The 55,430-nt window shown below is 63.2% G+C and carries 52 protein-coding genes (2 of these 52 cut by a window edge); 20 read left to right on the top strand and 32 right to left on the bottom strand.

Annotation, left to right across the window (positions count from 1 at the left end; translation table 11 throughout):
* On the top strand, positions 1–292 hold the final stretch of the coding sequence (locus ACNFHO_RS19600; protein WP_054891789.1) for an argininosuccinate synthase. It extends 926 nt beyond the left edge of the window; the window shows 292 of its 1,218 coding nt (coding positions 927–1,218); its start codon lies beyond the left edge, outside the window; its stop codon occupies positions 290–292.
* A 62-nt stretch (positions 293–354) separates the two neighbouring features.
* Here ACNFHO_RS19600 and ACNFHO_RS19605 read toward each other — a convergent pair whose 3' ends face one another.
* Positions 355–786 carry a hypothetical protein gene (locus ACNFHO_RS19605; RefSeq protein WP_416767112.1) on the bottom strand — a complete coding sequence of 144 codons (432 nt, stop codon included), beginning with the start codon at positions 784–786 and terminating at the stop codon, positions 355–357.
* Between the two features lie 375 nt (positions 787–1,161).
* Between ACNFHO_RS19605 and ACNFHO_RS19610 the strand changes: the two genes are divergently transcribed.
* A complete protein-coding gene (locus tag ACNFHO_RS19610) occupies positions 1,162–1,788 on the top strand; it encodes a response regulator transcription factor (RefSeq protein ID WP_054925636.1) in 627 nt (208 codons plus the stop codon).
* A gap of 39 nt (positions 1,789–1,827) precedes the next feature.
* On the opposite strand, the gene ACNFHO_RS19615 is transcribed toward ACNFHO_RS19610, so the two are convergent.
* From ACNFHO_RS19615 to metG, 8 genes are all read right to left on the bottom strand, one after another.
* Positions 1,828–1,998 (bottom strand): PA3496 family putative envelope integrity protein, encoded by a 171-nt coding sequence (locus tag ACNFHO_RS19615; RefSeq protein WP_204360753.1) that lies wholly within the window; start codon positions 1,996–1,998, stop codon positions 1,828–1,830.
* Between the two features lie 104 nt (positions 1,999–2,102).
* Positions 2,103–2,741 (bottom strand): endonuclease III, encoded by a 639-nt coding sequence (gene nth / locus ACNFHO_RS19620; RefSeq protein WP_054891785.1) that lies wholly within the window; start codon positions 2,739–2,741, stop codon positions 2,103–2,105.
* Between the two features lie 4 nt (positions 2,742–2,745).
* Entirely contained in the window at positions 2,746–3,267 is a 522-nt protein-coding gene (locus ACNFHO_RS19625) for an Rnf-Nqr domain containing protein (protein ID WP_416767113.1), read from the bottom strand.
* The gene (locus tag ACNFHO_RS19630; RefSeq protein ID WP_414154914.1) at positions 3,260–3,862 is read right to left on the bottom strand and encodes an RnfABCDGE type electron transport complex subunit G; all 603 of its coding nucleotides are present in this window, start codon (positions 3,860–3,862) and stop codon (positions 3,260–3,262) included. Before ACNFHO_RS19630 ends, ACNFHO_RS19625 begins: the two co-directional genes overlap by 8 nt.
* Complete coding sequence (locus ACNFHO_RS19635) at positions 3,859–4,830, bottom strand: RnfABCDGE type electron transport complex subunit D (RefSeq protein WP_416767140.1); 972 nt, start codon at positions 4,828–4,830, stop codon at positions 3,859–3,861. The genes ACNFHO_RS19630 and ACNFHO_RS19635 overlap by 4 nt, the downstream gene beginning before the upstream one ends.
* Positions 4,817–5,596, bottom strand: a complete 780-nt coding sequence (locus tag ACNFHO_RS19640) for an RnfABCDGE type electron transport complex subunit B (protein ID WP_416767114.1) — start codon at positions 5,594–5,596, stop codon at positions 4,817–4,819. The genes ACNFHO_RS19635 and ACNFHO_RS19640 overlap by 14 nt, the downstream gene beginning before the upstream one ends.
* Positions 5,593–6,126, bottom strand: a complete 534-nt coding sequence (locus tag ACNFHO_RS19645; protein WP_416767115.1) for an Rnf-Nqr domain containing protein — start codon at positions 6,124–6,126, stop codon at positions 5,593–5,595. Before ACNFHO_RS19645 ends, ACNFHO_RS19640 begins: the two co-directional genes overlap by 4 nt.
* Before the next feature lie 114 nt (positions 6,127–6,240).
* Positions 6,241–8,280, bottom strand: a complete 2,040-nt coding sequence (gene metG, locus ACNFHO_RS19650; protein WP_416767116.1) for a methionine--tRNA ligase — start codon at positions 8,278–8,280, stop codon at positions 6,241–6,243.
* A 160-nt stretch (positions 8,281–8,440) separates the two neighbouring features.
* On the opposite strand from metG, the gene apbC reads away from it, so the two are divergent.
* The gene (gene apbC / locus ACNFHO_RS19655; protein WP_063543456.1) at positions 8,441–9,535 is read left to right on the top strand and encodes an iron-sulfur cluster carrier protein ApbC; all 1,095 of its coding nucleotides are present in this window, start codon (positions 8,441–8,443) and stop codon (positions 9,533–9,535) included.
* A gap of 247 nt (positions 9,536–9,782) precedes the next feature.
* Here apbC and ACNFHO_RS19660 read toward each other — a convergent pair whose 3' ends face one another.
* Complete coding sequence (locus tag ACNFHO_RS19660; protein ID WP_003254922.1) at positions 9,783–9,992, bottom strand: cold-shock protein; 210 nt, start codon at positions 9,990–9,992, stop codon at positions 9,783–9,785.
* A gap of 325 nt (positions 9,993–10,317) precedes the next feature.
* Here ACNFHO_RS19660 and dcd point away from each other — a divergent pair, with 325 nt between their 5' ends.
* Both dcd and ACNFHO_RS19670 read left to right on the top strand, forming a co-directional pair.
* Positions 10,318–10,884 carry a dCTP deaminase gene (dcd, locus tag ACNFHO_RS19665; RefSeq protein ID WP_003258001.1) on the top strand — a complete coding sequence of 189 codons (567 nt, stop codon included), beginning with the start codon at positions 10,318–10,320 and terminating at the stop codon, positions 10,882–10,884.
* Between the two features lie 96 nt (positions 10,885–10,980).
* Positions 10,981–11,217 (top strand): hypothetical protein, encoded by a 237-nt coding sequence (locus ACNFHO_RS19670; RefSeq protein ID WP_054891778.1) that lies wholly within the window; start codon positions 10,981–10,983, stop codon positions 11,215–11,217.
* On the opposite strand, the gene pdeM is transcribed toward ACNFHO_RS19670, so the two are convergent.
* From pdeM to ACNFHO_RS19720, 10 genes are all read right to left on the bottom strand, one after another.
* Positions 11,218–11,874 (bottom strand): ligase-associated DNA damage response endonuclease PdeM, encoded by a 657-nt coding sequence (gene pdeM / locus ACNFHO_RS19675; RefSeq protein WP_416767117.1) that lies wholly within the window; start codon positions 11,872–11,874, stop codon positions 11,218–11,220. It lies immediately after the preceding gene.
* Between the two features lie 2 nt (positions 11,875–11,876).
* Positions 11,877–14,363 carry a ligase-associated DNA damage response DEXH box helicase gene (locus ACNFHO_RS19680; protein WP_416767118.1) on the bottom strand — a complete coding sequence of 829 codons (2,487 nt, stop codon included), beginning with the start codon at positions 14,361–14,363 and terminating at the stop codon, positions 11,877–11,879.
* 68 nt (positions 14,364–14,431) lie between these two features.
* Complete coding sequence (locus ACNFHO_RS19685) at positions 14,432–15,547, bottom strand: succinylglutamate desuccinylase/aspartoacylase family protein (RefSeq protein ID WP_416767119.1); 1,116 nt, start codon at positions 15,545–15,547, stop codon at positions 14,432–14,434.
* 105 nt (positions 15,548–15,652) lie between these two features.
* Positions 15,653–17,317 (bottom strand): ATP-dependent DNA ligase, encoded by a 1,665-nt coding sequence (locus tag ACNFHO_RS19690; protein ID WP_112897617.1) that lies wholly within the window; start codon positions 17,315–17,317, stop codon positions 15,653–15,655.
* The gene (locus ACNFHO_RS19695) at positions 17,314–18,330 is read right to left on the bottom strand and encodes a ligase-associated DNA damage response exonuclease (protein WP_054891773.1); all 1,017 of its coding nucleotides are present in this window, start codon (positions 18,328–18,330) and stop codon (positions 17,314–17,316) included. Before ACNFHO_RS19695 ends, ACNFHO_RS19690 begins: the two co-directional genes overlap by 4 nt.
* A gap of 107 nt (positions 18,331–18,437) precedes the next feature.
* The gene (locus ACNFHO_RS19700; protein ID WP_416767120.1) at positions 18,438–20,876 is read right to left on the bottom strand and encodes a penicillin acylase family protein; all 2,439 of its coding nucleotides are present in this window, start codon (positions 20,874–20,876) and stop codon (positions 18,438–18,440) included.
* A 102-nt stretch (positions 20,877–20,978) separates the two neighbouring features.
* A complete protein-coding gene (locus tag ACNFHO_RS19705; protein ID WP_012313055.1) occupies positions 20,979–21,182 on the bottom strand; it encodes an SEC-C metal-binding domain-containing protein in 204 nt (67 codons plus the stop codon).
* A gap of 6 nt (positions 21,183–21,188) precedes the next feature.
* Complete coding sequence (locus tag ACNFHO_RS19710) at positions 21,189–21,665, bottom strand: LEA type 2 family protein (RefSeq protein ID WP_416767121.1); 477 nt, start codon at positions 21,663–21,665, stop codon at positions 21,189–21,191.
* Positions 21,665–22,144: a YchJ family protein gene (locus ACNFHO_RS19715; protein WP_063543470.1), complete on the bottom strand. Its 480-nt coding sequence runs from the start codon at positions 22,142–22,144 to the stop codon at positions 21,665–21,667. Before ACNFHO_RS19715 ends, ACNFHO_RS19710 begins: the two co-directional genes overlap by 1 nt.
* A gap of 4 nt (positions 22,145–22,148) precedes the next feature.
* The gene (locus tag ACNFHO_RS19720; RefSeq protein ID WP_054891769.1) at positions 22,149–22,643 is read right to left on the bottom strand and encodes a DUF6231 family protein; all 495 of its coding nucleotides are present in this window, start codon (positions 22,641–22,643) and stop codon (positions 22,149–22,151) included.
* Between the two features lie 160 nt (positions 22,644–22,803).
* On the opposite strand from ACNFHO_RS19720, the gene ACNFHO_RS19725 reads away from it, so the two are divergent.
* From ACNFHO_RS19725 to ACNFHO_RS19740, 4 genes are all read left to right on the top strand, one after another.
* Entirely contained in the window at positions 22,804–23,499 is a 696-nt protein-coding gene (locus tag ACNFHO_RS19725; RefSeq protein ID WP_112897621.1) for an OmpA family protein, read from the top strand.
* Between the two features lie 57 nt (positions 23,500–23,556).
* Positions 23,557–24,279, top strand: a complete 723-nt coding sequence (locus ACNFHO_RS19730; protein ID WP_054891767.1) for an OmpA family protein — start codon at positions 23,557–23,559, stop codon at positions 24,277–24,279.
* 110 nt (positions 24,280–24,389) lie between these two features.
* On the top strand, positions 24,390–24,665 hold the full coding sequence (locus tag ACNFHO_RS19735; RefSeq protein WP_065863069.1) for a DUF1145 domain-containing protein: 276 nt from the start codon (positions 24,390–24,392) through the stop codon (positions 24,663–24,665).
* Positions 24,658–25,416 (top strand): hypothetical protein, encoded by a 759-nt coding sequence (locus ACNFHO_RS19740; protein WP_054891765.1) that lies wholly within the window; start codon positions 24,658–24,660, stop codon positions 25,414–25,416. The genes ACNFHO_RS19735 and ACNFHO_RS19740 overlap by 8 nt, the downstream gene beginning before the upstream one ends.
* Positions 25,417–25,485: 69 nt before the next feature.
* Here the strand turns inward: ACNFHO_RS19740 and ACNFHO_RS19745 are convergent, their stop codons facing one another.
* Entirely contained in the window at positions 25,486–25,950 is a 465-nt protein-coding gene (locus tag ACNFHO_RS19745) for a CopD family protein (protein WP_054891764.1), read from the bottom strand.
* Between the two features lie 98 nt (positions 25,951–26,048).
* Here ACNFHO_RS19745 and dinG point away from each other — a divergent pair, with 98 nt between their 5' ends.
* The 6 genes from dinG (at position 26,049) to ACNFHO_RS19775 (ending at position 34,291) form a co-directional block, all read left to right on the top strand.
* Entirely contained in the window at positions 26,049–28,193 is a 2,145-nt protein-coding gene (dinG, locus tag ACNFHO_RS19750; protein ID WP_054891763.1) for an ATP-dependent DNA helicase DinG, read from the top strand.
* A 78-nt stretch (positions 28,194–28,271) separates the two neighbouring features.
* The gene (locus ACNFHO_RS19755) at positions 28,272–30,509 is read left to right on the top strand and encodes a beta-galactosidase (protein WP_416767122.1); all 2,238 of its coding nucleotides are present in this window, start codon (positions 28,272–28,274) and stop codon (positions 30,507–30,509) included.
* 145 nt (positions 30,510–30,654) lie between these two features.
* A complete protein-coding gene (locus tag ACNFHO_RS19760; protein ID WP_063543479.1) occupies positions 30,655–31,800 on the top strand; it encodes a serine hydrolase domain-containing protein in 1,146 nt (381 codons plus the stop codon).
* A 99-nt stretch (positions 31,801–31,899) separates the two neighbouring features.
* Positions 31,900–32,892, top strand: coding sequence for an OmpA family protein (locus ACNFHO_RS19765; protein ID WP_416767123.1), 993 nt, complete (start codon positions 31,900–31,902; stop codon positions 32,890–32,892).
* A 20-nt stretch (positions 32,893–32,912) separates the two neighbouring features.
* A complete protein-coding gene (pdxH, locus tag ACNFHO_RS19770; protein ID WP_416767124.1) occupies positions 32,913–33,560 on the top strand; it encodes a pyridoxamine 5'-phosphate oxidase in 648 nt (215 codons plus the stop codon).
* A gap of 266 nt (positions 33,561–33,826) precedes the next feature.
* The gene (locus tag ACNFHO_RS19775; RefSeq protein ID WP_054891758.1) at positions 33,827–34,291 is read left to right on the top strand and encodes a glycine zipper 2TM domain-containing protein; all 465 of its coding nucleotides are present in this window, start codon (positions 33,827–33,829) and stop codon (positions 34,289–34,291) included.
* Positions 34,292–34,356: 65 nt separating this feature from the next.
* Here ACNFHO_RS19775 and nhaA read toward each other — a convergent pair whose 3' ends face one another.
* Positions 34,357–35,547 (bottom strand): Na+/H+ antiporter NhaA, encoded by a 1,191-nt coding sequence (nhaA, locus tag ACNFHO_RS19780; protein ID WP_063543485.1) that lies wholly within the window; start codon positions 35,545–35,547, stop codon positions 34,357–34,359.
* A gap of 475 nt (positions 35,548–36,022) precedes the next feature.
* On the opposite strand from nhaA, the gene ACNFHO_RS19785 reads away from it, so the two are divergent.
* Together ACNFHO_RS19785 and ACNFHO_RS19790 are read left to right on the top strand one after the other, a co-directional pair.
* Positions 36,023–37,294 carry an OprO/OprP family phosphate-selective porin gene (locus tag ACNFHO_RS19785; RefSeq protein WP_416767125.1) on the top strand — a complete coding sequence of 424 codons (1,272 nt, stop codon included), beginning with the start codon at positions 36,023–36,025 and terminating at the stop codon, positions 37,292–37,294.
* 62 nt (positions 37,295–37,356) lie between these two features.
* Positions 37,357–38,280, top strand: coding sequence for a ParB/Srx family N-terminal domain-containing protein (locus tag ACNFHO_RS19790; protein ID WP_416767126.1), 924 nt, complete (start codon positions 37,357–37,359; stop codon positions 38,278–38,280).
* A 27-nt stretch (positions 38,281–38,307) separates the two neighbouring features.
* Here the strand turns inward: ACNFHO_RS19790 and ACNFHO_RS19795 are convergent, their stop codons facing one another.
* From ACNFHO_RS19795 to ACNFHO_RS19825, 7 genes are all read right to left on the bottom strand, one after another.
* A complete protein-coding gene (locus ACNFHO_RS19795) occupies positions 38,308–39,921 on the bottom strand; it encodes an NAD(P)/FAD-dependent oxidoreductase (RefSeq protein ID WP_416767127.1) in 1,614 nt (537 codons plus the stop codon).
* A 103-nt stretch (positions 39,922–40,024) separates the two neighbouring features.
* Entirely contained in the window at positions 40,025–40,699 is a 675-nt protein-coding gene (locus ACNFHO_RS19800) for a COG3650 family protein (RefSeq protein WP_416767128.1), read from the bottom strand.
* A 131-nt stretch (positions 40,700–40,830) separates the two neighbouring features.
* Positions 40,831–41,532 carry an ABC transporter ATP-binding protein gene (locus ACNFHO_RS19805; RefSeq protein WP_054891753.1) on the bottom strand — a complete coding sequence of 234 codons (702 nt, stop codon included), beginning with the start codon at positions 41,530–41,532 and terminating at the stop codon, positions 40,831–40,833.
* Positions 41,533–42,300: a high-affinity branched-chain amino acid ABC transporter ATP-binding protein LivG gene (livG, locus tag ACNFHO_RS19810; RefSeq protein ID WP_054891752.1), complete on the bottom strand. Its 768-nt coding sequence runs from the start codon at positions 42,298–42,300 to the stop codon at positions 41,533–41,535. It abuts the gene before it with no gap.
* Positions 42,297–43,553, bottom strand: a complete 1,257-nt coding sequence (locus ACNFHO_RS19815; protein ID WP_054891751.1) for a high-affinity branched-chain amino acid ABC transporter permease LivM — start codon at positions 43,551–43,553, stop codon at positions 42,297–42,299. Before ACNFHO_RS19815 ends, livG begins: the two co-directional genes overlap by 4 nt.
* Positions 43,550–44,473 (bottom strand): high-affinity branched-chain amino acid ABC transporter permease LivH, encoded by a 924-nt coding sequence (livH, locus tag ACNFHO_RS19820; protein ID WP_054891750.1) that lies wholly within the window; start codon positions 44,471–44,473, stop codon positions 43,550–43,552. Before livH ends, ACNFHO_RS19815 begins: the two co-directional genes overlap by 4 nt.
* Before the next feature lie 226 nt (positions 44,474–44,699).
* A complete protein-coding gene (locus ACNFHO_RS19825; protein ID WP_054891749.1) occupies positions 44,700–45,815 on the bottom strand; it encodes a branched-chain amino acid ABC transporter substrate-binding protein in 1,116 nt (371 codons plus the stop codon).
* A gap of 360 nt (positions 45,816–46,175) precedes the next feature.
* Here ACNFHO_RS19825 and ACNFHO_RS19830 point away from each other — a divergent pair, with 360 nt between their 5' ends.
* On the top strand, positions 46,176–46,481 hold the full coding sequence (locus ACNFHO_RS19830; RefSeq protein ID WP_416767129.1) for a DUF2288 domain-containing protein: 306 nt from the start codon (positions 46,176–46,178) through the stop codon (positions 46,479–46,481).
* A gap of 186 nt (positions 46,482–46,667) precedes the next feature.
* On the opposite strand, the gene ACNFHO_RS19835 is transcribed toward ACNFHO_RS19830, so the two are convergent.
* Positions 46,668–48,839: a hypothetical protein gene (locus ACNFHO_RS19835; RefSeq protein WP_063543502.1), complete on the bottom strand. Its 2,172-nt coding sequence runs from the start codon at positions 48,837–48,839 to the stop codon at positions 46,668–46,670.
* Positions 48,840–49,033: 194 nt separating this feature from the next.
* On the opposite strand from ACNFHO_RS19835, the gene ACNFHO_RS19840 reads away from it, so the two are divergent.
* Positions 49,034–49,921, top strand: a complete 888-nt coding sequence (locus ACNFHO_RS19840) for an NAD(P)-dependent oxidoreductase (RefSeq protein ID WP_153774034.1) — start codon at positions 49,034–49,036, stop codon at positions 49,919–49,921.
* Here the strand turns inward: ACNFHO_RS19840 and ACNFHO_RS19845 are convergent.
* Both ACNFHO_RS19845 and rapA read right to left on the bottom strand, forming a co-directional pair.
* The gene (locus tag ACNFHO_RS19845) at positions 49,821–52,085 is read right to left on the bottom strand and encodes a putative bifunctional diguanylate cyclase/phosphodiesterase (protein WP_416767130.1); all 2,265 of its coding nucleotides are present in this window, start codon (positions 52,083–52,085) and stop codon (positions 49,821–49,823) included. The genes ACNFHO_RS19840 and ACNFHO_RS19845 overlap by 101 nt on opposite strands.
* Positions 52,086–52,317: 232 nt before the next feature.
* A complete protein-coding gene (gene rapA, locus ACNFHO_RS19850) occupies positions 52,318–55,164 on the bottom strand; it encodes an RNA polymerase-associated protein RapA (RefSeq protein WP_197892731.1) in 2,847 nt (948 codons plus the stop codon).
* Between the two features lie 118 nt (positions 55,165–55,282).
* Here rapA and ACNFHO_RS19855 point away from each other — a divergent pair, with 118 nt between their 5' ends.
* A protein-coding gene (locus ACNFHO_RS19855) for a M949_RS01915 family surface polysaccharide biosynthesis protein (RefSeq protein WP_112897636.1) crosses the window boundary here: on the top strand, positions 55,283–55,430 show its beginning. Its footprint extends 548 nt past the window's final position; the window shows 148 of its 696 coding nt (coding positions 1–148); it begins with the start codon at positions 55,283–55,285; its stop codon lies off the right edge, out of view.

The following is a 55,430-nucleotide window of genomic DNA, read 5'->3' on the forward strand; positions in this document are numbered from 1 at the left end:
CAAGTACGCCAGCCTGATCTACACCGGCTACTGGTGGAGCCCCGAGCGCCTGATGCTGCAGCAGATGATCGACGCTTCGCAGACCAATGTGAACGGTGTCGTCCGCCTGAAGCTGTACAAGGGCAATGTCACCGTGGTGGGTCGCAAGTCGGATGACTCGCTGTTCGACGCCAACATCGCGACCTTCGAGGAAGACGGCGGCGCCTACAACCAGGCCGATGCCGCCGGCTTCATCAAGCTCAACGCACTGCGCATGCGCATTGCCGCCAACAAGGGCCGTTCGTTGCTCTGAGTTTTGGCAGGTTGTGAAAAACCCGGCCCTTGTTGGCCGGGTTTTTTTTTGCCCTTCTGTACCTACAGCGCAACCTTTTCTCCTTTCTTGATGGCACGCACCGACAGTTGGATGCAGGAGTGGGCGCTCAGGTTATAGAGCGTCCAGCGCCGTTCGTGCTGTGGGGGTTTAATCAGCTCGGGCAGGATCTCGGTTTCGATGGTCTGGCGCACATCCGACCCGAACAGCGTGGCCGAGGCTGCTTCACCCTCGCCATAATCGTCGGCTGACCGATGTACGGCTCTGTGTTCCGGCGTGTAGAGCGATTCGTAGTTGAAGTTGAGGGTCAGGAAGAACAATACTGTCAGAAAGAACGGAAACCCTATTAGAAACCAGGTGTACATCACCTGGCTCTCTGGGTTCAGAAACGGTAGCGAGGCGATCGCCGATGCTTCGATGACGCTGGCGAAGATGGCGATAATTCCCAAGGGGGTGATCTTTGCGGGATTATTCATGGCATTCGATCTCCTGGTGTCAGCGCATCTGTATCGCTTCTGGCTCCCTGTGAAAACGTTTGCTCTTTCCTCATCAGGAAAGAACACCGCTTTGCTGGCAGGGCAATAAATCTTTCTTTATCAGAAGATCGAAATGTCCCACCGCTTTGAGGCGTTATCCCCACCTGTCGCTTTTCCTGTTCATGCTAGTTTTCACGAGCATGTTGCCGAATGGATAGACATCGATTAGTGCGGCGCAATGGGTGTAGGAAGTTTCTATTAAAGATGTAAGTTTCATCTTTGAGTGCTCTCTATCAGGGAATGGCTGCGCCATTACGCTATTGGCTCGGTTATCTTGGCGTGTCAAAACTAGAATAATGGATCAATGGATATCCCATGAATAAAGTACTTATCGTGGATGATCATCCGGTCATTCGCTTGGCCGTACGTATGTTGATGGAGCGGCATGGATATGAAGTGGTGGCGGAAACGGACAATGGGGTGGATGCGCTGCAACTGACCCGAGAGTGTCTGCCGGATATCGTCGTGCTCGATATCGGTATACCCAAACTCGACGGTCTGGAAGTGATCGCACGGATGACCGCTGCAAGTCCGGGCAGCAAGGTATTGGTACTGACATCGCAGGCACCGGGGCATTTCTCCATGCGTTGCATGCAGGCCGGGGCAGCAGGTTATGTGTGCAAACAGCAGGAATTGACCGAGCTGCTCAGTGCAATCAAGGCCGTGCTGTCGGGTTACAGCTACTTTCCCAACCAGGCTTTGCACAAGACCCGCAGCGGTGTCACTGGCGGCAGTGAGACGGAGATGGTCGAACGCCTCTCAGGGCGTGAAATGATGGTATTGCAACAGTTGGCAAGGGGGCGCACGAACAAGGAAATCGCTGACAGCATGTTTCTCAGCAACAAAACTGTCAGCACCTACAAGACCCGACTGCTACTCAAGCTCAATGCCCGGTCATTGGTCGATCTGATCGAGCTGGCCCAGCGTCATGGCTTGGCCTGAAACAGAAAAGCCTCCTTTGCGGGAGGCTTTTTCGCAGCGCTACAGATCGTAATCGAAATCAGCCAGCTGCCTTTGCAGGCGCCGTTCTTCCAACAGATTGTCGATGGTGCGGCGTTTGCTGAGGTTGGTCTTCGCGGTTTCTACCTGGGGTTCGTCTTCGTCCTGCGCAGCGAAATCATCTTCGATCAGCTCGTCTTTATCGGTGCTCATGTGTCACTCCAAGCCAAAGGGCCATTGGCCGTCCTTATAGCGAGAATCACGGAGTCGGTAAAAAAGATTTTTTCAATCGAATTGGTTGGTTTTTCGCTATTGCCTCAATCGTCAGAGGTCTTGTCCCTGTACTCGCACAAGTCTTCGATCCTGCAGCTGCCGCAGCGTGGCTTGCGTGCCTGGCAGACGTAGCGCCCGTGGAGAATGAGCCAGTGGTGGGCGTCGAGCAGGTAATCCCTTGGTACGAATTTCATCAGCTTCTTCTCGACGTCCAGTACCGTCTTGCCCGGCGCGATGCCGGTGCGATTGCTGACGCGGAAGATGTGCGTATCGACCGCCATGGCCAGTTGGCCAAAGGCGGTATTGAGCACCACGTTCGCAGTCTTGCGACCGACGCCGGGCAATGCCTCTAGTGCTTCGCGCGTTTGCGGGACTTCGCTGCCGTGTTGCTCTATCAGCAAGCGGCAGGTCTCGATGACGTTCTTCGCCTTGCTGTTGTAAAGGCCGATGGTCTTGATGTATTCGCTCAAACCCTCGACCCCCAGGGCATAAATCGCCTCGGGCGTATTGGCGATAGGGTAGAGCCGCGCGGTCGCCTTGTTGACGCCGACATCCGTCGCCTGCGCGGAAAGGATGACGGCAATCAGCAGTTCGAAGGGCGTGGTATAGGCCAATTCGGTTTTTGGTTCAGGATTGTCTTCGTGCAGCCTGCGGAAGATCTCCAGGCGTTTGGCGGCATTCATGAGGTCAAAGCGTTCCTTGACGGCTTGAGGTGGCAGGGGCCGGACGCAGGCGATTGTACAAGGCCAGGAGCAGGCCGAGCAGTATCAATGCGCCGGGTGTCAGGACCGCCAGGTGGATGCCGGCACTCTGTCCCAGCCATTGTCGGCAGGCACCCAATATCAGGTACAGGCCCATCAGGCCCAGCAGATATCGGATGAGTGCCGGCCAGCGCCCAGTGTGCGGTGCCAGGGCATCCACAGCGACGCAGTGCAGGCTCAGCAGGGCAGGATAATGGCCCAGGCTCAGCGCCAGCGGGAGCGCCCAGGCGTTCAGGCCCAATTGCAGGCAGCTCGCCAGGGCGGCGGCGAGTATCAGGCTGGCGATGATCCGCGGGGCACCGATCATGCGGCGCAGAGGTCGCATCAGCGCTTGGTGGCCGAGTACCAGCAACAGGGTCGACAATCCGATTGCCAGCGCGTTCGCCAGGGTCTGGGTGGCGCCGAGCAAAGGGGCCAGGGCACTGCCCAGCAGCCAGAACCTATTCATCGGTGGTGTGCTCCAACAGACTGCTGCGGTGTGCATCGAAGTAGCGCAGGGCATCCTGCAAGGCCGCCATCACTGCGCGTGAGGTGACGGTGGCGCCGGCCAACTGGTCGAAGTCGCCTTGATCGCGTTTCACCGCCCAGTTGGCCTCTGCGCCTTGCCGGTCGAATTGCTCAATCCAGTGGCTCGCACGGTCGCCTAGTTGCCCGCCGAGCCCCGGGCTTTCTTCCTGTGCCAGCACCCGTGTCGCGATCAGGCGGCCATGGGGATCGATGGCGATCGACAGCATGATGGGGCCAGCATATCCCTGGGTCTGGCTGCGTAGCACGATGGCACTGGTAGTGCCGACCAGGGTTGCGCGGTAGCCGCCCAGTAGCCGACTGTGCTGCAGTTCGGTGTTGGTAATAGGTAGAGGCGCTTGCAGTGGATCGTTGTCGTACCGCTGTGGGGGCAGCACCGCCAGCCATTGTTGTTCTTGCAGCTCTCGTGCGGCATCGGCAATGGGCGCAGATGTCCACTGCCGCCAGACCAGGGTGGCGGCGACGGCCAAAACGGCGGCCAAGGCAAGGTAGAGCAGGTCGCGCAGCCTCGCGTTCATGGTGTGAGGGCCTGGCGCCGGGCTGCAAGGCGATCGAGCGCCGGTGCTCCCAGGTTCATCAGCAGTACGGCGAAAGCCGTGCCGTCGGGGTAGCTGCCCCAGGTGCGTATCAAGTAGATCAGCAGCCCGCAGCCGATGCCGAACAACAGGCGGGCTAGCGGCAGGCGAGGGCCGGACACTGGTTCGGTGGCGATGAAGAAGGCCGCCAGCATGGTCGATCCGCTGAACAGGTGCAGCAACGGTGAGCCGTGAGAGTCCGACCCCGAGCCGTTCCAGAACAGCAGGCTGACGACGAGTAGCGCACCCAGTAGCCCCGCTGGGGCATGCCAGGTGAACACGCGGCGCTGCAGGAGAAAGATGCCGCCCAGCAGGAATGCCAGGTTCAGCCATTCGCTGATGCGCCCACCGAGGTTACCGAAGCCGGGGTTGCTGGCGAACAGCTCGTCGACAGTCAGGCTGCGGTTGTGGCGCAGCACGTCGAGTACCGTGGGGCCGGCCCAGGCATCGATCTGCGAGCCGTCGCCTAATACCAGGCCCAGGCTGTCTGCCAGTTGGAGGTTGCCCGTCGGCCAGTGGGTCATTTGCAGCGGGAAGCTCAGCAGCACGAAGGCGTATCCCAGCATGGCCGGGTTGAACGGATTGCGGCCGACGCCGCCGAATGCGTGCTTGCCCAGGGGGATCGCCACCAGCACCGCGGTCATCGGCAGCCACCAGGGAGCCAGGGTGGGCAGGGCGATCGCCAGCAGCACGGCGCTGACCAGCGCGCTGCCGTCGCTGAGGAAAGGGCGTATTGGCTGGCCACGCAGATACAGCGATACCGCCTCGCAGGTCAGTGCCGTTGCGCTGCACAACAGCAGGTTGAGCAGCACGCCCCAGCCCTGCAACCAGAGCAGGCATAGCAGGCCAGGGACACAGGCCAGCAGCACCTGGCCCATGGCATTGCGCTGGCGGCTGTCAGGCGCCTGCATGGCCCGGTCCGACCAGTAGCGCATCGAGCTGTTGCTGCGCCTTCTGCGCTGCCGCCTCCAGTCGCTGGACCTGCGCATGCTGTGCCTGGTCCGCTGTCGCGCCCAGGGCGCCACGCGCGGCGTTCAACTGAGCACGGCTCATGGCCGCAGCGATCTTGGCCCGTTTCAGCGCGCTCTCCTGATCAGCCCCTTGCGTGCCGGTGATGCGCTGAACTCGGGCTTGGCGCTCGGCCTGGCGGCGCGTTTCTTCGCGCTGCAGACGCAGGGTTCGTTGTTCGTGGCGCAGCCGTGCCTGATTGCGACGATGGCTGCGAGCGACCAAATGCTCGGCGGTCTGCGCCAGTCCACCGACGATCGGCACCAGGTTGTCCGGCAGTGGCAGCAGCTCGATGCAGTCGACCGGGCAGGGCGCCAGGCACAGGTCGCAGCCGGTGCATTCGCTGGCGATCACGGTATGCATCAGCTTGCTGGCACCAACGATGGCATCTACCGGGCAGGCCTGGATGCACTTGGTGCAGCCGATGCACTCGGCTTCGCGGATGAAGGCGACCTGCGCTGGCGCCGCGCGGCGCTCGGGGGCCGGGGCGATCACTGGCACCTGCAGCAGTTGGGCCAGGGCGGCGATGGTTTCGCTGCCGCCAGGCGGGCATTTGTTGATCGCTTCGCCCGCCGCCAGGCCTTCTGCGTAAGGTCGACAGCCTGCGTGATCGCATTTGCCACACTGGGTCTGCGGTAGCAGGGCGTCGATGTGGTGAATCAGGTTCATTGTGTGAACAGTCCATTGAGGCCAGAAAAGGCCATGGCCATGACTCCGGCACTGATCAGCTCGATCGGCAGGCCGCGAAAAGCGCGGGGAACATCAGGATGATCGAGACGCTGGCGCAGGTCGTCGAACAATGCCAGTGCCAGCCAGAACCCCATTCCCAGGCCTAGCGCCCAGGCGCCAGTAGCGGCTGAGCTGGATTGCGATGTGGCCAAGTGCAACAGCAAGCCTAGCACCGCGACATTACCCAGCAGCAGCGGCGCCAGGTTCTGTAACGGCCAATGAGGGCGCAGGCGCGCCAGTGCCGTTGGGATGCCCCACGCCAGCAGCGCCAGCAATGGCAACGCCAGCAACAGTTGCAGCCCTGCCAGCTGCGGCTGGCGCAGCAACAGGGCCACGGGCACCATCAACAGCATCGACAGTGCGCTGCACAGGCCGAGCAGGTGCAGGCGTGCACGGTCGGGCGTGCCGCTGTGCAGGATCAGGTGATTGACCAGCGCGGCGCTGACCAGAACCAGGACGAAATCGCTCATGGAGGTGCCGAGGGCCGGGGATGGAACGATTATCCGGCAGGGAGCAGGCATTGGAAATGCCCAAAGAGGAGGCAAGCCAGGGGATCGCCGGACGATCCCCTGGGCAAGAAGGTCTTACTTGATACGCTGACCTGGCTTGGCGCCGCTGTCCGGGCTCAGCAGGTAGATCTCTTCACCGCCAGGGCCGGCGGCCATGACCATGCCTTCGGAAACACCAAAGCGCATTTTCCGAGGTTTGAGGTTGGCTACCATCATCGTCAGTCGGCCTTCGAGCTTCGATGGGTCCGGGTACGCCGACTTGATGCCGGAGAACACGTTGCGACGCTCGTCGCCGATGTCGAGGGTGAGTTGCAGCAGCTTGTCGGCACCGGCCACGGCCTCGGCCTTGACGATCAGCGCCACGCGCAGGTCGACGGCGGCGAAGGTGTCGAACTCGATCTCGGCCGACAGCGGGTCCTTCTCCAGCTCGCCGTTGCCGGCCGGCGCCTTGCCTTCGGCGGCCAGCAGGTCTTCCTTGCTGGCGGCGACCATGGCTTCGACTTTGGCTGGCTCGATGCGGCTCATCAGGGCCTTGAACGGGTTCAGCTTGTGGTTTTCCAGGCGCGACTGCAGGTCGTTCCACTCAAGCGGTGCGACGTTGAGGAAGGCCTCGGCGTCGGCGGCCAGCACTGGAAGTACCGGCTTGAGGAAGATCACCAGCTGGCGGAACAGGTTGATGCCCTGGGCGCAGATGGCCTGGACTTCATCCTGCTTGCCTTCCTGCTTGGCCAGCGACCACGGTGCCTTGTCGGCGATCCAGGCGTTGGCGCGGTCGGCCAGGGCCATGATTTCGCGCATGGCACGGCCAAAGTCACGGGCCTCGTAGGCTTCGGCGATCGAGGGTGCGGCGGTCAGGAAGGCTTCGGTCAGCTCCGGTGCGGCGTCGCCAGCAACCATTACGCCTTCATTGCCCTTGTGGATGAAGCCTGCGCAGCGGCTGGCAATGTTGACCACCTTGCCCACCAGGTCGGAGTTGACCTTCTGCACGAAGTCCTCGAGGTTCAAGTCGAGATCGTCGACCCCACGGCCCAGCTTGGCTGCGTAGTAGTAACGCAGGTACTCGGGCTGCAGGTGGTCGAGGTAGGTGCGCGCCTTGATGAAGGTGCCGCGAGACTTGGACATTTTCGCGCCGTTGACCGTCAGGTAGCCGTGCACGTTGACGGCAGTCGGCTTGCGGAAACCTGCACCTTCGAGCATGGCGGGCCAGAAGAGCGCGTGGAAGTTGACGATGTCCTTGCCGATGAAGTGATACAGCTCGGCTTTGGAGTCTGCGTTCCAGAACGCGTCGAAGTCCAGCTCCGGGCGGCGGTCACAGAGGTTCTTGAAGCTCGCCATGTAGCCGATCGGCGCATCCAGCCAGACATAGAAGTACTTGCCCGGCTCGCCCGGAATCTCGAAGCCGAAGTACGGTGCGTCACGGGAAATGTCCCACTCCTGCAGACCGGAATCCAGCCACTCGGCGAGTTTGTTGGCGACCGCATCCTGCAAGGTGCCACTGCGTGTCCACTGCTGCAGCATGGCCTGGAAATCGGGCAGCTTGAAGAAGAAGTGCTGGGAGTCGCGCAGTACTGGCGTGGCACCCGAAATCGCCGACTTGGGGTTCTTCAGCTCGGTGGGGGCATAGGTGGCACCGCACTTCTCGCAGTTGTCGCCATACTGGTCCTCGGTCCCGCACTTGGGGCAGGTGCCCTTGATGAAGCGGTCGGCCAGGAACATGCCCTTCTCGGGGTCGTAGTACTGGGTCACGGAGCGATTGGCGATGTGCCCGGCTTCACGCAGGCGCGTGTAGATCAGGCTCGACAGCTCGCGGTTCTCTTCGCTGTGGGTGGAGTGGAAGTTATCGAACTCGACCAGGAAGTCGGCGAAGTCACTGCTGTGCTCGGCCTGGACGTTGGCAATCAACTGCTCGGGCGTGATGCCTTCTTTCTCTGCGCGCAGCATGATCGCCGAACCGTGGGCGTCGTCGGCGCAGACATAGATGCACTGGTTGCCACGCAGTTTCTGGAAGCGTACCCACATGTCCGTCTGGATGTACTCAAGCATATGGCCAAGATGGATGGATCCATTGGCATAGGGCAGGGCGCTGGTGACGAGAATCTGGCGTGGCTCGGACATGGTGGCTCGGCTACTTATCTGGCGACGGGTAAAAATTGAGGATGATCGGCCACTATAAAGGGCTGGGAAATATATTTCACCCCGCACACGCATCTGCTGACGGTTGACGGGTTAGCATAGGCGCCTGATTCACTTTTTTCGGAATGCCACGGGAGTCTCCATGAGTGCCGTCACACGTGCCGCCATTGAAGGCGTGCTTCGCCAGTACACCGACCCCTACCTGAACCAGGACCCGGTCAGCGCCGGTTGCGTGCGGGCGATCGACATTCAAGGTGGGCAGGTCAGTGTGCAGTTGCAGCTGGGCTATGCCGCTGCACTGTTTCGCAACGGCTGGGCTCAGGTATTGCAAACGGCGATCGAGAACCTCGAAGGCGTGACGTCGGCACAGGTGAGCATCGATACGCTGATCGCCACGCACAAGGCCCAGGCCCAGGTGCCTGCGCTGGCCAATGTGAAGAATGTCATTGCCGTGGCTTCGGGCAAGGGCGGCGTCGGCAAGTCGACCACTGCCGCCAACCTGGCCTTGGCCCTGGCTCGCGAGGGCGCGAGGGTCGGTATTCTCGATGCGGACATCTACGGCCCAAGCCAGGGTGTGATGTTCGGGATCCCCGAAGGCACCCGCCCGCAGATTCGCGAGCAGAAGTGGTTCGTGCCGATCAAGGCCCATGGCGTCGAGGTGATGTCGATGGCGTTCCTGACCGACGACAACACACCGATGGTCTGGCGTGGCCCGATGGTTTCCGGCGCCTTGCTGCAACTGGTGACCCAGACCGCCTGGGACGACCTCGACTACCTGGTGATCGACATGCCGCCGGGCACTGGCGACATTCAACTGACCCTGGCGCAGAAAGTGCCGGTAGCCGGTTCCGTGATCGTCACCACCCCGCAGGACCTGGCGCTGCTGGATGCGAAGAAGGGTGTCGAGATGTTCCGCAAGGTCAACATCCCGGTCCTCGGTGTGGTGGAGAACATGGCGGTGCACATCTGCTCGAACTGCGGTCATGCCGAGCACCTGTTCGGTGAAGGTGGCGGTGAGAAGCTGGCGGCGCAGTATGGCGTAGAGTTGCTGGCGTCGTTGCCGCTGTCGATGCTGATTCGCGAGCAGGCAGACAGCGGCAAGCCGACAGCGATCGCCGAGCCGGAAAGCCAGATTGCCATGGTCTACCAGGAGCTGGCCCGTCAGGTGGGGGCTCGGATCGTGCTACAGGAAGCGGCGGCGCCGGCAATGCCGAGCATCACCATCAGCGAGGACTGATCCGCTGCTGGCCAACCCCGTGTAGCAGCAACTGTCTTGCTCAAAATCTAAAGACCAGCCCAAATCCCTGTGGGGGCGGCGGTTCGCCGCTGCGACTGGTCCCGCGAACACGGGCGTAGCCCGTGCCAGGCAACGCGGTGTCTTTTTCGCGGGCAAGCCCGCTCTTACAGGCACCGCTCCTACGCTGGGGCACAAAAAAACCCGCCGGAAGGCGGGTTTTTTTTGAAAGCGAGGAAGCTAAATCGACTTAGGCGATTTGAACTTCTTCAGCCTGCATGCCTTTCTGGCCGCGGGTAGCGACGAAAGTAACAGCCTGGCCTTCTTTCAGGGTTTTGAAGCCGTCAGCCTGGATGGCTTTGAAGTGTACGAACAGGTCGTCACCCGACTGAGGAGTGATGAAGCCGTAGCCCTTCTCATCGTTGAACCACTTAACAACACCGGATTGGCGATTGGACATGTGTCTGTCTCCTTGGACAAAGTAGATTTCGGCTCAGGAATTGCCCTGGCCGGGACTGAGTGCAAAGAGAGCGGAAAATTCAGCGATGGGCCGATCAGGATCGTGCATCAAACAGATTCTCGGTGTCACGTGCAGCACAGTGGCGCCACCTTACCCCACTTTCCGCAAGCTGCCAATGGCCAACAGCGGCTTTGATGAAATTCGGATCGGCGGGTGGCCAGCCCCCGTCCGACGCGGGATAGGGGCAGGGAACTTTAACGCGCGCGCCAGGACCGGTAAGATGCGCATCTCGTTTTTTCACCTCGTACTTTCAGGACATCCCGCCATGAGCATCAAATCGGACAAGTGGATTCGCCGCATGGCGCAGGAACACGGCATGATCGAGCCGTTCGTCGAGCGCCAGGTGCGTGGCGAACAGGACAGCCGGGTGATCTCCTTCGGTGTCTCCAGCTACGGCTACGACGTACGTTGCGCCGATGAATTCAAGGTGTTCACCAACATCAATTCGGCCACCGTCGATCCGAAGAACTTCGATGCCGGCAGCTTCGTCGACATCAAGAGCGACGTCTGCATCATCCCGCCGAACTCCTTCGCCCTGGCCCGTACTGTCGAGTACTTCCGCATTCCGCGCGATGTCCTGACCATCTGCCTGGGCAAGAGCACTTATGCCCGCTGCGGCATCATCGTCAACGTCACCCCCCTGGAGCCGGAGTGGGAGGGGCACGTCACCCTCGAGTTCTCCAACACCACCACTCTGCCGGCCAAGATCTACGCCAACGAAGGCGTGGCCCAGATGTTGTTCCTGCAATCCGATGAAGAGTGCGAGGTGTCGTACAAGGATCGCGGCGGCAAATACCAGGGCCAGCGCGGCGTCACGCTGCCACGTACCTGAGCCGACGAGCTGGGGGAATTAGTTCCCCTTTTGCCACTCCAACGAGGTAAGTCCCCGGCGTGCATGACGTACGCCGGCCCTCGTCAGGAGCAGCCCATGAAACTCGATCCTGCAATCAGCGCGAAGCTGGCCGTCCTGCAGCCGAACCAGATCGGCATGATGGCCTGGACTCTGCTCGCGCACCCGCATCCGCCGACGGATCTGCACGCCGGTGGCGTCCCGCACCAGCCTGATCCCGATACCCCGCAACCCCCCGAGCCTGGCGAGCACCCGCCGATGGAGCCGGGCGAGCCGACCTTGCCCGACGAGCCGCCTCCGGCGCCAGTCGCCTGATCAGGCCGGCACTGCCCAGACCCGTTGATCGCCCACGACGAACAGGCGGGCGCCGGGCTCTGGTTGCACCGTCCAACCGCCGGTGAACTCGCCGAACGCCGGCAGCAGGCTGACCTTTGCGTGGAGCATGAAGCACGCCAGGCGCAGGCGTTGGCGGCCACGACCGCGCAGGACGCACGCCGGATGGACATGGCCTGCGATCACCGGATGCTCGGGGTGAGCGCCGGTCTCGTGCTGTAGCGCGAATGGCGGCAGTAGCAAAGGCTCGTCGACAACTTCAATGGCGAGTTCCTGCGGCGGATCGCCAGCATGACGGTCGTGATTGCCTCGCACCAGGACCACCCGTAGCCCTGGGTGCCGTTCGCGCCATGCAGCTACACGGGCCAGGGTGGCAGGTGCTCGTGCAGTACGTGCGTGGAGAAAGTCGCCGAGCACGATCAACTGCTGGCAATCGTAATGCTGCAAGAGCGTGTCCAGGCGATCCAGGGTCGCCTGGGTAGTACCGCGTGGCACCGGTTGGTGCAGGGCGCGGTAGCTGGCGGCCTTGCCAATGTGCAGGTCGGCAACCAGAAGGGCGCGCCGGGCTGGCCAGTAGAGCGCTTTTTCAGGTAACAGCCACAGCGTTTCGCCGCAATGTTCGATCGCCAGGTGGTGCACGTTCAGGATTTCCTCCGTTCAGTTCCCGCAAGGTCGCTCATGGTTCGGCTCGCCGCCTTTTCGAGATCCGCCACCATCCGGGCGATGCGGTCTGCCAGTTTTTCCGTGCTCAGGGTTTCGCGCATGCCCTCGACCAATAGGGCGAAGGCCAGCGGCCCGGGCCGGCGCAATGCGTGCAGATCGAGGCGCAATCCTGACATTTTCTGCAACTGCTGATGCAGACGCTCGATCTCCAGCTCCTCACGCAGCACCTCGTCACGCGCCTGGCCCAGCAGCAGATTGCCAGCGTCATGCTTGCGAAACACCTCGTAGAACAGACCACTGGAGGCCTGGAGCTGGCGCGTGCTTTTCTGCGCGGCGGGATAGCCGCCGAATACCAGCCCGGCGATCTGGGCAATTTCACGAAAGCGCCGCAGCGCCATCTCGCCAGCATTCAGACTGGCCAGCACATCTTCCAGCAAATTGTCCGCAGCCAGTGCAGCGGGCAAGTGCGCGGCCCAGTCCACAGGGCTTGCTGCGAGCAGTTCGAAGCCGTAGTCATTGACCGCGATTGATACCGACAGCGGCTGCACGCGGCTGACCCGCCAGGCGATCAGGTTGGCCAAGCCCAGATTGGCCATGCGCCCGGCAAAGGGATAGAGAAACAGGTGCCAGCCCTGGCGCGAGTGCAGGGTTTCGGCCAGCAATGTGCGCTGTGTGGGCAGGGCCGACCAGCTCGCCTGAAGTGTCAGCAGGGGGCGAACGGCATGCATTTCCGCGCCTTCGTAGCGGCCGTGGGCTGCTGCATCCAGACGCTCGACCAGCGCCTGCGCCAGCTCGCTCGACAGCGGCATACGTCCGCCATTCCAGCGTGCTACCGCCGCCTTGCGCGCGGTGCTGCGGCGCACGTAGGCGGTCATGTTCTCGACCCTTACCAGCTCCAGGATACGTCCGCCGAACAACAGCGCGTCACCGGGCTTGAGACGGGCAATGAAAGATTCCTCCACACTGCCCAGCGACTTGCCGCCGCCCCCTTTGCTCCAGTACTTCAACTGCAGGCTGGCGTCGCTGACGATGGTGCCGATACCCAGACGATGACGCCGGGCGAGGCGCTCGCTGGCCACGCGCCAGATGCCGTCGGGGTACGCTGCGACGCGCTGGTAGTCCGGGTAGGCGGTGAGCGAGCTGCCGCCATTGCGCACAAATGACAGTGCCCATTGCCACTGGCTCTCTGCGAGATCGCGAAAGGCCCAGGTGCTGCGAACCTCCTCGAACAGTTCGGCCGGTCGGAAACCACTGCCCAGCGCCATGCTGACCAGATGCTGGACCAGCACGTCCATGCTCAGGCGCGGCGAATAGCGTGCCTCGATATGCCCGGCAGCCAGCGCCTGGCGTGCCGCGGCCGCTTCCACCAGTTCAAGGCTGTGGGTTGGTACCAGGGTCACCCGTGAGGTACGCCCAGGTGCGTGCCCAGAGCGGCCTGCACGTTGCAGCAGGCGGGCGATGCCTTTGGCCGAGCCGATCTGCAGGACGCGTTCGACGGGCAGGAAATCCACTCCCAGGTCGAGGCTCGAGGTGCAGACCACCGCCTTCAGCGTGCCCTGCTTGAGGCTGCGCTCGACCCAGTCACGGGCGTGCCGGGCAAGCGATGCGTGGTGCAGGGCGATCAGTCCCGCCCACTCGGGATGCGCCTCGAGCAGGGCCTGGTACCAGAGCTCGGCCTGGGCGCGGGTGTTGGTGAACACCAGGCTGCTGGCGCTGGCCTCGATCTCGGCGCTGACCTGAGGGAGCATCTTCAGCCCCATGTGCCCGGCCCAGGGGAAGCGTTCGATCGCGCTCGGCACCAGGGTGTCGACCAGGATGCGCTTGTCCTGACGGCCCTGAACCAGTCGCCCGCCGGCAGGCAGCAAGACCTCAAGGGCGTGCGGCAGGTTGCCCAGCGTGGCCGAAAGCCCCCACACCACCAGTTGCGGCTGCCAGCGCCGCAGCCGGGCCAGGGCCAGTTGCAACTGCACGCCGCGCTTGTTGCCGAGCAGTTCGTGCCATTCATCGACCACCACCAGGCGCAGGCTGGCGAAGTCGGCGGCAGCCTGTTCGCGGGTCAGCAGCAGGGTGAGGCTTTCGGGAGTGGTGACCAGCGTGCTGGGCAGGCGCCGGGCCTGGCGTGCACGTTCGGCACTGGTGGTGTCACCGCTGCGTACCCCGATGGTCCAGTTCAGCTCCAATTCGTCCAGCGGTGCTTGCAGCGCGCGCGCGGTATCGCTGGCCAGGGCGCGCATCGGTGTGATCCACAGCACCTGGAGTGGCGCCGGTCGGCGTGCGTCGTGCAACTGTGCGAAAGCGCGCAGGGCGCCGAGCCAGACGGCGTAGGTCTTGCCGCTGCCGGTGCTGGCATGCAGCAGGCCCGACTCGCCGCGCTGGATCGCCGCCCAGACGCTGCGCTGGAAGGCGAAAGGCTTCCAGTTGCGGGAGGCGAACCAGGTGTTGGCGAGGTCGGAAGGGGATGGCATCGGCGGCCGGTCTCGTCGAAGGCTGTGCTTCTACAGACCGGCCGCAAGGTGCTTTGGTTTGATCGGGATCAGTTGGCCAGCAGATAGCCGCTGCGGCAGACCTTTTCCCCTGCGACATGGGCGATCACCATGCCGGTGGTGGCCATGCGCCGGACGCTGCGGGCGTAGAGCAGCCCGCCCTGGACGTTGCGGATCGGCGTCACCCGGTCGCTGAGCGGATCGATGACCTCGGCGATCAGTTGCCCAGGCTCCAGGTACTGCCCCGGTTTTGCGTGGAACACCAGCAGGCCGCCCAGCGGCGCGATCAATGGCTCCACGGCAGCCAGCGGGGTGGCGGGCTGGCGCAGCGGCGGCAATGCCGCGGGCTGACCTTCGATCACCCCGCTGTGGGTGAGGAAGTCGAGGATTGCCTGGCAGTCCTGGCTTGCCAGCTCGTGGTTGACATCGGCCTGGCCGCGCAGCTCGATGGTCACCGAGAAGCTGCCCATGGGGATCGGGAAACGCTTGGCAAAACGCTGCTGCAGTTGCCACCACACCAGGCTGAAGCACTCGTCGAACGACTGCCCGCCGGAGTCGGTGGCCAGCAGGCTGGCCTGGGCGCCGAGATAGCGCGCCAGCGGCTCGACCTGGGGCCAGGCTTCGGGCGTGGTGTAGAGGTGTTCGACGGCTTCGAAGTCGCAGTGCAGGTCCAGCACCATGTCGGCGTCGCAGGCCAGGCGCTGCAAGGCCAGGCGCTGGGATTGCAGGGGGGTGACGGCGGGGTGGCTGTCGAGCCCGCGGCGCAGGTATTCCCGGATCAGCGAGAGGTTGTGTGCCGGGTCTTGCGTGAGGTGGCTTTCGATCTGGTCGCCGATGCTGTCGGACAGGTCGACGAAGTTGCGATTGAAGTTTTCCCCGCTCTGCAGTTCGAAGCGCCCCAGCGGTGCGTCCAGCAGCACCTGTTCCAGACCCACCGGGTTGGCCACCGGCACCAGCACCACCTCGCGGCGCAGCACACCTTGCTGGTGCAGTTCGTTCAGGCGCTGCTTGAGGTGCCAGGCCACCAGCATGCCGGGCAATTCGTCGGCGTGCAGCGAGGCCTGGATGTACACCTTGCCGCCACCGCGTGGGCCGAAGTGAAAGCTGTGCAACTGGCGGCAGATGCCGGGTACGGGGGACAGCAGTTCGTGGGTCGAGTGGTGCATGGGGGTCCTGATCTGCGCTGGGCTGTGAACATGGGCGACTGGAAATAGAAGCATAAACCAGGGGGTTGTGCATGCGGGTGTGCGCAGAATCAGCCAACTGCCTGGTTATACAGGACCCAGCAAGCTCTGCAGGGTTGCCAGGTCGTCGGCCTCCTCGACCGGCTTGTCGAGCCTCCAGCGCAGCATGCGCGGGAAGCGTACGGCGATGCCGCTCTTGTGTCGCTTGGACAGGGCGATGCCTTCGAAACCCAACTCGAAGACCAGCGTCGGGGTGACGCTGCGTACCGGGCCGAACGTTTCCACAGTGGTCTTGCGGATGATCGCATCGACCTTGCGCATCTCTTCGTCGCTCAAGCCTGAATAGGCTTTGGCAAAGGGCACCAGGTTGCGTTGCGCTGTTCCTGGAGGCGCATCCCAGACGGCGAAGGTGTAGTCGCTATAGAGGCTGGCGCGTCGGCCATGGCCGCGCTGGGCGTAGATCAGCACGGCGTCGACGCTGAACGGGTCGACCTTCCATTTCCACCACAGGCCCAGGTCCTTGGTGCGGCCGACGCCGTACAGGGCATCGCGCCGCTTCAGCATGAGCCCTTCCACCCCCAGGTTGCGCGACTGCTCACGTTGCTCGGCCAGGGCTATCCAGTTCGGTGCCTGCACCAGGGGGGAAAGCAGCACGGGGGCCAAGGGGTACTCGACCAGCACGCGTTCCAGTTGCCCCCGGCGCTCGTGCTGTGGGCGGTTTCGCCAGTCCTCGCCGTGCCATTCCAGCAGGTCGTAGGCTTGCAGCACCACCGGCGCATCGGCCAGCAGTTTGCGGCCCAGGGTCTTGCGGCCCAGCCGCTGCTGGAGCAGGGCAAAGGGCTGCACTGCCAGGCTGTCGTCGCCGGCGCCGGGCTTCCATACCAGAATCTCGCCATCGAGCACGGTGCCATCAGGCAATGTCTCTATCAGGCTGTGCAACTCGGGAAAACGCTCGGTGACCAGTTCCTCGCCCCGTGACCAGATCCACAGCTGGCCCTCGCGCTTGACCACCTGAGCGCGGATGCCATCCCACTTCCATTCTGCCTGCCAGTCATCGACCGGGCCGAGCAGTGTCTCGAACTGTTCCAGTGGCGCCTGCAGGGCGTGGGCGAGAAAGAACGGATAGGGCTGGCCGCCGCGCTGGGCGTGTTCGTCGTCGGACTCGGGGGCGATCAGCTTCAGGTAGCTTTCAGCAACGGGGCGATGAGCCAGGTCGGTGTAGCCGACCAGGCGCTGGGCCACACGCTTGGCATCCAGCCCCGACAACTGCGCCAGCGCACGGGTGACCAGCAGCTTGGAGACGCCGACACGGAAGCTGCCGGTGATCAACTTCAGGCAGAGCATCAGGCTGGGGCGGTCCAGCCTTTCCCAGAGTGTCGGCAAGCGCTGGCGCACCTCATCCGCCGGTTGCCCGCGCAAGGGCAGCAGGTGCTGCTCGACCCACACGGCCAGCCCCTCGTCGGTATCGTGTCGGTGCTGGGGCAACAGCAGGGAAATGGTCTCGGCCAGGTCGCCGACAGCCTGGTAGCTCTCTTCGAACAGCCAGTCGGGCAGGTCTGCCAACTGCGTGGCCAGCTCGCGTAGCAGACGGGTCGGCACCAGTTGGCGCGGGCGGCCTCCGGCCAGGAAGTACACCGCCCAGGCCGCATCGGCGGCGGGAGCCTCGGCGAAATAGTCGCGCAGGGCCTGCAGCTTGGCGTTGCTCGAAGTGGTGGCGTCCAGGCGCAGGTAGAGTTCGGCGAAGGCCTTCATGTGGCGCTCTCCGGCGCGGGCGTGTCGTCTTCCTCGCCGTACTCGGTGGCGAAGGCGCGGGCGTCCAGGCCCTGTTCGCAGAGGTAGCGCACCAGCACGTTGACCGAGCCATGGGTGACCATGACCCGTTCAGCACCGGTTTCGCCGATCGCCCACAGCAGCCCAGGCCAGTCGGCATGGTCGGAGAGTACGAAGCCGCGATCGACGCCACGCCGGCGCCGGGTGCCACGCAGCAGCATCCAGCCACTGGCGAAGGCATCGCTGTAGTCGCCGAAACGGCGCATCCAGCTACTGCCGCCTGCAGAGGGTGGTGCCAGCACCAGCGCTTGGCGCAGGCGCGGATCGTTGCGTGGCAGATCTCCAGCGTACAGGGTCTCGGGCAGGGCGATCCCGGCTTCGCGGTAGACGCGGTTGAGCGGCTCGACCGCGCCGTGCACCACGATCGGCCCTATACCTGCGTCCAGCCCGTGGAGAATGCGCTGGGCTTTGCCGAAGGCGTAGCAGAACAGCACGCTGGCCTTGCCTTGATCACGATTGGCACGCCACCAGGCATTGATGCCTTCGAACACCTCGGCCTGCGAGGGCCAGCGATAGATCGGCAGGCCGAAGGTGGATTCGGTGATGAAGGTGTGGCAGCGCACCGGCTCGAACGGCGCGCAGGTGCCGTCTGGCTCAACTTTGTAGTCGCCCGAGGCGACCCACACCTGGCCCTGGTGTTCAAGGCGCACCTGGGCCGAGCCGAGCACGTGGCCGGCAGGGTGGAAGCTCAAGGTGATGCCGTGATGCTGGAGGCGTTCTCCATAAGGCAGGGTTTGCAGGTCGATGTCCTGGCCAAGACGGCTGCGCAGGATACCGGCGCCGGGTTCGGCACACAGGTAATGGCCGTTGCCGGTGCGCGCATGGTCGCCGTGCCCATGGGTGATCACCGCACGGTCAACCGGGCGCCAGGGGTCGATGTAGAAGTCCCCGGGCGGGCAGTACAGGCCTTCGGGGCGGGCGATGACGAGGTCCATGGCGTTCGCGCTGGCTGAGGTTACAAGTTAGGAGCGCAGCGCTGGCCCGGAAGTTCGGATGACATGGTGCTGACGAGCGGCCCGGACGAGCCGCTCGGGGTAGCCGCCTACTTGCCCGGCACCAGCGTCAGGCGTTGGCTGCCATAGGCGCGGGCAAAGTTCTGCGGTTGCACGGGCAGGCTCATGAAGCGCCACTTGAACCAGGCGTCCAGGCCGTCACTGTAGTGAGGGCTGGCGGGGTTGCCGGACTGGCCGCTGCTGGTCAGGATCTGCAGCGGTTCGGCCTGGCCGAAGTCGACGACCATGCGTGCGGAGGCTGGCAGGCTGGTTTCGAAACCGTTGCCCCAGGCGTAAGGGGTCAGGGCCAGGGTGCTGAAGTCACCGCCGGTGGCCATCGGCGCGCGGCTGACGGTATCGCCGAGCCCGTGGTAGTTCGGTGCTGGCCAGCGGTACTGGTGCAGCTTGCCCCATTGCCAGGCACGCCGGTCGGCGCCCATCTGTGCGACACCGGCATCCACCGCGGCGGCCAGGCTGCGGGCGAGGATGGTCGGTTTGTCTTCTTTCTGTGGCGTGCTGCGGTCATCCCAGAACGGGCTGTCTTCGCGACCAAGCAGGTGGTCGGCCTGGGCCGAGTACGACAGCCGGGCGTTGCTGACAAACGCTTGCCAGGCCGGGCTGGACTCGGGGCCAAGCTCGTCGAGGAAGGTCTGGCGGGTGACGGCCTGAAGGAACAGTTCGTACAGCGCTGCATCGGCCGAGACTGGGCTCAGGCGGCCATCGAAAGCCTTGAGCCGGGTCAGGGCTTCGCGGGCCTTGTCGCGCTGCTCGGCGGGCAGGGCATCGATGGCCTGTTTGAGCGGCTGGGCCATGCCCGGGGCGTCGAACATGCGCTTGAGCTTGTCGGCCAGCAGGGTGACCTGGTCGTTCTGCAGGGCCATCAGGCTACGGCTGTCATGACGCCCGTTACCGGCCAACTGGCCCAGGCGCTCCGCGCGTTCGGGGTAGTACCAGGTGCTGGACAGCTGCATGCCGTAGCCCTTGGGCAGGCTGCGCTGGTTGGCATGGCCGATCCAGCCGCTGGGCGGGTCCTGGTCGTAGGGGTGGAGCATCGCATCGGCGAAACCGTCCCAGTCGAAGCGTCCGTCCCAGCCTGGCGAAGGCAGCAGGCCCTGGCCTTCGCGGCGATTGGGGTAACGGCCACTGACCTGCCAGCCAATGTGCTCGGGCTCGGCGAAGACGAAGTTCAGCGCAGCGGCGCCGATTTCGCGGGTGCTGTCGAAGGCGCGTTCGAGGTTGCTGGCGCGGGTCAGGTCGAACAGCGCATCGAGGCTCTTGTCGTCCTTGAGCTGCGGCAGGTGCAGGGCCAGGCCATAGCCGTTGCCGGGCTGGCCCAGCAGGGTGCCATGGCGGGTGTCGTACAGCACTTCGCGCACCGGGCGCTGGCCGCGCACGAAGAAGGTTTCGTTACGCGCGCGGGCCGGCTGCCACTTGCCGTCGGCCAGGTAGGTGAGTTGGCTGCCCTGGCGGCGCAGTTGCTCGAGGAACAGGTCCTGGTTGTCGGCCATCACCGCGCTGCTGCTCCAGGCCAGCTTGCCGTTGTAGCCGGCCAGCACGATCGGCAGGCCGGGCAGCGACAGGCCGGCGACCTGGTACTTGCCTGTGTGAATCTGTACCGGGCTCAGCGCCCAGGCGGCGCGGCTGTCGCTGGCCAGCAGGCTCTTGCCGCTGCGGCTGCGCAGAGGGCCCAGGGCCAGGTTCGAGGAACCGGGGCTGCCCAGCAAGTCGAGGTCGGCAAGCTTCTGGCTGGCGGCAGCGACGTCGTTCAGGCCGGGGATCTGGCTGGCCAGGTTGATGCCTTTGAGCTTGTCGGTCTCGCCCTCGGCCAGAGGCTCGTCGGGTGCACCTGGCAGCAGCCAGGCGAGCTTGTCGCTGCCGACCTTCTGCGCCAAGATCAAGGCCGAGAGTTCCTCCTGCAGGTTCACCGATTGGCTGAAGGCGTAGAGGCTGAAGATCAGCGCCGAGTCTTCGGGCTTCCAGTATTCGGGGCGATAGCCGCTGCGGGCGAGTTCGGCCGGCAGCTTGTCGCGGTAGCGGAACAGATAGGCGTTGACCCCGCGGGCATAGACCTCGAAGAAGCGCTTCAGGCGCGGCGAGGCGTCGGCATACAGCTGGCCGGCGCTCTGCTTGAGGTTGGCGGCGCGCATCAGGCGGTCGATGTCCAGGGCTTCGGAGCCAGCGATCTCGGCCAGTCGCCCTTGGGCGAGCAGGCGCATGGCGACCATCTGTTCGATGCGGTCGCCCGCATGGACGTAGCCGAGGCTGAACAGCGCATCGTGGAAACTGCTGCTCTCGATCAACGGTGCGCCCATGGCGTTGCGTCGTACCGAGACGTTCTGCGCCAGGCCTTTGAGTGGCTGGACGCCGGTGGTCGGTGGCACGCTGTCCTGGTAGCCGCCCATCTGGCAGCCGGCGAGCCCGAGCATGCCGAGCAGCACTGCGCTGGTGCCGAACCGAGGGCGGAAGGGAGGAAACACGGGGGCGGCCATGACGAAGGCTCCTGGGGGGCGTGGCGGGGTCGGAAAGGCGCTAAAGGTAGGGCGGCGCGCGCCGGGCTGCAAGCGGCAAACGCAACGCCACCCGGAGCGGCGTTACGCGCCGTGGCACTTCTTGAATTTCTTTTCGCTGCCGCACGGGCATGGATCGTTGCGTCCGACGTCCTTCAGGGCGTTGCGCACCGGTTCCTGGTGGCCGTGGTTGCAGTGCGGGCCGTGCACATGGCCGTGGTCATGATCATGGTGATGATCGTGACCGTGGTTGCAGTCGGGGCCATGGACATGGGGTTGCTGGGTCATTGCGGGTTACTCCGGTTGAAGATCGCCGGGGATTATCTCACCACTGCGCGACAAGTGCAGGTCCCGTCGACTGATCAGGCCGGTATTGAGTTCGCCTTGCAGGGTGTAGTGCAGCGGATCGCCACTTTTCAGCAGTTTGGCGAGGGGCTTGAGGTGCTGCCACAGGTTGGTGCGCGCGGTGATCTTGAAGGTACGCCGGGCATGTCCGCCGACACTGCGCCAGACACTGGTCTCGTCCTGCACCAGCAGCAGGTCGTTGAGCCGGATTGCGTACGACAGGTTGCGGATGAACAGGCGGCTGTCGTTGGGGTTGTCGATGCGCAGGTGCAGGATGAACTCCTGCTGGTGCAGGCGCGCCTTGACGGTTTCCACCCTGACCAGGTGCACCTCAGGCTCGCGCCAGTGGTTGCCGCCCCATCCCGCACAGCCACCCAGCAAGGCCAGGGTGAGGCCAAGCAGGAGCAGTCGGTCCAGGGCGCTCATCATCGGTTACCGAGGTAGCTGGCGCAGCATTTCTTGAACTTCTGCCCGCTGGCGCAGGGGCAGGGGTCGTTGCGCCCCGCCTTGAGCTCGACGGTCGGATCGATGAAGTACCAGCGCCCGGCGTTCTGCACGAAAGCCGAGCGCTCGCGGTGCTGGTGGTCGCCCTGCTGGTCGTGCCAGCGTGCCGTGAAGGTGACGAACGCATGTTCCGGTTGCCCACCCAGGACCTGCGCACTTTCCACCTCCAACCCCAGCCAGGTGCTCTGTGCACTCCAGGCGGCAATGCCGGCGCGGTCCAGCCCGGCCTGCTGGGCGGGAAGCGTGGTGGCTACCAGGTAATCCACCAGCCCCAGCACATAGGCGCTGTAGCGCGAGCGCATCAGCGTCTGGGCATCCGGTGCCGGGGTGCCGGCATGGTAATGCCCGCAGCATGCGTCGAGAAGATTGCCGCTGCCACAGGGGCAGACCGAGACACTCATGAAATCACCACCAGTACTTGCCAAAGTTTTGCGGATTCGCCCAGAACTTGGCATTGAGCCAGTCCGGGACTTGCTTGTAGTCATGTAGATCATAGGTGAACAGGCTCAGTACCTGCTCGTCGCGACGGAATTTCTCGCTGGCCGACAGCGCCAGGGCGAAGAAGTCGGTGTCCTGCCAGCCACAGGCGGCCAGGTCGGCCAGCACCGCGACCTTGCTGGCATTCAGATTGCGAATGCCGCCGAGCAGTTCCAGCCCGCTGCGCTTGGGCAAGTGCTCGAGGCAATCGACCAGCACCGCGAGGTCGAAGCGTTGCGCCGCCAGGTCGGCAGGCAACGGACCGGGCGCAGCCACCGACAGTTGCGCTGTCGGGTGGGCTGCGGCGAAGGCCTCCAGGGCCGGGAAACGTGTGCCGACCAACAGCAGACGCGCGGGTGCGAAGCGCTCGAGAAGGGCCGCCAGGGCCTGTTGGGGGGTACGCTGGGAAAAACCGTCGGTCATTGCCAATCCTCGTTCAGGTCGCTCAAGACTAGCGGTCCCAGCCCTGACGGCAAAGAGGCGCAGCATCGCGTCGTGGCTAATTGCTGGCAGAGAGGGAATAGGCGGTCTTTACTCCCAGAGCATCGGTTCTGCACCGATCCCCCTAGGAGAAGCAACGAAAATGAGCATAGTACGCACAGCGATACCCCTGGTTCTGCTCACCAGTGTGTTGACTGGTTGTGCAGGTTTGCAAAAAACCGACTGGCCGAAGTGTGCTGCCGTCGGGGGCGTGGGTGGCGCAGCCCTGGGCGCCATCGAAAGCTCCAGCTGGGCCGGCTGGGGCGCGTTGCTCGGCGGTGGCCTGGCGGCGGGCTACTGCTGGTCCCATGGCGATGGCGACGAAGATGGCGATGGCGTGCCCGACAGCCGCGACAAGTGCCCAGGCACCCCGCGTGGCGTGCAGGTCGATGCCAACGGCTGCCCACCCGAGCCGGTCGCCGTGGTCGAGGAAGTCGTCGTGGTCGAGAAGGAGGAAGTCATCGTCATCCGTGACGTGCACTTCGAGTTCGATTCCGCGCGCCTGACCGCAACCGACAAGGAACGCCTGAACACCATCGCCACGCGCCTGAAGCAGGAGGCACCCAGCGCTCGCCTGAGCGTGACCGGCCATACCGACAGCGTCGGCTCCGACAGCTACAACCAGAAGCTCTCCGAGCGTCGTGCCCATTCGGTGACCGACTATCTGGTGACCAGCGGCGTACCGCGCAGCAGCTTCGTTTCGGTAGTGGGAGCTGGCGAGACCCAGCCTGTGGCCGACAACGCCACGGCCGATGGCCGCGCCATGAACCGCCGCACCGAGATCAAGATCCAGCGCTGACCGCCCGCGCCCACGTCTTTAGCCGTGGCGTGGGCGCATTCACCGGGGATATGACCCATGAATACCTTGTCGAAGACGGCTGTGTCGCTGCTGCTGGCCTCCAGCCTGCTGAACGGGTGCGCCACCCACAGTGATGGCAGCGCCCCCCTCAATCAACGGACCTGGCCGGTCTGCAGCCTGCTCGGCGGGCTGGTCGGTGGCGGTCTGGGCGCGATCGAAAGCTCCAGCTGGGCGACCGGTGCCGGTGTTGCCGGAGCCATCGCCGGTGGCCTGATCTGTTACGCCCAGGATGGTGACGAAGATGGCGATGGTGTGTTCGACCGTCGTGATCGCTGCCCGGACACCCCCAAAGGTACGGCAGTCGACCACATGGGCTGCCCGCTCCCGCAGTATCCGCCTTCGACGCCCAAACCCGAGGCCCCAGCACCTGCGCCTGAGGTGATCACCCTCGACGATCAAGGCCAGGTGCTGTTTGCGTTCGACTCCGCACAGCTGTCGGCCCCAGCCCAACAGCGCCTGCAAGCGCTGTTGCCGAAACTTGGCGACCCCAGCGTGACGGCCATCAGGGTGATCGGACATACCGATAGCGTAGGCGCCGACCACTACAACCAGGGCCTGTCCGAACGCCGCGCGGCCAGTGTTGCGCAGTACTTGATCGGTCAGGGGCTGTCGCCGGCCAAGGTGACCAGTCAAGGTCGCGGTGAAAGCGAGCCGGTGGCCGACAACGACACCGACGAAGGGCGAGCGCAGAACCGACGGGTGGAACTGCACCTGAACTGAATCGCCTCTGGCGCGCGCCCTGGCGCGGCGGTACTGTTGTGCGCACGGCCCGCTCGAACGGGCCGCGCGCACATAACAAAGACAGTACAAAGACAGTCGGGGGGCGGGGTATGAAGTTCATCCTGGGCCTGGGCAAGGCCCTGACGGTGGTTTTCTGGTGGGTGGTGCTGGTCAATCTGTTGATGCCGCAACCGCTGCCGTTCAATCTGCTGATCAATGCGGCAGGCATCACGCTGCTGGGCTTGCATGTGCTGGAGGTGTTGTTCTTCAACGCCAGCCTGCGCGGGCGCAGCCATCGCTGGTTCGATCGCTTGCAGATCCTGCTGACCGGCATCTTCCATGTCATGTCCATTCCCCGTCCGCAGGAGGCTTCGCGCCATGCGTAAGTTGATGTTGCTGGCCGCGCTGGCCACCCCGCTGGCCCAGGCCGAGAGTCTCGAAGTCGCTGCCCATTCGATGCTGCGTCTGCCGAACAAGGCGTCCAGCGTGCACCTGGAGCGCGTGCAGGTGGCTGATTCGGCGACCTTGCTGTTGCCCGCCACGCTCACCACATTGAAGATCGACCACCTCGAGTTGGGCCGTGACGCGCGCATCGCCATCGCTCCGGCGCAAAGCGCCTTGAGCATCGAAGCGAGCAGTGCCGTGCTGGGTGTCGGCAGTGAAATCAGCGCGCCGGGAGCGCCGGGCAGCTACGAGCGTGCGGCGCGTCCCGGTCGTGACCTCGACTTGCGCCTGCAAACGCTGGAGGCCGAGCAGCTGTCAATCGACGCCCGTGGCGGCGCCGGGGCACCGGGCTATGCCGGCCTCGATGGCGGCAATGGCACGGCCGGAGGGTGTACCTGGGGCACCGCCAGCCGTGGCGCGAACGGGGACAACGGGGGCAATGGGCATGACGGCGCGGCCGGAGGCCGGATTCGCCTGGCCCTGCCGGCAGACTTCCCGCAGGAGCGTATCCAGGTACGCCTCGATGGTGGTGCACCGGGCAAGCCGGGCGCTGCCGGCAAGGCCGGGCAGGGTGGTGCGAGCAAGGGGTGCCTTGTGTATCGCACCGAGGCCGGTGCCAACGGTCGTCCGGGCCTGCCAGGGCAACCGGGGCTTGCCGGTACCGCGGGGGAGTTGATTCTGCAGCGGCTTTGACGGGGAGCGCGTTGCGCTCTCAAGCGTTTGCGTTCCCAGGGGCCGCGTTGCGGCCCCCAGTCAACGACTTCAGAACATGACGCGAGCGCTGGCCACTGCCACCACGGCGATGCCCAGCAGCAGGTTGATCCCCACCATCCGTCGGATCCTGCCCAGCACCCCGGCACCCGCCGGCCAGTCCTCGGCCTGCACCGCAGCGCGCAGTTCCGGCAGCAGCAGCGCCTGCACGCGCAGGAACAAGGCAAACATCACGATCCCGCCGCCCATCATCAGTTGTACATAGCGGGGCGCGGTCTCGAAGCCGGAAAATCGCATGTGCAACATGCCGATACCACTTATCGCCAGCACCGCTATCGCCAGCCAGACCCATCCGAAGAAGCGTCGGAATACTTCCACCCACAGCCGCAGCCGCGCGGGCCCTTCCAGCGCTGCGACCGTTGCTGGGCGCAGTACCAGCCAGGCGAAGAACATCCCGCCAACCCAGACAAGGGCGGCCAGGACATGCAGTGTGTAGGGCAGGGCAAAGGCAAGCATCCGGATCTCCATGCGGCACAAAGGGCAATAGCGGGGTATGATAGCCGCCCCATGCGAAACACTGAAAATATATCCAGCCCTTCGGGCGCCCGCAGACCATGATCAGCAACGAACTCAAAGCCACCATCCAGGGCGCCTATTCGCGTTTTCTCGAAGCCAAGAGCCTCAAGCCGCGTTACGGCCAGCGCCTGATGATCGCCGAAGTGGCCAAGGTACTCGGCGACATCGCCTGCGATGATGAAGGTCGCCGGGCCGGCGAACCTGCCGTGGTCGCGGTCGAGGCCGGCACCGGTACCGGCAAGACGGTCGCCTACAGCCTCGCCGCGATTCCCGCCGCCAAGGCCGCCGGCAAGCGCCTGGTGATCGCCACCGCCACCGTCGCCCTGCAGGAGCAGATCGTCTTCAAGGACCTGCCCGACCTGATGCGCAACAGCGGCCTGAACTTCAGCTTCGCTCTGGCCAAAGGGCGTGGGCGCTACTTGTGCCTGTCCAAGCTCGACGTGCTGCTGCAGGAGGGCCACGCCCAGTCGGCGACCGCCCAGCTGTTCGAAGAAGAAGGCTTCCACATCGAAGTCGACGAGCGCAGCCAGAAGCTGTTCAACAGCATGATCGAGAAACTTGCCGGCAATCGCTGGGACGGCGACCGCGACAGTTGGTCGGAAACCCTCGAGGACCAGGACTGGGCGCGCCTGACCACCGACCACAGCCAGTGCACCGGCCGACATTGCCCGAACTTCCAGCAGTGCGTGTTCTACAAGGCGCGCGAAGGCATGGGCAAGGTCGATGTGATCGTCACCAACCACGACATGGTCCTGGCCGACCTGGCCCTGGGCGGTGGCGCGGTACTGCCCGACCCGCGCGACACGATGTACGTGTTCGACGAAGGCCATCACCTGCCAGACAAGGCCATCGGCCATTTTGCCCATTATTCGCGGCTGCGCTCCACAGCCGACTGGCTGGAGCAGACGGCCAAGAACCTCACCAAGCTGTTGGCCCAGCACCCGTTGCCAGGCGACCTGGGCAAGCTGATCGAGCAGGTGCCGGAGCTGGCGCGGGAAATCCGCACCCAGCAGCAGTTCATGTTCACCCTGTGCGAACAGGTTGCCGATTTCCGGCCCGGTGAAGACATGGAAGGGCGTGATCGCCCGCGCTACCGCTTCGAGGGGGGCGTCGTGCCGGAGCAGATCCGCGAGGTCGGCATCGAGCTGAAAAAGGGCTTCGCCCGCCTCAACGATCTGTTCACCCGGCTTGCCGACCTGTTAAAGGAAGGCATGGACGGTGAGGTCAACATCGGCATCGCCAGCCACCAGGCCGAAGAATGGTACCCGCTGTTCGGCAGCCTGGTCACCCGTGCCCAGGGCAACTGGGAGCTGTGGACCGCCTTCACCGCCGAAGACCCTGAAGACAGCCCGCCCATGGCGCGTTGGCTGACACTGGCCGAAAGTGGGGCGCTGTTCGACATCGAGGTCAACGCCAGCCCGATTCTCGCCGCCGAAATGCTGCGCCGCAGCCTGTGGAGCGTTGCCCATGGTGCACTGGTCACTTCGGCGACCCTGACTGCGCTGGGCAAGTTCGACCGCTTCCGCATGCGCTCCGGGCTGCCGCGTGATGCGGTGACCTGCGTCGTGCCCAGCCCATTCGTGCATGGCGATGCCGGCTTGCTGCGGGTGCCCGACCTGGGTGCCGACCCGCGCGATGCGGCGGGCCATACTGCGGCGATCATCCGCGAATTGCCGAACATCGTCGAAGAAGCCCGTGGCGCGTTGGTGCTGTTCTCTTCGCGCAAGCAGATGCAGGACGTGTTCGATGGCCTGGACCGCGACTGGCGCAAGCTGGTGCTGATCCAGGGCAACCTGTCCAAGCAGGAGACGCTGAACAAGCACAAGGCCCGGGTCGATGACGGTCAGCACAGCGTGTTGTTTGGCCTGGCCAGTTTCGCCGAGGGTGTCGACCTGCCAGGTGCTTATTGCGAGCACGTGGTCATCGCCAAGATTCCGTTCGCCGTGCCGGACGACCCTGTCGAGGCGGCCCTGGCGGAGTGGATCGAGGCGCGTGGCGGTAACCCGTTCATGGAAATCGCCGTGCCCGACGCCTCCCTGCGCCTGATCCAGGCCTGCGGTCGTCTGCTGCGTACCGAGCAGGACCGGGGTGTCATCACCTTGCTCGATCGACGGCTGGTCACCCAGCGCTACGGCAAGGCTATTCTCAATGCGCTGCCGCCCTTCCGGCGGGAGATCCAGTAACGGCCGGAGCACGATGCCCGGCCCGTTGTCCATGACTCGACCAGGTCCATGAGGGCCTTGAAGGAGAGCCACGTCCACATGATCCGCCGTACCTTGCCTGTCGTTTTCACCTTGTTGTTCAGTACCCCGTTGCTGGCAGCCCAGCAGACGTTGTTCAGCTTCGTACGCCCGAGTTCGGTCGTCACCGTGACCACCGAAGACACGGGGATGCCGCAGTACAACGCGGAGCAAACAGCCGAAGGCGAAGTACTGCGGCGCGTGGTATTCAATCCGGTGGAGCGTCCGACCTTGCGCCTCAGCCCGCAGGCAGGGACCTGGGACTGGTCGACAGGGCAGTTTCTGACGCTACGCCTGCAAAGTGCGATGGACTGGGCCTTGACCGTGGATGTCACGCTGCTGGGCAGCGATGGGCGTACGCTCACCAGCCGCATCGACCTGCCAGCGGGCCCGGCGCAAACAGTGATGGTGCCGCTCAAGGCCAGTTCTCCGTTGAGTCAGGGCATGCGTGCCGGTCCGCCGATGCCTTGGACGTACGAAGGGCAACGCGTGCTGTTGACCAGCAGCGCGGGCGAGATAGATCTCAAACAGGTGGTTTCGATCAGCCTGAGCATTCCCCGACCCAAGGTCGCGCAGAACCTGCTGATCGAAAAGGTCGGGATACAGGATGATGACCAGGTATACCGGGCGGCCTACGGCGATTTGATCGATGCCTATGGGCAGTCCACCCGAGGCCGCTGGCCGGAAAAAATCGTCAACGATGAGCAACTCAAGGCCGCCGATGCCCGTGAGCGCCAGCAGCTGAAGGCCTGGCTGGCTGAGCGCGAAAAGCAGAAACTGGACACGTACGGTGGCCTGGTGGCCGGGCCGACCTTCGAAGCCACCGGCTTCTTCCGCACTGAAAAGCGCGACGGCCGCTGGTTCCTGGTGACCCCGCAGGGGCACCCGTTCTACTCGCTGGGCGTCAACGCGGTGGCCGCCGATGGCGGGCGCACTTACGTCGCGGGCCGAGAATCGATGTTCAAAGGGTTGCCTGGGGAGGGCGACCCGCTCGCGGCGTTCTATGGCCAAGGCAACAATGACGACGGTAATGCGTCTTCCCAAGGGCGTGGCTTCAAGCAAGGGCGTTGGTATGACTTCTATGCTGCCAACCTGCAGCGCACCTATGCCAAGCCCTGCGCCCCGGCGCCCGAGGGGCAGCCTCTGGTGGACTGCCCGGCCGCCGGTGTCGATGCCGAGCGCTGGCAGGTGCACAGCCTCGATCGTTTGCAGGCCTGGGGGTTCAACACCCTGGGTAACTGGAGCGATCCGGCCCTGAGCCAGGCCAAGCGCATGCCGTACACCCTGCCGCTGTCGATCGTCGGTGACTATGCCAGTATCAGCACCGGCATGGACTGGTGGGGGCGCATGCCCGACCCGTTCGACCCGCGATTTGCCATGGCTACAGAACGTGCTGTGGCCATTGCCGCGCGGGATCATCGCGACGACCCGTGGCTGATCGGTTATTTCGCTGACAACGAACTGGCCTGGGCGGCGCCGGGCGATGATCCCAAGGCGCGGTATGGCCTGGCTTATGGCACCTTGCGCCTGACCACCGATGTGCCGGCCAAGCGCGCCTTCCTCAAGCAGTTGCGTGACAAGTACCGAAACCAGGAGGGGCTGTCGAAGGCTTGGGGTATCGAACTGAAAGCCTGGGAGCTCATGGAGGACCCCGGTTTCGAGGCGCCACTGCCCAACCCTGAGCACCCGGAAATCGAGCGCGACTATCAGTACTTCCAACAGGTGTTTGCACAGACCTACTTCAAGACCATCTCCGATGCGCTGAAATGGCATGCGCCCAACCATTTGTTGCTGGGTGGACGCTACGCCATCAGTACACCTGAGGCAGTGAAGGCCTGTGCCGAGTTCTGCGATGTGCTCAGCTTCAACTTCTATACCCTCAAGCCCGAGGACGGCTACGACTTCGCCCGGTTGGCCGAGCTGGACAAGCCGGTGCTGGTCTCGGAGTTCCAGTTCGGCTCCCGTGACCGTGGCCCGTTCTGGCCAGGGCCGCTCGAGGTCGCGCGTGAAGAGGACCGTGGGCCTGCCTACGGCAATTTCCTCAAGGCAGCCCTGGCTCAACCGATGATCGTGGGTGCTCACTGGTTCCAATACCTCGACCAGCCAGCCAGCGGGCGTTTGCTCGACGGGGAGAATGGGCATCTGGGCCTGGTCGGTATCACCGACGTGGCCTATCCGGGGTTTGTCGAGGCGGTAAGGCGGAGCAACCAGCAGGCGTTGGAGCAATTGCGCAGGGGGCTCGAGGTCAAGGCGCCCTGAGCACAGCAGTTGGGTTCCGGCCATTACTGGCCGCCTAACCTCTGGGGTTTTGCTTACAACCTTCCAGCCACATTCAGTAGGCAAACCCGCCAACTACTGAAACAATGCACGACTTTGTGAGACAGGTCGTACGGAGAGTAGGCGGGTGCAGATCCAGGGTCACTATGAGCTGAAGTTCGAAGCGGTGCGCGACGCGTTTGCCGCATTGTTCGATGATCCCCAGGAGCGTGGCGCGGCGCTGTGCATCCAGGTTGGTGGCGAAACCGTCATCGATCTTTGGGCGGGCAGCGCCGACAAGGACGGCCAGCAGGCCTGGCACAGCGATACCATCGCCAACCTGTTTTCCTGCACCAAGACCTTCACTGCTGTGACTGCGCTGCAATTGGTGGGCGAGGGCAAGCTGGCCCTGGACGTGCCGGTGACCCGTTACTGGCCGGAGTTTGGCCAGGCGGGCAAGGACGGCATTACCCTGCGCCAGTTGCTGAGCCACCGCGCCGGCCTGCCGGCAATCCGTGAGTTGTTGCCGGCCGAGGCCCTCTACGACTGGCAGGTCATGGTCGACGCCCTGGCGGCCGAAACGCCGTGGTGGACCCCTGGCAGCGAGCATGGCTATGCCGCCATCACCTATGGCTGGCTGATCGGCGAACTGATCCGCCGCGCCGATGGCCGTGGCCCTGGTGACTCGATCGTCGCCCGCACTGCACGCCCGTTGGGCCTGGATTTTCATGTGGGTCTGGCCGATGAGGAGTTCCACCGCGTGGCGCATATCGCCCGTGGCAAGGGTAATCCTGGTGATGCCGCAGCCCAGCGTTTGCTGCAGGTGACCATGCGCGAGCCCGAGGCGTTGTCGACCCGCGCCTTCACCAATCCGCCAGCGATCCTCACCAGCACCAACAAACCCGAGTGGCGACGCATGCAGCAACCGGCTGCCAATGGCCACGGCAATGCCCGCAGCCTGGCGGGCTTCTATGCCGGCCTGCTCGATGGCAGCCTGCTGGAATCCGAACTGCTCGATGAACTGACCCGCGAGCATAGCCTTGGGCAGGATCGCACCCTGTTGACCCAGACCCGTTTTGGCCTGGGCTGCATGCTCGACCAGCCGGATGTCGCCAACGCCACCTTCGGCCTGGGTGCTCGGGCTTTCGGTCATCCGGGGGCGGGTGGATCGGTCGGTTTCGCCGACCCCGAGCACGACGTGGCCTTCGGTTTCGTCACCAATACCCTGGGCCCCTACGTATTGATGGACCCCCGTGCGCAGAAACTGGTGCGGGTACTGGGTAATTGCCTTTGATCGGGTAATGCGGGTAATGCCCGATTCCTTTGACTATCCTCAATGCCAACGCCTCGTGTGTGTGGGCAAAATTTCTTTCTAATTCATGGTGTATCGCTGATGTCTTCACAAAAAACCTTAGCACTTGCCCTGTGCCTGGCCATGACCGGCTGCGCCAGCCACTCCCAGGACGCTTCGAAGGACGGCGGCCTCAGCTGGTGGCCCTTCGGTTCGGACAAGGTTGCCGAACAGGACGTGAAGGACGCGGTGACCGAGAAGGTCGTCCAGGCCGATGCCAAGTCTGAAAGCAGCAGCCGCTGGTGGTGGCCGTTCGGCTCAAGCGATAAGCAGGCCGAGGCGCCGGCAGTGCCCAAGATCGACCAGAAGACCACCCAGGCCTGGCTGGACGAGTACGAACCGAAGCTGCGCGAGGCCGCCAAAGACAGCAAGCTTGAAATCGAACGTCGTGAAAACGTGCTTGCGGTGACCCTGCCGGTTGACGGCTCCTACAACCCGGACCGCCCGAACATGCTGCTGCCGTCTTCTCTGGGCCCGATCACCCGTGTGGCCAAGATCGTCGAAGGCGACCCGAAGACTGCCGTACTCGTACTTGGCCATGCCGATACCAGCGGTGTCGCCGTCGCCAACCAGAAGCTCAGCCTCGAGCGTGCCGCGTCGGTCTCGGCGATCTTCCGCTTGAGCGGCTTGCAGCGTGACCGCCTGACCCTCAAGGGCATGGGTGGCGTGATGCCACGCGCGGCCAATGACAGCGTCGAGGGTCGAGCCCTGAACCGCCGTGTGGAAATGCTGCTGACCCCGCAGAACACCATGGTCGCCTTGCTGGCCAAGTACCAGCAGGCAGCCCCGGCGCCGGTACCTGCGGCGATGGTTGCCACCCAGGATGCCAAGGCACCCGCCAAGGCCGCTGATGCCAAGCCCGCCGCGAAGAAGACTGTCGCCAAGGCCGCAGCCAAGCCCGCCGCGAAAAAGCCTGTCGCCAAGGCTGCAGCCAAGCCGGCTGCGAAAAAGCCGGCAACCAAGCCCGCAGCCAAGAAAGCGGCGCCTGCTGCCGACAAGAAAGTCGCCGCCAACAGCCCTGCGAAGACCAATTGATCGTCTAAGGAAACGCAGCCATGACTCAATCCCTGGCCGACATGCGGCGCGACTACACCCGTGATGGCCTGGCCGAGGCCCAGGCACCGGGTGAGCCGTTCGCGCTGTTTCACCATTGGTTCGGCGACGCGGTGAAGACCGAACAGCCGCCCGTCGAGGCCAATGCCATGACCCTTGCCACGGTTGACGGCGAAGGACGTCCGCATTGTCGGGTGCTGCTGCTCAAGGGGCTCGATGAGCGCGGATTCACGTTCTTCACCAACTATGAAAGCGCCAAGGGCCAGCAATTGCTGGTCAATCCGTTCGCTGCGATGACGTTCTTCTGGCCGGCGCTCGAGCGCCAGGTGCGCATCGAAGGGCGAGTGGAAAAAGTCAGCGCAAAAGAGTCGGACGACTACTACCAGGTACGTCCTCTGGGCAGTCGGCTGGGGGCCTGGGCCTCGCCACAGAGCCGAGTGATCGCCGATCGCGCAGCGCTCGAAGGTTTGGTCAAGGCTACCGAGGCGCGGTTCTCCGACACTCAGCCGCATTGCCCGGAACATTGGGGTGGCTACCGCTTGCTACCTGAGCGGATCGAGTTCTGGCAGGGGCGCTCCAGCCGCTTGCACGATCGCCTCAATTACCGGCTGGTCGATGGTCAGTGGCAGCGAGAGCGGTTGGCTCCGTGATTGCCAGGGGGGCCGCTTGCGGCCCTCGCCATTACCCGGTAAGGCTTGATCTTCATCCCGCCTTCAGCGGCGAAAACACAGTCCAGCGCCCCCTGTCATTGCGACGATGAAGTAATCCACGACTATTCTTGGTCTCATTGGTGAAGTGGGCGGCAAGCTGCTTGGCGCCTGTACTCGAGCTGAATGAAAACAATTTAATAACGTTTGTGTCGTGACACCCATCAACACGGGGAGTCTAATGGACACCTGACTTATGGAGATTCCCCATGCGTAAATCCGTTTTGATGGTGGCAAGCTTCACCACCATGGCGCTGTTGCTCGGTGGCTGCCAGTCCAGCCTGACCGGTGACAGCTACTCTCGAGATGAAGCCCGTCGCGTGCAGACTGTGCGCATGGGCACGATCGAATCCCTGCGCCCGGTCAAGATCGAGGGTACCAAGACTCCGATCGGCGGTGGTGCCGGTGCCATTGTCGGTGGCGTCGCGGGCAGCGCCGTAGGGGGTGGTCGCGGCAGTATCGTTGCTGCGGTGATCGGTGCCGTGGCCGGCGGCCTGGCAGGCTCGGCCGCTGAAGAAGGCCTGACCCGCACCCAAGGCGTTGAAATTACCGTGCGTGAAGACGACGGCAGCATGCGCGCCTATGTGCAGCAAGTGCAGCAGAACGAGATCTTCCGCGTTGGTGAACGTGTGCGCATCATGACCGTCGATGGCACCAGCCGCGTCACTCACTGATTTCGCAGCGCAAAGAAAACCCCGATCCGGCGAGGCCGGTCGGGGTTTTTTTGTGCCTGATGCTATCAGCTGGTTGCAACCGATACTTGTCGCTTGCGGCTGGCCGCCGCAGTCACGGCATAGCCGATCAACGCCGCGAAGAGCGAGCCGGTGAGGATGCCCATGCGGTCCTCCCCGGCATACTCGCTGACACCGGATGGGAAGGCCAGGGAGCCAACGAACAGGCTCATGGTGAAACCGATACCGCACAGAATCGCGACGCCAAACACCTGGCCCCAGTTGGCGCCCGCGGGCAGGGCGGCCAGGCGCAGCTTGATGGCCATCCAGGTCAGGCCGAACACACCAACCGTCTTACCCAGCAGCAATCCGATGGCGATGCCCATGGGCACCGAATGCGTGAAGCTCTCCGCGCTGGCATTGGTCAGCGATACTCCAGCATTGGCGAACGCGAACAGCGGCAGGATCGCGTAGGCCACCCAGGGGTGTAGTGCGTGCTCCAGGGTGAGCAGTGGAGAGGCATTTTTCTTGTCGCCAGTGCCCAGGGGAATGAACATTGCCAGCGCCACGCCGGCGAGGGTGGCATGGACGCCGCTCTTCAGCACGCAGACCCAAAGCACCAGCCCGACGATCAGGTAGGGTGCAAGCTTCTTCACCCCGAGGCGGTTCATGCCCAACAGTGCCAGCAGACAAGCTCCGGCAAGCATCAATGCCATGTTCGAAAGCTCGCCGGAATAGAACAGGGCGATGATGATGATCGCGCCGAGGTCGTCGATGATCGCCAGGGTCATCAGGAACAATTTGAGCGATACCGGCACACGCTTGCCGAGCAGCGCCAGCACGCCAAGGGCGAACGCGATGTCGGTGGCGGTAGGGATGGCCCAGCCAGCCAGTGTGGCGGGGTTGTCACGGTTGATGAACCAGTAGATCAGCGCCGGTACCAGCATGCCGCCGACCGCCGCAGTGGCAGGAAGAATGATCTGCGAGGGCTTGGACAACTGGCCTTCGAGTACCTCGCGCTTGACCTCCAGGCCGATCAGCAGGAAGAACAGCGCCATCAGGCCATCGTTGATCCACAACAGCAGCGGTTTGGCGATCTGCAGGGCACCGATCTGCACCGCGACAGGAACGTCGAGAAAGCCCATGTACAGGTGCGACAGGGGGGAGTTGTTGACGATCAGGGCAATGACCGCCGCGATGATGAGCAGCAGGCCGCTGGCAGACTCCAGCTGCAGGAAACGATTGATAAGGCTGCGCACGGGCGAGCGTCTCCAGTACGTATTTGAACGGAACGGGCGTACACCCTAACGTGCGGCGATATTCTTTAAAACAAAAACTATATTCTTTTTTGTTATAAATAATTGCGCTTTGGCTATCTGACTCCTGGGCGGAGGTATCCCTCTGGATTCTACGAATATTCAGCCGACTGCCGAGCCGTTTCACCGTTGAAATCTGCGCTGCAACGCTTTTCTTCCAAACAAGCGTCACGGAGGGGGACTTGGGGAATGCGCATTGGCCTACATCCTGCTCGGATCGTTCACCCGCTCTCTACAGAATTGGGTGTCTGCCTTCTAAGAACATGGCTGGTGAAATTTCAAAAAATCCCACTAATTGTTTGATTTTATTAGCTAATTATTTCCAGGAAACCTAATTGTAATGCGCTCCCAACAGGCTCTGCTGCCACCGATCGGCTGTGGTCCGGCGGTAGAAAACCATTACTTTGGGAGAAGTTGCATGAACGCTATTCACCGCCTGGCAAGCTGTCGTTTCGGATGTGCTGCGGGCGTTCTGGGATTGATGATCAGCACCCAGGCAGCAGCCGGTACCGTCACGACCGATGGGGCTGATATCGTCATCAAGACCAAGGGGGGGCTTGAGGTTGCCACGACCGACAAGCAATTCGCTTTTCAGATAGGTGGCCTATTGCAGGCTGACTACAGTGAGTTCGACGGTCTCTATAGCAAGAACGGCAAGCGCGCGAACGAGGCTTTCCTGCGTCGTGCCCGATTGGAGCTCAATGGCAAGGCCTATGGTGATTGGTCCTATGAGTTCTCCATCGATTTCGCCGACGACGGTGTGACGTCCTGGAAGGAAGCCTCTATCAGCTACCTGGCGCTGGAGCCGGTGACGATCAAGGTGGGGCGTTTTGATCCCGACTTCGGGCTGGAGCAAGCTACCAGTTCCAAATGGACAACCGCCATGGAGCGTAGCCTGCTCGGCGATCTGGCCCCATGGGTAGCCGACCATGCAGACGGCATGGGCGTGCAAGTGAGCGCCAGCACCGATCTGTTCTATGGCGTCGCCAGTGTCAATCGCCCCAAGGGGCAGGAAGACAAGAACGGCAAGAACACCAACACCTATAACCTCCGCGCCGTCGTCGCTCCTTGGGCGGAGCCTGGCAATGTGCTGCACTTTGGTGTCAATTACGCCATGAGTGATATCGACAACGTTGCCAGCAACGGCCGTATCCGTTCACGCCTTGGGGCGCGCGCAACCTCCGAAGACGCCGTCAACGGTAACCGCGTGGACCTTGCTCCCGGCGTTGCCGGAGCCTACGACGGTGATGCGGTCTGGGGCCTGGAAGCCGCCTGGGCGCAGGGGGCTTTGTCGGTGCAGGCCGAGTACCTGCGCCGGGATCTCGATGCAGTATCGGATACCAGGCGCAATGATCGAAAAGCTGAGGGGTACTACGGCCAGTTGGCCTACACCCTCACTGGCGAGCCTCGGGGTTACAAACTCAACGGTGGCAAGTTCGACAAGGTCAAGCCGTCCGACAAGCAACTGGGGGCCTGGGAGGTCTTCTACCGCTTCGATGCCGCGCGAGTCGAAGAGCGCGGTTACCTGGATAACCGGGCGAAGCTGCACACCTTGGGCGTCAACTGGTATGTAAATGATCAGGTCAAGGTTTCGGCCAATTATGTGAAAACAAACGTCGATGGCATCAGCAACCAGGCCGGTGATGACTCTGGCGACGCCGTGGCGATGCGCCTGCAGTATGTTTTCTGAGCCCTGCACCAGACATGTAGCAGCCCCGGTGCTCCGGGGCTTGCCTGACCGCGAGGAATACCATGATCCGCTTCTGCACTACCGTTTTAGCGCTGTTTCTGCTCTGTGCCCAAGTCCGAGCCGATGGCGAGCCTGCCCGCATCGGACAGTTGCTGGAGGTCAGCATCGAGCAGTTGCACCCAACCCAGGCTGTCATCGGATTCGACCAGATCTATTACAAGCTGGGTCGTTATGCCGCCGAGCCGAAAAGGGTCTTCGATGACTATTGTGAAGTCAACGGGCAGGGCGAGGCTCGTGCGGTGGGCAAAGGCGCCGAGTTGAGCAATCCCGACAGCTTTGCCTGTGAGGCCCCCATAGGTACTCGCAAGGCCGACATGAAGACGGTCGTCGTCGGCCCGGACGGGCGCCTTTATCTCACCGATGGTCACCATGGTTTCACCAGCCTCGCCGAGTGGGCCGGTCGTGACTTGAAGGTCTGGGTGAGAGTTACCGACGATTTCAGCGACAGCACCGACCTTGCGCAGTTCTGGCAGCGCATGCAGCAGGCCCGCAAGGCCTGGCTGCGCGATGCTGACGGCAAGCCGATCACACCTGCCCAGCTACCCGCCCATGTTGGCTTGAGTGATATGGCCGATGACCCGTATCGGTCCCTGGTGTACTTCGCCCGCAAGGTTGGCTACGACAAGCCGCGCTCCGGTGACGTGGCGCCTGAGTTTCTCGAGTTTTACTGGGGCAACTGGCTGCGGGGAACGTTGCCGCTGGCAGCTTTCGATCTTGATGAGCGCAGCGGTTATCGGCAGGCGGTTGCCGCAGCCGCCAGGTTGATGGTGACGCTGGCCCCGGACGAGGTTGTTGGCGACAGCGGCTTCACTGCGCGCCAACTGGGTGGTTATCACAGCGTTGACCGCAAGGAACTGGACAAGACTGCGAGCCGCAAGCTGGGCTATGTGGCCGAGTACCGCAAGAACCGCAGTACTCGGCAATAGCCCGTGCAACTGCCCTGGCTCGGGGCGTCAGGCCTCGATTCCCAGCATGTCGCGCGCGACCGCTTCGGCGATCCGAATGCCATCGACGCCCGCCGACAGGATGCCGCCGGCATAGCCTGCCCCTTCACCGGCCGGGAACAGCCCCTTGAGGTTCAGGCTCTGGTAGTCCTCGCCACGGGTAATGCGCAGCGGCGACGAGGTACGTGTCTCGATGCCGGTCAGCACTGCATCGTGCAGGTTGTAGCCCTTGATCTGGCGATCGAAGGCCGGTAGCGCTTCGCGAATCGCCTCGATGGCGAATTCTGGCAGGCTGGGGGCCAAGTCACCGAGAGTGACGCCTGGTTTGTAGGAAGGTTCGACGCTGCCCAGCGCCGTGGACGCACGACCTGCGACGAAATCGCCGACCAGTTGCGCCGGCGCCTGGTAGTTGCTGCCGCCCATGACATAGGCGTGGGCTTCCAGGCGTTCCTGCAACTCGATGCCGGCCAACGGGCCGCCCGGGTAGTCACGCTCAGGGTCGATGCCCACAACGATGCCCGAGTTGGCATTGCGCTCATTGCGCGAATACTGGCTCATGCCGTTGGTGACTACCCGCCCCGGCTCGCTGGTGGCGGCGACCACGGTACCGCCCGGGCACATGCAGAAGCTGTAGACCGAGCGGCCGTTCTTGGCGTGGTAGACCAGTTTGTAGTCGGCGGCGCCGAGTTTGGGGTGCCCGGCATACTTGCCCAGGCGCGCCTTGTCGATCAGCGATTGCGGGTGCTCGATACGGAAGCCCACCGAGAAGGGCTTGGCCTCCATGAACACGCCCCTGGCGTGGAGCATACGGAAGGTGTCGCGGGCACTGTGCCCCAGGGCCAGCACCACATGGCGCGAGTGCAGCTGTTCGCCGCTTTCCAGAACGACGCCGGTGAGCTGTTCGCCATCGACCAGCAGGTCGGTGACCTTCTCCTGGAAGCGGATTTCACCGCCCAGGGCAATGATCTCCTCGCGCATCTTCTCGACCATGCTGGTCAGGCGGAAGGTGCCGATGTGCGGCTTGTTGATGTAGAGGATTTCCTCCGGTGCGCCTGCCTTGACGAATTCTTCGAGCACCTTGCGGCCATGGTGCTGCGGGTCCTTGATCTGGCTGTACAGCTTGCCGTCGGAGAAGGTGCCGGCGCCGCCTTCGCCGAACTGCACGTTGGATTCGGGGTTGAGCACGCTCTTGCGCCACAGGCCCCAGGTATCCTTGGTGCGCTGGCGTACTTCCTTGCCGCGCTCGAGCACGATCGGCTTGAAGCCCATCTGCGCCAGCAGCAGGCCTGCAAAGATACCGCACGGGCCGAAGCCGACCACGATCGGACGTTGCTGAAGATCGGCCGGGGCATGCCCGACGAACTTGTAGCTGACGTCCGGCGCCACGCTGATATTGCGATCATCGGCGAACTTGTGCAGAAGCTCGGCTTCGTTGCTGGTTTCAAGGTCGATGGTGTAGATGAACAGCAGTTCGCTGTTCTTCTTGCGTGCGTCGTAGCTGCGCTTGAACAGGTTGAAGCCGAGCAGTTGCTCGTCGCGGATCCCCAGGCGCTGGACGATAGCCTCGCGCAAGGCTTCGTCGGGATGGTCCAGGGGCAGCTTCAGTTCGGTGATTCGTAGCATGGCAGGGTCCAGTATCCCGGCCATGGGCGGCCGGCGGCTTTACTCAAACCGCCAAGTATAAGCTGTTCGCCGCCCCGACTGGCAGGATAAAAGTACCCGATGATCAGTTGTCGCGTGCACCGCCGTAGTAGGCACAGCCTTGCAGGGCCTGGCCATCGATGCGCAGTTCGGCGCGCAGGTGACGCACGGCACCGGTGCCAGGCTCGACACAACGCTGCGGCGCGACCCACAGCTCGACGCGCTGGCCGTTGGCTTCGCTGGACAGGCTCAGGCCGCCGCCGGGCATCTGCTCTTCGAGGAAGGGCAGCGGCAGCGGATCCTTGCCTTCACGGTTGATCACCATGCCCTTGCCGCTGGCCTTGATGTCCCAGTCGGGTGCGTGCCCGCCGGCACGCAGGGTCAGTTGCTTGAAGTTGGGGTCTTCGCAGGCACTGGCGGAGGCTTCGACTCGGTACAGCCGGGTAACGTCCAGCTGGCCGTCACTGTTGGCCTCGCGACTGCCGGCCAGGCGCCCGCGGATATCGGCGAATAGCGTGGTCTTGGGGCCACCGGCGAGGTTGGCGGCTTCCTGCAGGATGCCGGTTCCAGCGGCATCCTTGACCACGAAGCGACGTGCCTCGCTGCAGGGCTTGAACAGCAACTGGCCATTGGCTGCACTGAGTTCGCCTTGCATGCGGGTAGTGCCGACGTTCGGGTCGCTTGGTTGTTCGGCGAGCATCTGGCAGCCGGCGAACAGGGGCAGCAGGGCGGCGAGCAGCAGGGGAGGGGTGAGACGCATCGTGCAGACTCCGGGGTCGCGGGTATCGAGGGGAGTCACGTTACCCAGCGAGCGTTGGCTTCACAAGGGGCATCACCCAGTGTCGTATTTCGCGGGATCATGAAAAAAGGGCCCGCAGGCCCTTTGATCATTCAACCACCCAGGTACGCGTCACGCACCTTCGGATCGGTCAGCAATGCCTCACCAGTCCCTTGCATCACCACCTTGCCGTTCTCCAGCACATAGGCGCGGTCGGCGATCTTCAGCGCCTGGTTGGCGTTCTGCTCTACCAGGAACACCGTCACGCCATCACGGCGCAGCTGTTCGATGATGTCGAAGATCTGCTGGATGATGATCGGCGCCAGGCCCAGCGACGGCTCGTCGAGCAGCAGCAGCTTGGGTTTGCTCATCAGCGCCCGGCCGATGGCCAGCATCTGCTGCTCGCCGCCGGACATGGTGCCGCCGCGCTGGGTGAAGCGCTCCTTCAGGCGCGGGAACAGTTGCAGGACCTTGTCCATCTGCTCCTGGTAATCGCCCTTGTCGGTGAAGAAACCGCCCATGGCCAGGTTTTCCTCGACGGTCAGGCGGGCGAACACGCGGCGGCCTTCCGGCACCACCGCGATGCTCTTGCGCATGATGTGCGAGGAGGGCTGGCCGACCAGCTCTTCGCCCAGGTACTTGATGCTGCCGCTGTGTGCCTGTGGCGAGCCGCACAGGGTCATCAGCAGGGTCGACTTGCCGGCGCCGTTGGCGCCGATCAGCGTGACGATCTCGCCCTGGTTGATTTCCACGTTGACGCTGTGCAGCGCCTGGATCTTGCCGTAGAAAGTGGAAACGTTCTCGAACTTCAGCATTTACGCTTCCCCCAGGTAGGCCTTGATCACATCAGGGTTGCCGCGGATTTCCTCCGGCGTGCCATCGGCCAGGGGCGTGCCCTGGTTGATCACCACGATGTGGTCGGAAATGCTCATCACCAGTTTCATGTCGTGCTCGATCAACAGCACGGTCACGTTGTGGGATTCGCGCAGGTAGCCGATGAGGGCCTTGAGGTCTTCGGTTTCCTTGGGGTTCAGGCCTGCTGCCGGTTCGTCGAGCATGATGATCCGTGGCTGGGTCATCATGCACCGGGCGATTTCCAGCCGGCGCTGCTGGCCGTAGGCGAGGGTGCCGGCGGTACGGTTGGCGAACTCGGTCAGGTTGACCTTCTCCAACCAGTACTGGGCCCGCTCCATGGCTTCCTTCTCGCTGCGGCGGAACGCCGGGGTCTTGAACAGGCCGGCGAAGAAGTTGGTGTTCAGGTGGCGGTGCTGGGCAATCAGCAGGTTTTCCAGCGCGGTCATTTCCTTGAACAGGCGTACGTTCTGGAAGGTCCGCACCACGCCCTTGCGGGCGATCTGGTGGCCGGCCAGGCCCTGGATCGGCTGGCCGTCGAGCAGGATGGTGCCGCCACTTGGCTTGTAGAAGCCGGTCAGGCAGTTGAACACCGTGGTCTTGCCGGCACCGTTCGGGCCGATCAGGGCGACCACCTGTTTTTCCTTGACGGTCAGGCCCACGCCGTTGACCGCCAACAAGCCGCCGAAGCGCATGCTCAGGCCGCTGACTTGCAGAATTTCGCGGCTCATCGACGCAGCTCCATGTGTGGACGTTGCATAGGCAGCAGGCCTTGCGGACGCCAGATCATCATCAACACCATCAGCGCACCGAACATCAGCATCCGGTATTCGCTGAACTCACGCATCAGCTCTGGCAGCAGGATCATCACGATGGCCGCGAGAATCACGCCCAACTGAGAGCCCATGCCGCCAAGCACGACGATGGCGAGGATGATCGCCGACTCGATGAAGGTGAACGACTCCGGCGTCACCAGGCCCTGGCGCGCGGCGAAGAAGCTGCCGGCGAAACCTGCGAAGCAGGCGCCCAGGGTGAAGGCCGAGAGCTTGATCACGGTAGGGTTCAGGCCCAGCGCGCGGCAGGCGATCTCGTCTTCGCGCAGCGCTTCCCAGGCACGCCCGATCGGCATGCGCAGCAGACGGTTGATCACGAACAGCGCGAGCAATGCCAGCAGCAGGGCGACCAGGTAGAGGAAGATGACCTTGTTGATCGAGTTGTATTCCAGCCCGAAGAACTCGTGGAAGGTCTGCATGCCCTCTGCCGCGCGGCGTTCGAAGGTGAGCCCGAAGAACTCGGGTTTGGGGATGTTGCTGATGCCGTTGGGGCCGCCGGTCCAGTCGGTGAGGTTACGCAGGAACAGGCGAATGATTTCGCCGAAGCCGAGCGTGACGATCGCCAGGTAGTCGCCGCGCAGGCGCAGTACCGGGAAGCCGAGCAGGAAACCGAAGGTTGCGGCCATGAGGCCCGCGATCGGCAGGCAGACCCAGAAGCTCCAGCCCAGGTAGTGCGAGAGCATGGCGTAGCTGTAGGCACCGACGGCGTAGAAACCGACGTAACCCAGGTCGAGCAGGCCGGCCAGGCCGACCACGATGTTCAGGCCCAGGCCCAGCAACACGTAGATCAGGATCAGGGTGGCGATGTCGACCGCGCCGCGCGAGCCGAAGAACGGCCAGATCAGGGCGGCCACGATCAGGCCCAGGATGATCCAGCGCTGGGTCTTGGGCAGGGTCAGGAAGTTGCTTACCGAAGGCGGGATCAGTTTGCGATCGGAACGCCCGCCCATCACGGAGCTCCACTGCTTGTCGAACAGCACACGCAGGAACATCAGTATCGAACACACGGCAATGATGCTGATGGTGAAGCTGCCCTGGCTGTGCACGATCAGGCTGATGCCATCGATGCTCAGCTTCAGGCCCAGCACCGGGAAGGCGACGGCCCAGACCAGCAAGGCGCTGAAGAACGCCTGTTTGAGATTTCTGTTCATACTTTTTCAACCTCCGGACGGCCCAGGATGCCGGTCGGCCGGAACAGCAAGACGAGAACCAACAAGCCAAACGCCACCACATCCTTGTACTGGTCGCCGAAGATGTCGGCGCCGAAGGCTTCGGCCACACCCAGCACCAGCCCGCCGAGCATGGCGCCCGGGATGCTGCCGATGCCGCCCAGAACCGCTGCGGTGAAGGCTTTAAGGCCTACCAGGAAGCCGGCGTTGGGGTTGATTACCCCGTACTGCATGCTCAGCAGCACGGCCGCCACGGCTGCCAGGGCGGCGCCGATGACGAAGGTCAGGGCAATGATGTTGTTGGTGTTGATGCCCAGCAGGTTGGCCATCTTGATGTCCTCGGCGCAGGCGCGGCAGGCGCGGCCCAGACGGGAACGGGAGATGAACAGGGTCAGGCAGGTCATGGCCACCAGCGTGACGACGAATACCAGGACCTGCATGTAGGACACCAGCACTTCCTCCGCACCGCCCGGGCCGAACGAGAAGGCGCCCGGAATCAGGTTGGGGATGGATTTGTCCTTGGAGTCCTGCGACAGGAGCACGGTGTTCTGCAGGAAGATCGACATGCCGATGGCGGAAATCAGCGGAATCAGGCGGTTGCTGTTACGCAGCGGCCGGTAGGCGACCCGTTCGATGCTGTAGCCATAGGCACTGGTCACGCAAATGGTGGCGACGAAGGCCACGGTCATGAGGATCGGCAGCGAGTGGATACCCATCATGGCCAGGCCCGCGAGGGCGATGAAGGCCACATAGGATCCGATCATGTACACCTCGCCATGGGCGAAGTTGATCATCCCGATGATGCCGTACACCATCGTGTAACCGATGGCGATCAAGGCATAGGTGCTGCCGATGGTCAATCCATTAACCAGTTGTTGGAAGAAATGGTAGATCTCAGGCATTACAGCGCTCCTAAAAACCTGATTTGCATTTCGCTGGCGGGCGATGGGCCCGGCCCGTTTCGTGGTCTTCGCCAAGTCAGTGGGCACAGCCAGGAAACCGCGGGTGACGGTTTTAAGATTTTCAGGTGAACCGGCTCCCGGATCGCGGGAATCAGGTCCATGAACCTCGTAAAACAAAGCCCACTGCTCGCACAGTGGGCTTCTCGGTCAGCTATTAGTCACGCAGTTACTGAGGGGAGACTTCGGTCTTCGGCTTGCCGAAGTGCCATTCGTAGACCACGAACTTGAAGTCTTTCAGGTCGCCTTTCTCGTCGTAGGACAGCTCGCCGGTCGGGGTCTTGAACTTGCCGGCGTGGATGGCGGCTGCCACCTTGTCGGTGTCTTCGGACTTGGCGGCTTCGATACCCTTGGCGATCAGCTCGACAGCGGAGTAGGCCGGGAACACGAACGGACCGCTAGGATCCTTGCCGTCAGCCTTGATGGCGTCGACGATGGCCTTGTTCTCAGGGTCAGCGTCGAACGACTTCGGCAGGGTGACCAGCAGGCCTTCCGAAGCGCCCTGGGCGATCTGCGAGATGGAGTCGTTGCCGACACCTTCCGGACCCATGAACTTGGCTTTCAGGCCCTTCTCTTGCGCCTGGCGCAGGATCAGGCCCAGCTCTGGGTGGTAGCCACCGTAGTAGACGAAGTCGACGTTGTTCTGCTTGAGCTTCTGGATGATCGAGGAGAAGTCCTTGTCACCGGCGTTCAGGCCTTCGAAGACGGCGACCTTGGTGCCTTTCTTCTCGAGGGTCTGCTTGACCGCGGTGGCGATGCCTTCACCGTACTGCTGCTTGTCGTGCAGGACGGCAACGACCTTGGGCTTGACGTGGTCGGCAATGTAGTTGCCGGCTGCCGGGCCCTGGGCGCTGTCCAGACCGATGGTGCGGAAGATCAGCTTGTAGCCACGGGCGGTGATTTCCGGGGAGGTGGCGGCGGGGGTGATCATGATCACGCCTTCGTCTTCGTAGATGTCGGACGCAGGCTGGGTGGAGCTGGAGCACAGGTGGCCGATGACGAACTTGACGCCGTCGTTGACCACTTTGTTGGCGACTGCAACGGCCTGTTTCGGGTCGCACGCGTCGTCATATTCCTTGGCCTCGAGCATCTTGCCGTCGACGCCACCCTTGGCGTTGATGTCTTTGATGGCCTGTTTGGCGCCGATGAACTGCATGTCGCCGTACTGGGTTACCGGACCGGTCTTGGGACCGGCGATGCCGATCTTGATGGTATCGGCGGCAAACGAATGGCTGGCTACCCCGGCCAGGACCATTGCGGCGAACAGCTTGGAAATCTTGATCATAGTGCTCCACTCATTCTGTTGTAATTCTTATAGTCCTGGCGGCCAGGGCTACAGACCGGGCGGGATTTGCGGCACGCTCGTGCCATGTCGCAAGCCCACCTTCCCCCGGAACATGTCCCGGAACTGTACCGGTACAGTGTAGAGCGCTGTCCGAGCGCTTGAAAAGCGGGCAAAAAGCGCCTGTTTCCCGGGGTGTCGCATGATCGACATAAAGATACAGAAAAGCGCCATAACTTTGCCTCTATCCCGGGCCCAACCCCACACAACCGGGGCCCGTCGATCAAATTACGTATTTGAAACCGGGTTTTTCTGCAAAAATGCCGGCCTTTTCAAATGGCCATTCTGTCGGCAGGAACCCCCATGACTGATCACACAAGCACCCTCTATGCCAAATTGCTTGGCGAGACCGCGATTATCGAGTGGAAAGCCTTGGAGCGTTTCTGGGCCAAGGGTGACCTGATTTGGGTCGATCCCAGCCTTGACCTGATCGCCGTTGCCGAGGCGATGGCCGAGAATCGCAGCGAAATCTTCGCCAAGTGGCGCAATGATGGCGTTGTCGGACCGCTCACTGCAGAGCAGGCGCTAGACCTGCAAACCCGTGATCCTGAGATCTGGGCGGTGGTGGTTTCGCCGTTCATCGTGATCCAGGCGACGAAAGCGGAATAATCGCGGGCTTTTTTAGTGCGAAAAAGCAGTTGATCGCACCTTGTTGGTGCGTGTTGACGCTGACGTAAGGTGGAAGTAAGTAACAGGTCGCCGGTGCGTTCGCCAGTGCGGTAACAGTTTACGGGATGCGTAATTCCCTTGTAGGAGCGGCGAACCGCCACTCCTACAGGAGTCAGATGCCAGCCCTCAGTAATCCACCCGCCCGGTATGGCTGTTGAGCGAAATCACCCGGGTCTTGCCGATCCGATGCCTGAAGATCTCGCGCAGGTACTTCACCGCTTTCTTCACGCATTCGCGCGACAGGCGGATGTCGTTGATCGAGACGAAGCGGCTCTTGTCGTTGATCAGCTCGCGGTACTTCTTCTCGTACATCGGTTTGATCGCATACCAGTTGGTATCGAGGATTTTCGCCGGGTTCTCGAACTCGTTGAGCAGGTCATCGATACGGTCTTCGTCGAAATGCTCGCTGGTGATGAATTCCAGGATCGCGTTGTCCAGCGTGTCGTCGAAACGGTAGGGCGTGCGCGCGAAGCAGCGCTTGATGAAGGCCACGATCAGCGTCAGGAAGTCGTCCGACAGGCATGGGCTCTTGGCGATCAGGGTGGTCAGCGACAGGTTGGCCGAGGCGCCGATCACCAACGCGTAGCGCTTGAGCGTGGTGTTGGGGAACAGGCTGTTGAGGTGGGTCTTGAGCCGGTTCAGGTCCATGTACGACAGCTTGTAGTCCTTGGGCAGCGACACGATCGATACCACCGACGAGCAGTTCTTGAAGAAATGCAGGTCGTGCAGTGCCGCCGCGTCGAAGCCCGAGGCCTGGTACTGCTCCAGTGCCGCGCGATAGCGGCGCGACTCGATGGGCAGCAGGCTGATGCCCTCGATGGCCTGGGTCTGTTTGTTGAAATGGGGAAGGTCGATGGAGCGCAAGAACAGGTCGTCGATGTCCAGGCGCGGCGATTCGCGTTCGAACACCTTGAACTTGTCCGAGCCCTGCGCGGGCGCCTCTGGCACTACCGATTCGGCATAGGCGATGGCTACCGGGCCCGCGAGGCTCATGAACAGGTCGTTGGCGTCCAGGCGGATGGTTTCGCCAATGTCGATGCCGGCGCGGCGGAAGTAGTTCTGGTCGTAGTCGGTGGTCACGGCCTGCGCGGTGAGGATGTTGAAGATCTGCTGGGAGATGTACTGGTTGGCGTGCTTCTCCATGGCATTGACGTCGATGTTCTGGATCGTTCCGTCATCGCTCTCTTCGGCGTAGCGCATGATGTCGTTGGAGATCAGCATCATGGCGTTCCACGGGCGGATGCGCCCCATGACGCTGGCTTCGCTGCTGTCTTCGTTGTCGAAGTTGTACGAGAAATCCCATTCTTCGGACAAGTACTTGCACAACAGGCGCCCGGCATTGATGTGCAAGGCCTCGGACATTTCACTGCGGTGGTCGGAGGCATTGGGCAGCACACAGATGCCGCTGGTGAAGATCGGCTCGAAAACGAAAGAATGCCCGCCCTTGCCGTCGTTCTCGTCAGCCGGCTTGGTGTCGAAGGTCTTGTTCATGTACGAGTACTGCTGGGCCAGGCCGAACTCCGATGCCATCCCTGAGCCGGTGCCACCGCCAGCGCTGAAGATGTAGAAGTACAGGCGCGATTGGTTGGCCTTGATGCCGCAGGAATCGATCAGGTAGGAGTGGATCAGTTTCCAGTCGGCGCTCGAGAAGCGCTGGGTATCCTTGTTCAGGATGATCTTGGCCAGGTACTGGCCGAGGATCGGCGCATTGCCGGCGCCGCCGGCGTGCACCTCGGACAGGTCCATGATCTTCATCTTGCTATAGTCGCGCAGGAACCCGCCGCGCTCACCCTTGCGCGAGAAGCGGATGCGCCCGGCAATGTCCTTGTCCAGATCGCCGAGCATCACCAGTGGCTCGACCAGAAATACCGGTTTGGCGCCCTTGTTCTGTACCAGGCGCAGGTTCTGTCGGATCCAGCGTGCAGGGCTGTAGCCGCCTTCGTTCCTGTTACGGTCTTCGTTGTTGAACTCGTTGAGGAAGAAGGTGCGCGCGTTGTACACCAGTTCCGCCACGTCCAAGGCAATGTTCGAACCACAGCGCCCCAGGCCGATCAGGCATACCGAGGGGAACTGCTGGTCCAGACGCAATTGGCTTTCGTCTTCCGCGTGCAGGCCCTGCGGGAATACCAGGTCACGCAGGCCGTCGAGGTTGTCGAGGATGCGCTGGATATCGCTCTCGGTGAAGTACAGGTATTGCGCGGGGACGTTGCGGGTGGCCTGGCCGCCACCGAGGGTCAACGAGGTGCTGCTGGTGGAGGGCTCGGGCACTGCATTGGCAGAAGTATTATTGGAGGTCATAGTGCGCCATTTGCCTGGAGTGGTGGACGGTCGGAAGATATGTCATCTGGCCATTACGTAAATCCGGCGACTGTAGCAGTGCGCCTTTTGCCTATGCGATAGGGGTTTACCCTATGGTCGTTAGGGGTTTGCGCTGGCATCTGCACTGCATCGTCCGAAGGTCGCGCTTCTTTAATCCTTGCCTGGAGTCGTTCATGAGTACTGCATTGCCTTCCCTGGGATTCGCCGGGATCGGCCTGATGGGCCTGCCGATGTGCCGCCGTCTGCTGGCTGCCGGCTACCCGCTGACCGTGTGGAACCGCAGCCCGCAGAAGTGCGCCGAGCTGGTCGCCGCTGGCGCACGCCTGGCCGAGAGCCCGGCGGCGTTGTGCCGTGACACTGACATCGTGCTGCTGTGCCTGGCCGACACGGGCGTGGTCCGCGAGGTGGTGTTCGGCGAGCAAGGCATCGCCCAGGGCGGGCGCAGCGGCCAGTTGCTGGTGGATTTCTCCAGCCTCGAGCCAACCGCTACCCGTGACATGGCCGCGGAGCTTGCGGCCCTGTGCGGCATGGCCTGGCTGGATGCGCCAGTGTCCGGCGGTACGCCAGGCGCCGAGGCGGGTACCCTGGCGATCATGGTGGGCGGTGACGCTGCGGACCTGGCGCGCGTGCGCCCGGTGTTGCTGACCCTCGGCCAGCGCGTGACGCACATGGGGGCGGTTGGTGCCGGCCAGGTGACCAAGGCCTGCAACCAGATGATCGTTGCCTGCAATGCCCTGGTGATTGCCGAGGTGGTGGCCCTGGCCGAACGTTCAGGGGTGGATGCCAGCCTGATCGCCGAAGCGCTTTGCGGTGGATTCGCCGACTCCCGGCCGCTGCAGATCCTCGCGCCACAGATGGCGCAAAGTCGCTACACCCCGGTCAAATGGCATGTGCGCACCTTGCTCAAGGACCTCGACACTGCAGTGAAGTTTTCCCGCGAGCAAGGTTCGGCAACACCCATCAGTGGCCTCGCCGCGCAACTGATGCGCCTGCACGGCAGCCAGGGGCATCTGCAAAACGATCCGGCGACCCTGGTAGAGCTGTTCCGCGCTCGGGAATGAAGTCGCTGTCCAGATTGTCGAGCCGCTCCAGCACCGGCGGCAGGTCGGTCAACGGTACCGGACGGCTGAGCAGGTAGCCTTGAAGGAAGTCGCAGCCCTGGGCGGCGAGAAATGCGCGTTGCTCGTCGGTTTCCACGCCCTCGGTGACGACCTGCAGGTGCAGGGTGTGGGCCATGATGATGATGGCCTGGACAATCTCTCGGTCTTGCTGGCTGCCTGGCACATCCTGGATGAACGAGCGGTCGATCTTCAGCACGTCCAGGGGAAGGCGCTTGAGGTAGGCCAGCGATGAATAGCCGGTGCCGAAGTCGTCGATCGACAGGGCCACGCCCTGGGCGCGGATGCGTTTGAGCAGGTTGATGGTGCGGTGGATATCGCCCATCAGGGCGTTTTCGGTGACTTCCAGCTCCAGTTGGCGAGCAGCCACACCGGCCTGGAACAAGGCCATCTCCACTTCGCTGGCCAGTTCCTCGCGCCCCAGTGTCACGGCGGAGCAATTGACCGTGACCTTGAGGTGTCCGTAGCCCAGGCGGTTGAGCTCAGCCACGTCTTCGCAGGCGCGGCGCAGTACCCAGAGATCGAGTTCGGCGATCAGGCCATTGGCTTCGGCAATACCGATGAAGCGGTCGGGGCCGAGCAGGCCATGCTGCGGGTGTTGCCAGCGTACCAGGGCTTCCAGCTTGGCGACCCGTGCGCTGTGCAGGTCGAAGATCGGCTGGTAATGCACGCACAATCCGCGCTCTTCGAGCAGTGCCACGCGCAGTTCCTCTTCCAGTTGCAATTCGAGCGTGGCGCGGGTCTTCAGGCTGCTGTTGAAGAAATTCAGGTTGTTGCGCCCGCCACCCTTGGACTGGTACAGCGCCAGGTCGGCATTCTTCAGCAGCTCCTCGGCGCTGCGTCCATCGTCGGGAAAGATGCTGATACCGATACTGGTGGTCATGACCATGCGTCGCCCACCGAGATTGATGGGCTCCTTCATGCGCTGCATGATGCGTTGCGCCAGCTGCCGGGCTTCGTCGCGGTTGTGCAGGCTGGTGACGATGCAGAACTCATCGCCGCCAAAGCGCGCCACCACGTCCTGGGTGCGGGTCGCCGCCTTGATGTGTCCGGCGATCACCTTGAGCAGTTCGTCGCCAGCAGCATGCCCGAGGCTGTCGTTGATGCGCTTGAAATGGTCGATGTCGAGGAACATCACGGCCAGCATGCCTTCGCTTGCGGTCTGCTCGGCCAGGCGTTCGGCAAAGACCTGGTTGAAGCCGCGGCGATTGATCAGGTTGGTCAAGGCATCGTAGTGGGCGGCCTGTTGCAGCGAGGCACGGGCCTGGTCGAGCTGGCTGAGCAGCACATTGACCCGCCGCAGGTCATGTTCCTTGCTTTGCAGTTTCTTGTCGGCCAGTGCAGCGCTGATGCTGCTGCCACTGATCAGCAGGGTGATGAACGCGATGGTCAGCCCCAACTGCAGGCTGTTGTTGGCCGAGGGCAGTTGCAGCGGCATGTTGTCTGGAATGACCAGCGACAGTGCCGCCATGCCCGTGAAGTGGGTGAGGACGATGCCCGCCGCCATCATCAGGCTGGCGCCGTACTTCATCACCAGATGCTGGGTGCCGCTGCCACTGCGAAAGTGCCGGGCCATCAGCAGTGCCACCAGGCTGGTGACTACGGCGATGCCCAGCGAAGCGAGCACCAGTGGGGTCTGGTAGTACTGCAGGGCGCTGGTCTGCAGGGCGGCCATGCCGACGTAATGCATCACGATGATGCCGAGGCCGATCGCCAGCGCAGCCTGCAGGTAATGACGCCACTGCATCACAGTGCGATCGAGGCTGTTCATCGCCAGCCACGCGGCGAGCAGGGCGATGATCAGCGAGAGGGCGGTCAGCGGCATGTCGTAATGCACGTCAAGTGGCGCCTGGAACGCCAGCAGGCTGATGAAGTGCATGGCCCAGATACCGCTGGCCAGGCAGCAGGCACCGAGGATCCGCCATTGGCGGCGGGCGTTGAGCGCCTCGCTGTGACTTTGCCGCTCGGCCATGTCCAGGGTGGCGAAGCATGCAGCGCAGGCCACCAGGTAGGCGAGCATGACCAGGAAAGGGTTATGACGGCAGTCGAGGATGATTTGTCCGCTCGCCGGAAGCTCGGCGAACAATTGAAGTCCCAGCCACTCCATTGCCTGTCTCTTCGTCGAGTTTGCACTCGTCCCCAAACAGCGTGGTGGAGACCGTTGAAACCGGAGTATAGGAAAGGGGCGCTAGGCCTTCCTGATTAATGGCAGTTTGATCTCTACCATTTGGACATGAGGTCAATAGCGGAAGGTTATAAAAACAGCTGAGGCGGCGCGTGCTTTGTGGGCAAGCCCGCTCCTGCATGTACAACGCTGCGGGAGCGGGCTCGCCGTTTTGTCAGCCGGCCACCAGCACGCGAATCGCTTCCAGGCGCAGCGCGGCCTTTTCGAGCATCGCCAGGCCCTGTTCGCGCTGCTTGCGCAGGGCATCGATCTCGCTGTCACGCACGCTCGGGTTGACTGCCTTGAGCGCCGTCAGGCGAGCCAGCTCCTCGTCGGCTTCAGCGGCCAGGCGACGCTGCGCCTCGGCGACACGCTCGTCATGCACCGGCAGTACCTTCGCCTCGCCAGCGGCGATGCGCTTGGCCAAGACATCGCGCTGGGCCTGGATGAACTTGTTGGCGCTGGCCTTGGGGACGCTTTCGAGCTGGTCGTTGAGGGTTTCGAAGGCAACCCGCGGCGCCAGGTCGTTGCCATTGGTATCGAGCAGGCAGCGCAAGGCGGCCGATGGCAGGTAGCGACCCAGTTGCAGGCTACGCGGTGCCACCACCTCGCTGACATAGAGCAGTTCGAGCAGCACGGTGCCAGGCTTGAGCGCCTTGTTCTTGATCAGCGCCACGGCGGTGTTGCCCATCGAGCCGGACAGCACCAGGTCCATGCCGCCCTGCACCATCGGGTGTTCCCAGGTCAGGAACTGCATGTCCTCGCGCGACAGGGCCTGGCCACGGTCGTAGGTGATGGTCACGCCTTCGTCGTCGCCCAGCGGGAAGCTCGCGTCGAGCATCTTCTCGCTGGGTTTGAGCACCAGCGCGTTTTCCGAATGGTCTTCGCTGTCGATGCCAAAAGCGTCGAACAGGGTTTCCATATAGATAGGCAGGGCGAACTGGTCATCTTGCTCGAGAATCGCCTCGACCAGTGCCTCGCCTTCGCCAGCGCCGCCGGAGTTGAGCTCCAGCAGGCGGTCGCGGCCGCTGTGCAGCTCGGCCTCCAGGCGCTCGCGCTCGCCGCGGGCTTCAGCGACCAAGGCGCTCCAGGCGGCATTGTCGCCGCCGACCAGTTGCGCCAGCAGGCGCGTGCCGAACTGGTGCTGCAGGGCGCTGCCGGTCGGGCAGGTGTTGAGGAAGGCATTCAGGCCTTCGTGGTACCACTGGAACAGGCGCTCTTGCGGGCTGTCCTGCAGGTACGGGATGTGCAGCTGGATGGTGTGTTTCTGACCGATCCGGTCGAGGCGACCGATGCGTTGCTCGAGCAGGTCCGGGTGCGCCGGCAGGTCGAACATCACCAGGTGGTGGGCGAACTGGAAGTTGCGGCCTTCACTGCCGATTTCCGAGCAGATCAGCACCTGCGCGCCAAATTCTTCGTCGGCAAAGTACGCGGCGGCGCGGTCACGCTCGAGGATGCTCATGCCTTCATGGAATACCGTCGCGGGGATGCCGGAGCGCACACGCAGGGCGTCTTCCAGGTCCATGGCGGTCTCGGCGTGGGCGCAGATCACCAGAACCTTGGTGCGCTTGAGCATCTTCAGGGTGTCGATCAGCCAATCGACCCGTGGGTCGAAGCGCCACCAGCGTTCGTCGTCGCTACCTTCGCCCTGGGCCTGGAAGGCCACTTCCGGGTACAGCTCGGCACGCTCACCGGCGGGCAGCGCGCTGTAAGGTTCGGGGTTGGCGAGCGGGTAGGGGTGCAGTTGACGCTCGGGGAAGCCCTGGATCGCGGCGCGGGTGTTGCGGAACAGCACGCGGCCGGTGCCATGGCGGTCGAGCAATTCGCGAATCAGGCGTGCGCTGGCCTGGCTGTCGCCATCGCTGACTGCGGCCAGCAGGGCCTCGCCTTCGGCGCCAAGGAAATTGTGAATGGTGGCGTGGGCCTTGGGCGACAGGCGGCCTTCGTCGAGCAACTCCTGGACGGCTTCGGCTACTGGGCGATAGTGCTCGCTCTCGGCGCGGAAGGCGGCCAGGTCGTGGAAACGGTTGGGGTCCAGCAGGCGCAGACGGGCGAAATGACTGTCCTGGCCAAGCTGTTCGGGGGTTGCAGTGAGCAGCAGCACGCCAGCAATGACCTGGGCCAACTGCTCGACCAGCGCGTATTCGGCACTGGCCTGCTCCTCGTGCCATACCAGGTGGTGGGCTTCGTCGACCACCATCAGGTCCCAGCCGGCGGCGAACAGGGCGTCCTGGGCCTTTTCATCGTCGACCAGCCACTCCAGCGCCACCAGCGCCAGTTGGGCATCTTCGAACGGGTTGCTGGCATCGCTCTCGATGAAACGCTCGGCGTCGAACAATGCCACCTGCAGGTTGAAGCGCCGGCGCATTTCCACCAGCCACTGGTGCTGAAGGTTTTCCGGAACCAGGATCAGCACGCGACTGGCACGGCCCGTCAGCAATTGGCGGTGGATGACCAGGCCCGCCTCGATGGTCTTGCCCAAGCCTACTTCGTCGGCCAGCAATACCCGCGGGGCGATACGGTCGGCGACTTCACGGGCAATGTGCAACTGGTGGGCGATCGGCTGGGCGCGGCAGCCGCCCAGGCCCCAGAGCGAGGAGAGCATCTGCTTGCTGCTGTGCTGCAGGGTGTTGTAGCGCAGCGAGAACCACGACAGCGGGTCGATCTGTCCGGCGAACAGACGGTCGCTGGCCAGGCGGAACTGGATGAAGTTCGACAGTTGCGTCTCAGGCAGGGTACGCGCCTGGTTCTGCCCGTCCAGGCCATGGTAGACCAGCAGGCCATCGACATCCTCGACCTCGCGCACGGTCAGCTTCCAGCCATCGAAGTGAGTGATCTGGTCACCCGGCGAGAAGCGCACGCGGGTCAGCGGCGCGTTGCGTAGCGAGTACTGGCGGGTATCGCCAGTGGCCGGATAGAGCACGGTCAGCAGGCGGCCATCCTGCGCCAGGATGGTTCCCAGGCCGAGCTCGGCTTCGCTGTCGCTGATCCAGCGTTGCCCCGGTTGATACTGCTGCGCCATACTGCCTGAACTCCCGCGATGAAAAAGCGCACTATCTTAACGGATAGGCCCGGCGGACCAAAGCGTTCAGCCACTTCATCGACGAATACCCTTTAGTCAACGAGGGCCTCGCGCCAACATGCCTGTCACGCACCGCTGGTTGAACCTCTCCCTGGCCGTGGGCAGCCTGGCGCTGCTCGCAGCCTGTGACCAGAAGAAGTTCGAGATCCTCGCGCCGATTCCAGCCGAGCAACTGGAAGTCCTGGGCGTTCAGACGCCGCTCAAGA

Origin of the sequence: Pseudomonas sp. NY15374, assembly GCF_048068255.1 — a bacterium.
Taxonomy (GTDB): Bacteria; Pseudomonadota; Gammaproteobacteria; order Pseudomonadales; family Pseudomonadaceae; genus Aquipseudomonas; species Aquipseudomonas machongensis.

Coding starts and splice junctions, on each gene's coding strand:
- ACNFHO_RS19845 (WP_416767130.1), bottom strand. CDS start 52,085: ATGGAGTGGCTGGGACTTCAATTGTTCGCCGAGCTTCCGGCGAGCGGA.
- ACNFHO_RS19710 (WP_416767121.1), bottom strand. CDS start 21,665: ATGAGCGCCCTGGACCGACTGCTCCTGCTTGGCCTCACCCTGGCCTTG.
- ACNFHO_RS19605 (WP_416767112.1), bottom strand. CDS start 786: ATGAATAATCCCGCAAAGATCACCCCCTTGGGAATTATCGCCATCTTC.
- ACNFHO_RS19830 (WP_416767129.1), top strand. CDS start 46,176: ATGACTGATCACACAAGCACCCTCTATGCCAAATTGCTTGGCGAGACC.
- nth (WP_054891785.1), bottom strand. CDS start 2,741: ATGAATGCCGCCAAACGCCTGGAGATCTTCCGCAGGCTGCACGAAGAC.
- dinG (WP_054891763.1), top strand. CDS start 26,049: ATGATCAGCAACGAACTCAAAGCCACCATCCAGGGCGCCTATTCGCGT.
- ACNFHO_RS19730 (WP_054891767.1), top strand. CDS start 23,557: ATGAATACCTTGTCGAAGACGGCTGTGTCGCTGCTGCTGGCCTCCAGC.
- dcd (WP_003258001.1), top strand. CDS start 10,318: ATGAGCATCAAATCGGACAAGTGGATTCGCCGCATGGCGCAGGAACAC.
- ACNFHO_RS19805 (WP_054891753.1), bottom strand. CDS start 41,532: ATGCTGAAGTTCGAGAACGTTTCCACTTTCTACGGCAAGATCCAGGCG.
- ACNFHO_RS19690 (WP_112897617.1), bottom strand. CDS start 17,317: ATGAAGGCCTTCGCCGAACTCTACCTGCGCCTGGACGCCACCACTTCG.
- pdxH (WP_416767124.1), top strand. CDS start 32,913: ATGACTCAATCCCTGGCCGACATGCGGCGCGACTACACCCGTGATGGC.
- ACNFHO_RS19695 (WP_054891773.1), bottom strand. CDS start 18,330: ATGGACCTCGTCATCGCCCGCCCCGAAGGCCTGTACTGCCCGCCCGGG.
- ACNFHO_RS19715 (WP_063543470.1), bottom strand. CDS start 22,144: ATGAGTGTCTCGGTCTGCCCCTGTGGCAGCGGCAATCTTCTCGACGCA.
- ACNFHO_RS19795 (WP_416767127.1), bottom strand. CDS start 39,921: ATGCTACGAATCACCGAACTGAAGCTGCCCCTGGACCATCCCGACGAA.
- ACNFHO_RS19775 (WP_054891758.1), top strand. CDS start 33,827: ATGCGTAAATCCGTTTTGATGGTGGCAAGCTTCACCACCATGGCGCTG.
- ACNFHO_RS19610 (WP_054925636.1), top strand. CDS start 1,162: ATGAATAAAGTACTTATCGTGGATGATCATCCGGTCATTCGCTTGGCC.
- ACNFHO_RS19790 (WP_416767126.1), top strand. CDS start 37,357: ATGATCCGCTTCTGCACTACCGTTTTAGCGCTGTTTCTGCTCTGTGCC.
- ACNFHO_RS19640 (WP_416767114.1), bottom strand. CDS start 5,596: ATGAACCTGATTCACCACATCGACGCCCTGCTACCGCAGACCCAGTGT.
- ACNFHO_RS19840 (WP_153774034.1), top strand. CDS start 49,034: ATGAGTACTGCATTGCCTTCCCTGGGATTCGCCGGGATCGGCCTGATG.
- ACNFHO_RS19825 (WP_054891749.1), bottom strand. CDS start 45,815: ATGATCAAGATTTCCAAGCTGTTCGCCGCAATGGTCCTGGCCGGGGTA.
- livG (WP_054891752.1), bottom strand. CDS start 42,300: ATGAGCCGCGAAATTCTGCAAGTCAGCGGCCTGAGCATGCGCTTCGGC.
- rapA (WP_197892731.1), bottom strand. CDS start 55,164: ATGGCGCAGCAGTATCAACCGGGGCAACGCTGGATCAGCGACAGCGAA.
- ACNFHO_RS19740 (WP_054891765.1), top strand. CDS start 24,658: ATGCGTAAGTTGATGTTGCTGGCCGCGCTGGCCACCCCGCTGGCCCAG.
- ACNFHO_RS19705 (WP_012313055.1), bottom strand. CDS start 21,182: ATGACCCAGCAACCCCATGTCCATGGCCCCGACTGCAACCACGGTCAC.
- ACNFHO_RS19725 (WP_112897621.1), top strand. CDS start 22,804: ATGAGCATAGTACGCACAGCGATACCCCTGGTTCTGCTCACCAGTGTG.
- ACNFHO_RS19670 (WP_054891778.1), top strand. CDS start 10,981: ATGAAACTCGATCCTGCAATCAGCGCGAAGCTGGCCGTCCTGCAGCCG.
- ACNFHO_RS19800 (WP_416767128.1), bottom strand. CDS start 40,699: ATGCGTCTCACCCCTCCCCTGCTGCTCGCCGCCCTGCTGCCCCTGTTC.
- apbC (WP_063543456.1), top strand. CDS start 8,441: ATGAGTGCCGTCACACGTGCCGCCATTGAAGGCGTGCTTCGCCAGTAC.
- ACNFHO_RS19835 (WP_063543502.1), bottom strand. CDS start 48,839: ATGACCTCCAATAATACTTCTGCCAATGCAGTGCCCGAGCCCTCCACC.
- livH (WP_054891750.1), bottom strand. CDS start 44,473: ATGCCTGAGATCTACCATTTCTTCCAACAACTGGTTAATGGATTGACC.
- ACNFHO_RS19615 (WP_204360753.1), bottom strand. CDS start 1,998: ATGAGCACCGATAAAGACGAGCTGATCGAAGATGATTTCGCTGCGCAG.
- ACNFHO_RS19745 (WP_054891764.1), bottom strand. CDS start 25,950: ATGCTTGCCTTTGCCCTGCCCTACACACTGCATGTCCTGGCCGCCCTT.
- metG (WP_416767116.1), bottom strand. CDS start 8,280: ATGTCCGAGCCACGCCAGATTCTCGTCACCAGCGCCCTGCCCTATGCC.
- ACNFHO_RS19685 (WP_416767119.1), bottom strand. CDS start 15,547: ATGCACCACTCGACCCACGAACTGCTGTCCCCCGTACCCGGCATCTGC.
- ACNFHO_RS19815 (WP_054891751.1), bottom strand. CDS start 43,553: ATGAACAGAAATCTCAAACAGGCGTTCTTCAGCGCCTTGCTGGTCTGG.
- ACNFHO_RS19660 (WP_003254922.1), bottom strand. CDS start 9,992: ATGTCCAATCGCCAATCCGGTGTTGTTAAGTGGTTCAACGATGAGAAG.
- ACNFHO_RS19700 (WP_416767120.1), bottom strand. CDS start 20,876: ATGGCCGCCCCCGTGTTTCCTCCCTTCCGCCCTCGGTTCGGCACCAGC.
- ACNFHO_RS19625 (WP_416767113.1), bottom strand. CDS start 3,267: ATGAATAGGTTCTGGCTGCTGGGCAGTGCCCTGGCCCCTTTGCTCGGC.
- ACNFHO_RS19645 (WP_416767115.1), bottom strand. CDS start 6,126: ATGAGCGATTTCGTCCTGGTTCTGGTCAGCGCCGCGCTGGTCAATCAC.
- ACNFHO_RS19785 (WP_416767125.1), top strand. CDS start 36,023: ATGAACGCTATTCACCGCCTGGCAAGCTGTCGTTTCGGATGTGCTGCG.
- ACNFHO_RS19630 (WP_414154914.1), bottom strand. CDS start 3,862: ATGAACGCGAGGCTGCGCGACCTGCTCTACCTTGCCTTGGCCGCCGTT.
- ACNFHO_RS19720 (WP_054891769.1), bottom strand. CDS start 22,643: ATGACCGACGGTTTTTCCCAGCGTACCCCCCAACAGGCCCTGGCGGCC.
- ACNFHO_RS19635 (WP_416767140.1), bottom strand. CDS start 4,830: ATGCAGGCGCCTGACAGCCGCCAGCGCAATGCCATGGGCCAGGTGCTG.
- ACNFHO_RS19735 (WP_065863069.1), top strand. CDS start 24,390: ATGAAGTTCATCCTGGGCCTGGGCAAGGCCCTGACGGTGGTTTTCTGG.
- ACNFHO_RS19680 (WP_416767118.1), bottom strand. CDS start 14,363: ATGCCATCCCCTTCCGACCTCGCCAACACCTGGTTCGCCTCCCGCAAC.
- ACNFHO_RS19755 (WP_416767122.1), top strand. CDS start 28,272: ATGATCCGCCGTACCTTGCCTGTCGTTTTCACCTTGTTGTTCAGTACC.
- ACNFHO_RS19765 (WP_416767123.1), top strand. CDS start 31,900: ATGTCTTCACAAAAAACCTTAGCACTTGCCCTGTGCCTGGCCATGACC.